The following is a 56,326-nucleotide window of genomic DNA, read 5'->3' on the forward strand; positions in this document are numbered from 1 at the left end:
AGCAGCAGGGCGGTGAAGAGTTCGATCTGGTTGCGGTCGTTGTCGAGGAGGGGGGCGAGGCGGCGGCGGATGCCGATGTTGGCGCGCATGCGCGGGTCCTTGGCGTACTCCGCGTACATGTAGTCGCGTTCCTCGTCGGTGACCATTTCCAGGGTCAGCTCGTCGTGGTTGCGCAGGAAGATGCCCCACTGGCAGTTCTTCGGGATGGCGGGGGTCTTGGCGAGGATCTCGGAGACCGGGTAGCGGGACTCGCGGCGGACGGCCATGAAGATGCGGGGCATGACGGGGAAATGGAACGCCATGTGGCATTCGTCGCCGCCGGAGGCGTAGTCGCCGAAGTAGTCCACGACGTCCTCGGGCCACTGGTTGGCCTCCGCCAGGATCACCGTGTCCGGATACATCACGTCGATCTCTTTCCGGACCCGTTTGAGGAAGGTGTGGGTCGCCGGAAGGTTCTCGCAGTTGGTGCCCTCGGCCGCGTAGAGATACGGCACGGCGTCGAGACGGAAGCCGTCGATTCCCAGGTCCAGCCAGAACCGCAGCGCGGCCAGGATCTCCTCCTGCACGGCCGGGTTCTCGTAGTTGAGGTCGGGCTGGTGGGAGAAGAAGCGGTGGAAGAAGTACTGCCCCCGCACCGGGTCGAAGGTCCAGTTCGAGACCTCGGTGTCGACGAAGATGATCCGGGCGTCCGCGTACTGCTTGTCGTCGTCGGCCCACATGTAGTAGTCGCCGTAGGGCCCGTCGGGGTCCTTCCTCGACTCCTGGAACCACGGGTGCTGGTCGCTGGTGTGGTTCATGACGAAGTCGATGATCACGCGCATGCCGCGCTGGTGGGCGGCGTCGACGAACTCCACGAAGTCGGCGAGGTCGCCGAACTCGGGCAGGACGGCCGTGTAGTCGGAGACGTCGTAGCCGCCGTCCTTCAGCGGTGACTTGAAGAAGGGCGGCAGCCACAGGCAGTCGACGCCCAGCCACTGGAGGTAGTCGAGCTTGGCGGTGAGGCCCTTGAGGTCGCCGACGCCGTCGCCGTCGCTGTCCTGGAAGGAACGGACGAGGACCTCGTAGAAGACGGCTCGCTTGAACCAGTCGGGATCGCGGTCCTTGGCCGGGGTGTCCTCGAAGGTGTCCGGGACGGGGGAGTTGACGGTCATGGCGCTGGGGAGTCTCCGATCTGCGCGGTGGGTCACCGGACGTGGAACACGTGGGCCGGCGACCGGCCGGGCTCCAGGCGCACGTAGTTGTCGCTGCTCCAGGCGTAGGTGCGGCCTGTCAGTTCGTCGTCCACGGTCAGCGCCGCGCCGTGGTGCCGGCCGAGGTGCGGCATGTGCAGGGAGACGGTGGCCTCCTGCACGTGGTGCGGGTCGAGGTTGACCACGACGAGCACCGTGTCCTCACCCGTGCGCTTGCTGTAGGCGATGACGGAGTCGTTGTCCGTGCTGTGGAAGCGGAGGTTCCTGAGCCGGTGCAGCGCGGGGTGGGCCCGCCGGATCTCGTTGAGGCGGGTGATGAGCGGGGCGATGGTGCGGCCCTCACGGTCGGCTGCCTCCCAGTCGCGCGGCCTGAGCTGGTACTTCTCCGAGTCGAGGTACTCCTCGGCACCCTCCTCGGCCGGGGTGTTCTCACACAGTTCGTAGCCGCTGTAGATACCCCAGGAGGGGGACAGGGTCGCGGCGAGGACCGCGCGGGCCTCGAAGGCGGGCCGGCCGCCGTGCTGGAGGTAGGCGTGCAGGATGTCGGGGGTGTTGGGGAAGAAGTTCGGCCGCATGTAGGAGGCCGCCTCGCCCGACAGCTCGGTCAGGTACTCGGTGAGTTCCTCCTTGGTGTTGCGCCAGGTGAAGTACGTGTACGACTGCTGGAAGCCGATCTGCGCGAGGGTGTGCATCATCGCGGGCCGGGTGAACGCCTCCGCCAGGAAGATCACGTCCGGGTCGGTCCGGTTGATCTCCCCGATGACCCGCTCCCAGAACACGACCGGCTTGGTGTGCGGATTGTCCACCCGGAAGATCCGCACCCCGTACGACATCCAGTGCCGCAGCACCCGGACCGTCTCCTTGACGATGCCGTTCATGTCGGCGTCGAAGGCGATCGGGTAGATGTCCTGGTACTTCTTCGGCGGGTTCTCCGCGTACGCGATCGTCCCGTCCGGCCGGTGGTGGAACCACTCGGGGTGCTTGTGCACCCAGGGGTGGTCCGGGGAGCACTGGAGCGCGAAGTCCAGCGCGACCTCCAGCCCCTCCTCCCGGGCCCGCTCCACGAACCAGGCGAAGTCCTCCAGGGTGCCCAGCTCCGGATGCACGGCGTCGTGGCCGCCCTCGGACGAGCCGATCGCCCACGGCACACCGACGTCGTCCCGGTCGGGGGTGAGGCTGTTGTTGCGGCCCTTGCGGAAGGTCGTGCCGATCGGATGGATCGGCGGGAGGTAGACGACGTCGAAGCCCATCGCGGCGATCGCGGGCAGCCGCCGCGCGGCCGTGCGGAACGTGCCGTGCGGCCGCTGCGGCGTCCCCTCCGAACGGGGGAAGAACTCGTACCAGGAGCCGTACAGCGCCCGCTCCCGCTCCACCTGGAGGGGCATGGTGGCACTGGCCGAGACGAACTCCCGGAAGGGGTGGCGGGTCAGGACCTCGTCCACGTCGGGGGCCAGCGCCGCCGCGTACCGCTCGGCCACCGGCAGCGAGTCGTCCAGCAGCCGTCGCGCGGCCTCCCGCACCACGGTCCGCGCCGGACCGCGCGGCACACGGGCCGCCGCCCGCGCGTAGAGGTGCCCGCCCTCCTCCAGGACCAGCCCCGTGTCCATGTCCGCGGGAATCTTGATCTCCGCGTGCCGGCGCCAGGTCGTGACGGGATCGCTCCAGGCCTCCACGGTGTACGACCAGCGGCCCACCTCGTCGAGCGTCACCTCGGCACCCCAGCGGTCGGTGCCGGGTGCGAGTTCCCGCATCGGCGTCCAAGGTCCACGCCGGCCGTCCGGGCTCTTGAGGACCACGTTGGCGCCGATGGCGTCATGGCCCTCGCGAAACACCGTCGCGGTGATCTCGAACGTCTCACCGCGCACGGACTTGGCCGGCCGCCGACCGCACTCCACGCGCGGATGGACGTCCCGCACCGGGATACGGCCGATCGCTCTGGTGGACCTCACGCTGCACCTCCGCAGTACTGAAAAAGGTTTCTGTCGCCTGCTGTCGGTCGTCCCGGACGAAGCGCCCGGAGTGCTACCGCTCCGCCGCCAGACGCAGCGTCGGCCGGGTCGCCGCGAGCCGCGCGACGCCCTTCCCGCGCGTCGCCCCACCGCGCAGCAGACGGGTGTCCGAGCCCGCGCGCAGGTACTGCTCGGCGGCGTCCGCGGCCTCCCGCGCGCAACGCTTGCCCATCAGCACACACAGGGTGTATCCGCAGTCCTCGAAGGTGGCCCGCACCGCGCGGTCGCCCGGACGCGCGAGCATCACGCGTTCCCAGGCGCGGTAACTGCGCAGACGTCTGGCGACTTCGGTCTTCGCTGGTAGCAGCATGGCGCTGTTCACCTTCCGGGAGAGGTACGTCGCCCCGCGGCGAGCGGGTCGGCCATGTAAGCAGAGGTGCGAAACCGTCAAACCTCCCGAGGCCTTCACTTATGGTGCACGGCCCACCACCCAACGTCCTGTTGGATCTTGATTGTGGTGTGCTCGTGTTGCACGAATGGCGTATCAGCCTCACTGTGGTTGTGACTCAGGAGCGATCAACGCTCACGCTTCGTGTTCGGGGCTCGGTCCGTCGGGCCGAGAAGGGGCGGAGCCTCGCCGGTGAGGAGACGAACGAAATGAAGACCGCAGTGCCCTGCTACTACCACCTCGACGTGGACGTGAGCCCGGACCGGGTCGGACAGGTCAGGCGCATACTGGCCGCACACCTGAAGTACTGGGACCTCGAAACGCTCGTCGAGCCCGTCTGCGGCGGAACCGAGATGCTGCTCATGGCCATCGACGAGCACGCCACGAACAAGCGCATCTCCCTCGAGCTGTGGTGGAACGGCCAGCACCTGATCACGGCAGTCGGCGGCGACGACCGGGATCTGCGCCCGGACCAGGAGCTGCGCGGCTGTCTGGAGCGCATCGCCGCCATGAGCGACGGCTGGGGCTGCTGCGCCACCGACACCGGCAGCAAGGTCATCTGGTTCTCGCAGCGCGCCCGCGCCGGCGAGCGCGTCCCGCTCGTGCCGACCCTCCCGGAGCGGGACCTGCGCGAGATGCTCCAGGTGCCGCGCGCACTGCCGGTCGCGGCCCTGGCCGCCGCCGAGGAACAGACGCACGGCGTCCTGGAGGGCGCCCGGTGACCTCCCGGCCGTACCGGAACGCAGGGGTGCCCGCCTGGAGCGGGCGCCCCTACCCGTTGGGCGCCGACTTCGACGGGGACGGCACCAACTTCGCCCTGTTCAGCGAGGTCGCGCACCGCGTCGACCTCGTCCTCTTCGACGACGACGGCGGCAGCCGCGGTGTGCCCCTGACCGAGGTCGACGGCTTCGTCTGGCACGCCTACCTGCCGGGCGTCGGCCCCGGGCAGCGCTACGGCTACCGGGTGCACGGCCCCTGGGACCCGGCCGCCGGCCACCGCTGCAACCCGGCCAAGCTGCTCCTCGATCCCTACGCCCGCGCCGTCGACGGTCAGATCGACAACCACGCCTCGCTGTTCGAGCGGGCCGGGGAGCGCCCCGACCCCGCGGACAGCGCCGGACACACCCTGCTCGGCGTGGTCACCGACTCGGCCTTCGACTGGGGTGGGGACCGGCCGCCGCAGCGCTCCTACGCCGACACGGTGATCTACGAGGCCCACGTGCGGGGCCTGACCCGCACCCACCCCGACGTCCCACCGGAACTGCGCGGCACCTATGCCGGCCTCGCCCATCCGGCGGTGACCGGGCACCTGACCGCGCTGGGCGTGACCGCGATCGAGCTGATGCCCGTACACCAGTTCGTGCAGGACGGCGTCCTCACGGACCGGGGGCTGTCCAACTACTGGGGCTACAACACCATCGGCTTCTTCGCCCCGCACAACGCCTACGCCGCCCACGGCACCCGCGGCCAGCAGGTCAGCGAGTTCAAGGCGATGGTGAAGGAGCTGCACGCGGCCGGCCTCGAGGTCATCCTCGACGTCGTCTACAACCACACCGCCGAGGGCAACGAGAAGGGCCCCACCCTCTCCTTCCGCGGCATCGACAACTCCTCGTACTACCGTCTGGTCGACGGGGACTACGCGCACTACTACGACACCACCGGCACCGGCAACAGCCTGCTGATGCGGCACCCGTACGTCCTCCAGCTGATCATGGACTCGCTGCGGTACTGGGTCACCGAGATGCACGTCGACGGCTTCCGCTTCGACCTCGCCGCCACCCTGGCCCGCCAGTTCCACGAGGTCGACCGGCTGTCGGCGTTCTTCGACCTGATCCAGCAGGACCCGGTGATCAGCCGGGTGAAGCTGATCGCCGAGCCGTGGGACGTCGGCGAGGGCGGCTACCAGGTGGGCAACTTCCCGCCCCTGTGGTCGGAGTGGAACGGGCGCTACCGCGACACCGTGCGGGACTTCTGGCGGACCGAACCCGGCTCGCTCGGCGAGTTCGCCTCCCGCCTGACCGGCTCCTCCGACCTGTACGCCCACAGCCGGCGGCGCCCCCGCGCCAGCGTCAACTTCGTCACCGCGCACGACGGTTTCACCCTGCGCGACCTCGTCTCCTACAACGACAAGCACAACGAGGCCAACGGAGAGGGCAACCGGGACGGCGAGAGCAGCAACCGGTCCTGGAACTGCGGGGCCGAGGGCGACACCGACGACCCGGCCGTGCTGGAACTGCGCGCCCGCCAGCAGCGCAACCTCCTCGCGACCCTGCTGCTGTCACAGGGCATCCCGATGATCTGCCACGGCGACGAACTCGGCCGCACCCAGCGCGGCAACAACAACGCCTACTGCCAGGACAACGAGGTCTCCTGGATCGACTGGCGCCCGACCCGGGAGCGGAGCGACCTCGTCGGCTTCACCCGGCGGCTCATCGCGCTGCGCTCGGCCCACCCGGTGCTGCGGCGGCGCCGCTTCTTCCGCGGCGAGACCGTCACCCACGCCGGCCAGCCGCTTCCCGACCTGGTGTGGCTGCTGCCGGACGCCCGGGAGATGACCGACCGCAACTGGCAGCGCTCCGACGCGCACTGCGTGGGCGTGTTCCTCAACGGCGACGCCATCGCCGAACCCGACCCGCGCGGCCGGCCCGTCGTCGACGACTCGTTCCTGCTGCTGCTCAACAGCTACTGGGAGCCCGTCGTGTTCCGGCTGCCCGGCGCCGAGTACGGGGAGCGCTGGGCGGTCTGCGTCGACACCGTGGAGCCGGACGGCGGACCGGACGAGACGGAGCACAAGGCGGGCGCCGAGGTGACCGTGGAGGCCCGCAGCCTCATCGTGCTCTCGCGCCCGCCCCGACGCTCCGCATAGCGCCGCGGACAGGTCGCTCAGCGGGCGCGGTGCGAGGTCACCGTGAACTGGGCGCCGTCGGGGTCACGCAGCACGGCCTCGTCGGCGCCCTTCACCAGTACGCTGCCGCCGTGCCGCTCGGCGTCCCGGGCGCAGGCCGCCACGTCCGGCACCGCGAAGTGGACCTGCCAGTGCGGCCGGATCGTCGGGTCCGGCGCCGCTTCCAGAGCGCCCGACTCGATCCTGGCCACGGCATCGCCCCGGCTGCGCAGCACGACCTCGCCGCCCTCGTAGTGCACCTCGCAGCAGCCGGGCCGGTCGGTGGCCCAGTCGAGGATCTCGCCGTAGAAGATGGCGGAGTCGAAGGCGTCGCGGGTGTGGAGTCGGACGAAGGCGGGGGCGGCCTGCCGCCAGGCCTCCCAGTTGCCGATCAGCGCGCCCTCCCAGACACCGAAGGTGGCGCCGTCCCGGTCGGCCAGCAGTGCCGCCCGGCCGGGCGGCAGCGAGATCGGCCCGACGGCGACCGTGCCGCCGCGCTCCCTCGCGCGCGAGGCCGCCACGTCGGCGCTGGGCACGGCGAAGTACGGCGTCCAGGCGACGGCCATCTGCCACACCGAGGCGACGGCGGCGATGCCGGCCACGGGGACGTCGTTCACCAGAGCCGTGCGGAAGTGGTCGCCGAGACTGCCCCGACGCCACTCCCAGCCGAGGACGGCGCCGTAGAACCTCTGGGTGGCCTCCAGGTCCCGGCTGGTCAGACTCACCCAGCAGGGCGCCCCGAACACGGAGTGGGTGGAGAGGACCTCCTTCGCACCGGAGGCGGCATAAGAGCGGTGATCGTTCATGGCACTCGCGTTCCTGATCGGCGGCCGGCGGCTCTGGCACCAGTGTCCGGCCGGACCGTCCCACGGCGCCTGCCGAGGAGACCGGTGGCGCGACGGAGGTGCCACGAGTACCGCGCGGATCCCGCGACGAAACGGACCGGACCGCCGAACTCCAGCGGGAGGTCGGCCGGCTCAGGAAGGCCGTGGCCGCGCACGCCGTGGTGGACCGGGCGATCGGGGTGATCGTCGCCCTGGGGCGGATGACGCCGGACCGGGGACGCACGGTGCCGCGAGAGGTCTCCCGGCACACCGACGTCGAACTGCGCAGCCTCGCGGAGCTGATCCTGCGCCGGGGCCGGCCGGATCCCCGGGAAGATCCGCGCCGCGCTGGAGAACGCGGTGGACCGCCACGGCCCCGCACGGATTCCCGGCGCACCGCCGCTCGGGTGACCGCCTCACGGACCGTCTCGTGGGCACGGCCCGACTCTCGGCGCACCGCCGCCGGAGTGGGACCGACTCCCGGCGCACCGCCGCTCGAGTGACCCTTCGCCTCACGGGGCACCGCCGCCGAAGCCACCGCCGCGGTGACGTCCACCCCGAGGGCGTTCCCCGTGGTGGACGTCGCCGCGGCGGTGCCGTGTCAGTGCGTCTCGGTGGCGATCTCCTCGCGCAGCCGCTCGAAGCAGGCGCTCAGCAGCCGGGAGACGTGCATCTGCGAGATGCCGAGCTGTTCGGCGATGCTGCTCTGCGTCATACCGCCGAAGAAGCGCAGGTAAAGGATGGTCCGTTCGCGTTCCGGGAGGGCCCGCAGGCAGGGCGCGACGGCCACCCGGTCGACGACCGTGTCGTATCCGGGGTCGGGGTCGCCCAGGGCGTCCTCCAGCGCGTAGCCGTCGGTGCCGGGCATCTCGGCCTCCAGCGACAGCGCCGAGAAGCACTCCAGTGCTTCCATGCCGGTGCGGACCTCGTCCTCGGTCAGCTGCGCGTACGCGGCGATCTCGGCCAGCGTCGGGGCGCGCCCCGACGTGGTCTGGGAGAGTTCCTTGGTAGCGCGTCGTACCCGGTTGCGCAGGTCCTGGACCCGGCGCGGGACGTGCAGCGTCCACATGTGGTCGCGGAAGTGGCGCTTGATCTCGCCCGTGATCGTCGGTACCGCGTACGCCTCGAAGGCGCGGCCCCGGTCCGGGTCGTAGTGGTCGACGGCCTTCACCAGTCCGAGGGCCGCCACCTGGTACAGGTCTTCGAGGGACTCGCCGCGGCCGCGGAAGCGGACGGCTATGCGTTCGGCCATGGGCAGCCAGAGCCGGACCAGTTCGTCGCGCAGCGCCTGGCGCTCGGGGCTGTCGGACAGCCCGGCGAGCCGGGCGAAGGAGTCGGCCGTGTCCGGGGCGTCGTCGTGGGGGTGCCGCTTCGTTCTGACGGTGGTACGCATCGCGCGCGCCTCCCTCAGGCAGGTGCCGGTGGATGGACGGACACCGTGGGAAGCGCGCTCGGACCTTGACGGGACCACCTGGAGCCGGCCCTCGGCGGGCCCCCACGGAGGTGCCTCCTGTCCGAAGCACTTCCCCACTCATGCCCGCTCTGTGGTGTTCTAAAACAGTAAATCCTATTTGAGCTGCTCGGGTGTATGTGGGGCGAATCAGGGGGCCCCGTCGCCAGGGTTCCGCCTCCGTGGCGGGCGAGGTGGTCGTCCTGGCCGACGGGCTCGACGTCAACGCCGCCCCGCACCGCTCGGCCGGCTCGCCCGCTGACGGCGGTCCGTCCCGTCGGCGACGTGATGTGCGGCACGCCCGCCGTACCGGCCCGGTGGACGGGGACGCGATTCTCCCTGCGCACGGCTTGATCACCGATCAAAAGGGGTGAAGCCCCTGGCCACAGCGCATTCCGCTCATTTGACAGTGCGCTGAGCCCACGGATAGGAAGCAGCCCGTAGAAGTCGAGAGGTGGACTGTGTACGAGCCGAACGTGGTCGGGGACTGGCACGAGTACGACGAGCATGCCGGCCTGCGCGTCCGCGTCCACAGTCTGGAGCAGGCGGAGCCGCCCCGGGGACGCGACGACGCCGCCGAGGGGCTGACGTACTTCACCCTGCGGGTGACCGTCGAGAACCGTGGCGAGCAGAGCCTCGGCGTCCACCTGGAGGACGGGCAGATCGACGTGCGCATCGGGCCCGACGGCGAGAGCGCCTTCATCGACTGGCGCAACTCGCAGTTCATCGAGGGCTTCGACGTCTACCCGCTGCGCCGCGCCACCGCCGTGCTGTACGCCGCCGGTCCCGAGGCCGCGTTGGGACAGGTCGACGTGCAGATCCAGCTGCGCGTCGACGAGGAGTGGGCCGGCCGGCGGATGTGGGTGGGCGGTGTCGGCCTGGAGGAGGGGCCCGCCGGAGCCCCTGCCGCGGTCCGTGACAGCCTGGCCCGCCAGGTGAGCAAGTTCCTGCGCGACCAGGCCGAAGAGGGCACCGCCTGACGTCCTTCGCGACGCCGCGCCGCGCTCAGTGCGGGATGCCGTCGATGATCTCGCGGGCGCCCTGACGCAGCAGCGCCACGGCCACCGAGGTGCCGAGCGTGGCCGGGTCGAGGCGGCCCGCCCACTCGTGGGCGTTCAGCCGGGTCTTGCCGTCCGCGGTGAACACGCAGGCGCGCAGCGAGAGTTCGCCGCCGCGGTCCACCTGGGCGAACCCGGCGATGGGGCTGTTGCAGTGGCCCTGCAGGACGTGCAGGAACATCCGCTCGGCGCCGGCCTCCCGATGGGTGACCGGATCGCCGAGCCCACTGACCGCGTCGATCAGGTCACCGTCGTCCTCGCGGCACTGGAGGGCGAGGATGCCCGCGCCGATCGGCGGCATCATCGTCTCCGGCGAGAGCACCTCGCTGATCACGTCCGGACGGCCGATGCGCTCCAGGCCCGACACCGCGAGGAGCAGCGCGTCCGCCTCGCCCGCCGCGAGCTTCGCCAGCCGCCGGTTGGCGTTGCCGCGGAACGGCACGCACGTCAGATGCGGGTGCGTGGCGGCCAGTTGGGCGACCCGGCGCACCGAGGAGGTGCCGATCCGGGTTCCCTCCGGGAGTTCGTCGAGGGTCAGGCCCCCGGGGTGCACGAGGGCGTCGCGGATGTCGTCCCGCTTCAGGAAGGCCGCGAACACCGTGCCGGCCGGCAGGGGCCGGTCCGCCGGGACGTCCTTGACGCAGTGCACCGCCAGATCGGCCTCGCCGGACAGCAGCGCCGCGTCGACCTCCTTGGTGAACGCGCCCTTCCCCTCGACCTGGGACAGGTCCCCCATCCACTTGTCGCCGGTCGTCTTCACGGGGACGACCTCGGTGCGCACCCCGGGATGCAGGGCGGCCAACTCCGCGCGGACGCGCTCCACCTGGGCCAGGGCCATGGGCGAGTCACGGGAGACGATGCGGATCAGTTCCGGAACGGACATGCGGGACACGATAGACCCTCGGGACGGTCCGTTCGACGGTCGGAGCGAGGTGCGTCCGCCTCCGGTCGGCAGCCCGCCGGGTCCCTGACCGCGCTGTCGGGGGACGAGATGACGGCCACGGGGTCGGCCGCCGGGGCGGGACCCCGACCGGATGGGGTCCTGCGCCCGGGGCCGGCCCCGGTCACCGGCTCACGCGTAGGCGTCGAAGGTGATCCCGGACGGCTTCGCCGAGTTGAGGTGGTTGCCGAAGTTGGCGTCCTTCAGACCGAAGTTGGCGCTGCCGAAGTTGTAGGCGCTCAACTTGTCGCGCAGGCCCGCCGGGTAGCCGTTCCAGCCGACCAGCGGCGGGTACTGCCAGGTGCCCTTGTGGTTCTCCGGCGGCTCGTCGTTGGAGTTCGCCAGCCGGAAGCAGTGCGTGCTGATGCCGTCCTTGTGGTAGACGACCTTGGCGTGGGTGCCGTCGAAGCGGACGCCGGAGGCGGCGGTGACGGTGAACGAGCCGTGGTTGGACGTCGACACGTACTTCACCGCGTTGTCCTGGACCCACACCACGACGTGCTCCCAGTCGTTGCGGTGCCCGCCGATGCTGCTGCCCGCTATCGCCTGGTCCTTCTCGAAGTACAGGCCGTACAGGTAGGCGCACCAGCCGTTGTTGCACTTGTAGCGGGAGTAGCTGTTGGTGTTGTCGAGGTCCGAGGCGTCACGGCAGTTGCCGTTGAGGGCGCCGGTCGGGTTGAGGCCGCCGTTGACCGTGCCGTCGGGGCCGATCGCGGGGGTGGAGTAGCACCCGTCCGTGTCGTAGTCGAACGCGGGGAGGTAGGCGCGCTCGCCGGCTTCGGCGTTGGCCGGGAGGGCCGCGGGCGGGGCGGCGAACGCGACCGTGGGGACGGCCACGACGAGTGCGGCCGCACCGGCGAGCCCGGTGAGCCATCTCCTGCGGTGCTTCTTGAACGTGGGTGACGACACTGCGTCCTCCTCAGGACCGGGCGCAGCCGAACGGCTGTGGGGGAAAGGGGGGTTCAGCTTCCCCGATCTCCAGTTCCGCGCCAAGGGGTCGCAGGCGTCTCTGTGGTGAACCACAACCCAATAAAGGGCATCTGGCACCATGTCAGGGCGTGGGAGGGCCGCCCGGAAGGTCGGCGGCCGACTCCTCGGGCGTCAGATCGCCGCGCAGCCGGAGCCAGGACGGCTGGCGCAGCATCCCCGCCCGCGTCCGGGTGCTGTAGCGGACCTCGCCGACCAGCAGGGGCCGCACCCAGTGGGCGCCCGGCGCCGCCGGTACCGCGTCGAAGGGGCACGCCTCGGCCGCGGCGGCCCGCAGCAACGCGGCCAGCTCGGCGCGCTCGGCCTCGCTCCAGCCGGTGCCCACGCTTCCGACGTACCGCAGTCCCGTGGCGGCCCGCTGGCCGACCAGGACCGCGCCGGGCAGGCCGGTGAGCCGGCCCTTGCCGGGCAGCCAGCCGCCGACCAGGACGTCCGCCGTGCGCATGTTGCGGATCTTGATCCAGGCCCGCGAGCGCACCCCGGGCTCGTACGGCGAGTCCAGCCGCTTGCAGACCAGCCCCTCCAGGCCGTGGGCGCGGGTCGCCTCCAGCGCCTCCCGGCCGTGCCCGACGAGCGCCCCCGGCGTCGACCAGGTGGGCCCCTCCAGGGCCAGCTCCTCCAGGCGGGCCCGGCGCCGCGAGTACGGGAGCCGCAGCAGGGAGTTCTCGCCCAGATGCATCACGTCGAACAGCACCAGGTGGACGGGGGTGGTCGCCGCGAGCCGTGCCGCCTTCGCCGGAGCCTGGGCGAGGCCCATCCGGGACTGGAGCAACTGGAAGTCGGCGCGGCCCTGTCGGTCCAGGGCGAGGATCTCTCCGTCCAGCACGGCGGGCGTGCTGCCGAGCGCGCCGCCCAGCGCGTGCAGTTCGGGGTAGGCCGCGGTGATGCTCTCGCCGGAGCGGGCGCGCAGCACGAGGGTGCCGTCGCCGGGGAGGCAGACCACGGCCCGCTGCCCGTCCTGCTTGGTCTCGTACGCCCAGCGTGCGTCCTGGGCCGGGGGCGGCAGGGTGCCGGGGGTGGCGAGCATGGGGGCGATCAGCGGCAGGGTCACGGGTGACTTGTCGCCGGGCCCGCGCCACGGCACGCCCGCCGTCGGTCCGGTTCCCCTGATCGGCGGCAGCGGGTCCGTCCGCCCACGCGGCCGGGGCCGACCGGGTGGTGCCGCCCGTCGGTCAGAGGTGGTCGCCGGGCGGCAGTGGCGGGGCCTGGACCAGGCCCGTCTGGTAGGCGATGACGACCAGTTGGGCGCGGTCGCGGGCGCCCAGTTTGGTCATGGCGCGGTGCACGTGGGTGCGTACGGTCAGCGGGCTCACGAACAGCTTCTCGGCGATCTCGTCGTTGGAGTGGCCCTCGGCCACCCAGGCCATCACCTCCCGTTCGCGCGCGGTGAGCCGGGTCAGGTCGTCGGGCGCGGCCAGCCGGGCGCCCTCGGCGGGGGAGGTGAGGAAGCGGGTGATGAGGGCGCGGGTGGCGAGCGGGGACAGCAGGGACTCGCCGGAGGCCACGACGCGGATGCCGTCGAGGAGGACGTCGGCGGTGACGTCCTTGCCGAGGAAGCCGCTGGCACCGGAGCGCAGCGCGGCGGCGACGTACTCGTCGATCTCGAAGGTCGTCAGGATCAGCACGCGCGTGTCGGACAGAGCGGGGTCGGCGCAGACGGCGGAGGTGGCGGTGAGGCCGTCGGTGCCGGGCATGCGGATGTCCATGAGGACCACGTCCGGCCGGTACCGGCGGGTCGACTCCACCGCCTCGGCGCCGTCGGCGGCCTCGGCGACGACCTCCATGTCGTCGCAGGAGTCGATGAGGATCCGGAAGGTGGCCCGCAGCAGGGCCTGGTCGTCGGCGAGCAGTACGCGGATGGTCATGGCGTCCGTTCTCGGGGTGTGTGCGGCGGAGGAAGGCAGGCGGTGTCCGGCCCGCGGGGCGCCGCCCAGGCAACGGGCGCGCGCGGGTGCCGAGGGGCCGGACGACGCGCGGCGGCACGGCCGGCACCGTGGGGTACCGCCGCCGGGGACGCGTGTCGGCGTCTCCGGCCGGGCCGGGCCGTGCCGCCGGCCGACCCGGGACGGCCGGCGCGGTTCCATGGTGACGGACGGCGGGACGGCGGCGGGGGAGAACCCTCCCGTGCCGACGCGGGTGGTGACACGCAGGGCCGGGGCGCCGACGGTATACGGCCAGGGAACGGAAGGTGCCTCCCTCGGCGGACGCGGGTACCGCTCCAGGTTCCCGGACGCACGTCCCCGTGTCGTCGTGCCGCTGTCGCACATCGGGCGTACTCGTCTCGCAGTACGGTCCGTCGCATCCGTCCGCCGCGAGGGGGACCCGGCCGGCTCACCACGTGCGGGGCAGGCCCACCTCGACGACCGTCGGACCGCCGACCGGACGGTCATCCGCATGGTGCCCGCCGGACGATCGACGGGTCCGTGACGCCGGCGCCCGCGGCATGCGGCCGGCCCTGGCCGAGTGGTCCCCGGCGGAGCTGCGGCAGCTCGCCACCCCCTTCCACCGCATGGTCGACGACTTCCTGACCACGCCGTCGGCGAGGACGGCGGCGGACAGCAGTCGGCCGCAGCACGGGCGGACGGCGCCTGACGCGGGCAGGGGGTCGCGCCTGATCCGGAAGGGACTGCCGGGCCGTGTCAGGGCAGACGCGGAGCCTGACGCGGGCGCGGGCGGGGTGCCGGCGCGGACCGATCCGGGGCGTCGGCACGGACCGGTCCGGTGTCTGGCACGGACCGGTGCGGTGTCTGGCATGGACCGGTGCGGTGTCTGGCATGGACCGGTGCGGTGTCTGGCATGGACCGGTGCGGTGTCTGGCACGGACCGACGCGGTGTCTGGCACGGACCGATGCGCGGCGTGGCGCGGGCCCGCCGGGCCGCCGGGTGGCCGGGACCCCGCCGACGGGGCGTTTCCTACTCTCCCGTAATATCGCGCGCCAGGCCGTCAGAGGAGAGAGCCGTGTCCCGGTCCCACCGTTCACCCCTGTTGCTCGCGGGCCTGCTGGCCTCCGCGGGCATCGCCCACTTCGCCGCGCCGCGCACCTTCGACGCGATCGTCCCGCGCGCCCTGCCGGGCTCCCCCCGGACCTGGACGTACGCCAGCGGTGCCGTCGAGCTGGCCCTGGCCGCCGGTATCGCCCTCCCGGCGACCCGCAGGAGGACCGCGCTGGCGACGGCCGCGTTCTTCGTCGGAGTCTTCCCCGCCAACGTCAAGATGGCCGTCGACTGGCGTCGGCGCCCGGCCCCGTTCAAGGCCGCCGCCATCGGCCGGCTGCCCCTCCAGGTACCCCTCGTGCTGTGGGCCCGCGATGTCGCGCGGAAGACGGAGGAGGCCTCGTGAGCAAGGCACCGGAGACCGGTGACCTGGTCGAGGACTTCGCGCTGCCGGACGAGACGGGGACGGTCCGCAAGCTCACCGAGCTGCTCGCCGAAGGACCCGTCGTCCTCTTCTTCTACCCCGCCGCCCTCACTGCCGGCTGCACCGCGGAGGCCTGTCACTTCCGCGACCTGGCCGCCGAGTTCGCCGCCGTCGGCTCGCGCCCCGTCGGCATCAGCGGGGACTCCGTCGACCGGCAGCAGGAGTTCGCCGGCCGTCACACCCTCGGGATGCCGCTGCTGTCCGACGCCGACGGCGCCGTGCGGGAACGGTTCGGCGTGAAGCGCGGCTTCTCGCTGGCTCCCACCAAGCGCGTCACCTTCGTCATCGGACAGGACCGTACCGTCCTGGCGGTCGTGCGCAGCGAGCTGCGCATGAACACCCACGCCGACCGTGCCCTGGAGGTGCTGCGCGGCCGCGGAGCCTGAGGAACCGCCCCGGACTCGTCCCGCCGCGGTTGATGCGGCGGGACAAAGGGACCATTCTGGACGACATGGAGCAAGTCGCCGCTGCGGCTGTCGTCGACGCACAGGGCATCGTGACGGGCTGGAGCGAGGGCGCCCGTCTGCTGACCGGCCGCACGGCCCAGGACGCGGTGGGCCGGCCGGCGGCCGAGCTGCTCGCCGAACCCCTGTCGGCGCGCGGGAACGGAGCCTGGACCGGCTCCGTCGTCGTCCGGCACCGCGACGGCCACCCGGTCACCGTGACCGTGGCCGCCTGCCCGGTACTCGGCCCCGGCGGCGAGGCCGCGGGGCTCGCCCTCACCGCCGTACCGCCGTCCCCGGACCCCGACCCGGATCCCGGTCCCGACCCGGATCCCGGCCTCGGACCGACCGTCGCCGAGCGCGCCTTCCAGCAGGCCTCCGTGTCGATGTCGGTGTTCGACCCCGGCCAGCGCTATCTGCGGATCAACGACGCCGCCTGCCATGTGATGGGCGTGTCGGAGGAGGCCCTGCTCGGCCGGCCCTTCCCGGAGACCGTGGAGGACGCCGAGCACAGCCGCGGCTTCAACTGGCACCTGCGTCATGTCTGCGAGACGGGCCGCCCGGTCCGCTACGAGAGCTTCACCGGCGCCCCGGCCCTGAACCGGGAACACGCCTGGAGCATCGAGATGTGGCCGGTCCGCGACGCGGACGGCACCATCCTCGGCACCGCCCTGGCCGCGCTCGACAGCACCGAGCAGTACTGGGCGCGGGAGCGGCTGGCGCTCCTGAACGAGGCAGCGGCGGCCATCGGCACCACCCTGGACGTGGTGCGCACGGCCGAGGAACTGATCGGCGTCGTGGTGCCCCGGTTCGCCGACTTCGCCAGCGTCGACCTCTTCGACTGGGTCCTCGACGCCGACGAACCACCGCCGTCCGTGCCCGGCGGCGACCTGGAGCTGCGGCGCGTCGCCCACGGCTCCGTCACCGCGGGCACCCCCGAAGCGGCGGTGCATCTGGGCGAGGCGGACCTCTACCCCGCGTTCTCCCCGGTCGCGCGGGCCCTGCGGGAGGGCCGGGCGGTCATCAGCCAGGCCGGCGAGCCGCCTTTCATGCGGTGGGTCGAGGAGCGCAACGCCCGGGCACCGAAGGGACGCCCCCATCGTGAGGGCGTCCACTCGATGATGGCGGTGCCGCTGCGGGCCCGCGGCACCACCCTGGGCGTCGCCGTCGGCGTACGCGTGGCGCAGCCCGACGACTACGCGGCCGACGACGCCGTCTTCGCCGAGGAACTCGCCAGCCGTGCCGCCGTGTGCGTCGACAACGCCCGCCGCTTCGCCCGCGAACGCACCACCGCCCTCGCCCTCCAGCACAGCCTGCTACCGCGCGGACTGCCCGGCCAGGTGGCCGTCGAGGTCGCCCACCGCTATCTGCCCAGCGGTTCCACCGCGGGCATCGGGGGCGACTGGTTCGACGTCATCCCGCTCTCCGGCAGCCGCGTCGCCCTCGTCGTCGGCGACGTCGTGGGACACGGCATCCCGTCCGCCGCGACCATGGGCCGCCTCTGCACGGCCGTCCGCACGCTCGCCGACGTCGACCTCCCGCCCGACGAACTCATCACCCACCTCGACGACCTCGTCACCCACCTCGCGGCCTACGACGGCGGCGCCGACGACGTCGCGGAACTGGGCGCCACCTGTCTGTACGCCGTCTACGACCCGGTCACCCGCCGCCTCAGCCTGGCCTCCGCCGGCCACCCCGCCCCCGCCGTCGTGCGGCCCGACGGCACGGCCGCCCTGGTGCCGATGTCCCCCGGTCCGCCGCTCGGCGTCGGCGGGCTGCCCTTCGAGGCGGTCGAGCTGGAGCTGCCCGAGGGCACCGTCCTCGCGCTCTACACCGACGGCCTGATCGAGGACCGCGACCGCGACCTCGACCGCGCCACCGCCGAGCTGTGCAACGCGCTGACCGCCCCCGCCACCTCCCTCGACGCCCTCTGCGACACGGTGCTCAAGGCGGTCCTGCCGGAGGAGCCCAGCGACGACGTCGCCCTGCTGATGGCCCGTACCCGCGCGCTCGGCGCCGCCCAGGTCGCCACCTGGGACGTGGACCCCGACCCCGCCCGGGTGGCCGCCACCCGCCGGGCCGCCACCGAGCAGCTCACCGCGTGGGGGCTGGAGGAGACCGCCTTCGTCACCGAACTCGTGGTGAGCGAACTCGTCACCAACGCCATCCGGTACGGCGAAGCTCCCATCCAGCTCCGGCTGATCCGCGACCGCACCCTCATCTGCGAGGTGTCCGACGGCAGCTCCACCTCCCCGCACCTGCGCCGCGCCCACGCCTTCGACGAGGGCGGACGCGGCCTCCTCCTGGTCGCGCAGCTCACCCAGCGCTGGGGCAGCCGGCAGACGGCCCGCGGCAAGACCATCTGGTGCGAGCAGACGCTGCCCCCGTCGACGTGAGCCGACGGCGGGCGCGTGCCTGTCGGCGGCGGACGCGGGCCCGGCCTCGGGCGTGCGCGAGCCCGTCCTTGGGCGCGCGGGAGCCGCCGACAGTCGTGCGTGGGGCTGCCGGCAGGCGTGCGCAGGGCTGCCTCAAGAAGTCCCGCTCACACGCCGGCGGCCACCTGGGCGAGGGTGCGTCCGGTGCGCACCGACCGGGCGCGGCGAGGATCCGGGGTGCCGTGCCCGTGCCCGTGGCCTCCGCCCGCCTTCACCAGCAGCCAGTCGTCCTCGCCCTTGAACCGGGTGAGGGCGTACGTGCCCCGCAGTTTCGCGCCGTGCAGCCGGAACGACACATGCCCGCGGCGCAGCCCCTCCTCGACGCCGGTGTCCGGGCCGAGCGGCTCGTACGTCCCGCGGTCCCACACGATGACGGTCCCGCCCCCGTCCTCGCCCCGCGCCAGCACTCCCTCGAACTCCTCGTACTCCAGGGGATGGTCCTCCGTCGGCACGGCGAGCCGCTTGTCCTTCGGCCGGGCGGACGGGCCCTTCGGCACCGACCACGACTTCAGGACGTCGCCCACCTGGAGGCGGAAGTCGAAGTGCAGCGTCCTCGCGTCATGGATCTGCACGACGAACCGGGGCTTCCCGTCCGCGACGGCCCTCCGGTCCCCGGACGGCCGGCCGGTGCGGTCGGCGTCTCGCCTCCCTCGGTGGTCACCGAGCCGTTCCCGCTCGCCCATCGGTGCCTCCTTCCCGGACCGGCCGGGTACCCGCGGCCCCGGCACGGAACCCGGCCCGCCTCAGAACTCCTCGTGCGCCTCCGGATCCCCGCCCAGCCGCCGCGGCACCCGGTCCGCGATCGCCGCCATCTGTGCCGCGTCCAGTTCGAAGCCGAACACGTCCAGGTTGGCCCGCTGTCGTTCGGGGTCCGCGGACTTCGGCACGGGTACCGCGCCGAGCTGGAGGTGCCAGCGCAGGACGGCCTGGCCGGGGGTGACGCCGTGGGCCTCGGCGACGGCGGCCACGGCCGGGTCCTCCAGCAGGGCCGAGCCGCGGCCGAGCGGGCTCCAGCTCTGGGTGACGATGCCCTTGGACCGGTGGAAGGCGCGCAGGGCGTCCTGCGGGAACAGCGGGTGCAGCTCGATCTGGTTGACGGCGGGCAGCACGCCTGTCTCACGCTCCAGCCGCTCGATGTGATCGGCGGTGAAGTTGGAGACGCCGATCGAGCGCACCAGCCCGTCCTCCCGCAGCTTGATCATGGCTCGCCAGGAGTCGACGTACTGGTCGACGCGGGGCAGCGGCCAGTGGATCAGGTACAGGTCGACCCGGTCGACGCCGAGCCGTCGGCGGGACTCCTCGAAGGCGGCCAGGGTCTCGTCGTGGCCGTGGTGGCGGCCCGGGAGCTTCGTGGTCACCACGATCTCCTCGCGCGGCACACCCGCGCGGGCGATGCCGCGGCCCACGCCGGCCTCGTTGCGGTAGTTCGTCGCCGTGTCGATCAGGCGGTAGCCGAGGCCGAGCGCCCCGGCGACCGCCTCCTCCGCCTGCGCGTCGTCCATCGGCCAGGTGCCGAGACCGACCGCCGGGAGCGTCGTTCCGTCGTTGAGCGCGTGGGCGGGGATGTGGTTCACCATCGGGCCTTTCCTCGACTGTGTCGTCCCTCCACCCTCACCGACAGGCCGGGGATCGATCAACCGGAGGAGCGGGGGCGAGGCCGGGGGCGCTGTCGGCATGTCGTGGCTTCGCTGTCACGATCTCAGGGGAGCCGTACCGGCGACGACGACGAGCGGAGCGCGCATGACGAACGAGTTCGACAGCGGGGCCGGGGACAGGGCCGGGTTCGACAGCGGGGCCGGGGACCAGGCCGGGTTCGACAGCGGGGCGGGGCACATGGCGGAGGGCACGGCGACGGACGAGGCGTTGGCGGAAAGCGTGCGGGCCGCCGGTCTGACGCTGCGGCCGGCCGCCGGGCACATCGGCGCCGACATCGAGGGCGTCGACCTGGCCGACGGCCTCGACGACACGCAGACCGCCGCGATCAGGGCGGCGGTGCTGCGCTGGAAGGTGGTCTTCTTCCGCGGGCAGCGCCTCGACCACGCCGGTCAGGTGGCGTTCGCCCGCCGGTTCGGGGAACCGGTCGTCCCGCGCAGGCGCGGCAGCGCCTCCCCGGCGGACTTTCCCGAGATCGAGACCACCGCCGACCGGCTGGAACTCGGCGGCAGGTTCGGCATGGACCACGACGAGTGGCTCCGGCGCCGTCGGCACACCCTGCTGCGCGGCTGGCACTGCGATCACGGCGCGCGCGTCGACCCGCCCGCCGCGACGATCCTGCGCGCCGAGACCGTCCCCCCGTACGGCGGCGACACCACCTGGTCGAACCTGGCGGCCGCCTACGCCGGCCTGTCCGCCCCCCTGCGGCGGTTCGTCGACGGACTGCGCGCCGAACACCGCCTCGGCGTCGGCTACCAGCCCCGTCCCGGTGACGACGCCTACGTCCGTCACCTCCTCGACCACCAGGTGGCGTCCGTCCACCCGCTGGTGCGGGTGCACCCCGAGACGGGCGAGCGGGTCCTGTACGTCAACGGTTACTACGTCGAGCAGATCACCGACCTCTCCCGCGCGGAGAGCACGGCGCTCCTGGAGCTGCTGCTGGCGGAGGCGACCCGCCCCGAGTACACGGTCCGCTTCCGCTGGGAACCCGGCAGCGTGGCCTTCTGGGACAACCGCGCCACCATTCACCTCGCCCCCGGTGACAACGCCCACCTCGGCTTCCCCCGCACCATGCACCGCGTCATGCTCGCGGGAGACGTCCCGGTCGGCGTGGACGGCAGGCCGTCGGAGCCGGTCACCGGAACCGAGCCCGGCCGCTGGTGATGCCGCCCCGCGGCTGACGCCCGGCCCGTGACCCGGTCACCCGCCGCTGTCCCGGACGTCCCATGCCTGGCAGACGTCCCAGGCATGGCAGGCATGGGGCTCCCGTGGCAGCCATGGCCGTCCTGCCGGCACGCCGGCCCCGCTCAGGCTCCCGGCTGCCACCCCAGCGCCGGTCCCAGCCGCGTCGCCATGTCGGTGAGGATCTGTACGTAGTCCTCGGGGGCGAAGGTGAACGGGAGGGCGAAGGCGACCTCGTCGATCTCGCGGAACGCCGCGTGGGCGTGGAGGCGTTCGGCGAGTTCGGCGGAGGTGCCCACCAGGTCCGGGGCGAACAGCAGGCGGGCCGGGCCCTGCGGGGACGTCGTACGGGGCAGGCGCCGGGCGGCGAACTCCTCGTACTTCGCGCGCTGTTCGGGTGTGGCGGAGTCGGTGGGGATGACGACGAGACCTTGCGAGACGCGAGCCGCGTCGCCGTCGGGGTGCGCGGCGCGGAAGGCGCGCACCAGGGCGAGCTGGCGGTCGGCGAAGTCCCGTGCGTCGTCAGGTCCCTCGGCCTTCACGACGCTGCTGGTGAGGAAGTTCACGCCGTTCTCCCCGGCCCATCGCGCCGATCCCAGGCTGCCGCCGCCGTACCACAGACGGCTGCCCAGACCGGGGGAGTGCGGCTGCACACGGTCGGAGAACACCTCGAAGCCCTCGACGCCGCTGAAGCCGGTGGCCGGCTCGCCGCGCACCAGGTCCAGCAGCCGCCGCGCCCTCCCGTACCCGAAGTCCTCCGCGTCGGCGGTGTCCGGGTACAGGGCGTGCCGGACCCGGTCGTAGTGCATCGGCGGGCCGACGCTGACGCCGGGATTGAGCCGGCCTCCCGACAGGACGTCGACGGTCGCCAGGTCCTCCGCCAGCCGCAGCGGGTTCTCCCAGCCCAGCGGGATCACCGCGGTCCCCAGCTCGATACGGCTCGTGCGCTGCGAGGCGGCCGCCAGGACGGCGACGGGGGAGGAGATGCCGTACTGGAGGTGCCGGTGGCGCAGCCAGGCGCTGTCCAGGCCCAGCCGCTCGCCCAGCTCGATGATCTCCAGCGTGGTCTCGTGCCCGCGGCGCGGGTCGGCCTCGTCGAACAGGCCGATGGTGAGGAAGCCCAGCTTGCGCAGCGGGCGTGGGGTGGACGGCATGGGTTTCTCCCTCGTCGACGGCGGACACCGCCGTACACCGGTACTTCCGTGATGGTCGCAGGGGGACGGTCAGGTCAGCGGGATGACGACCTCGTCCTCGACCGGCGGGTCCAGCTCCTGCGCGCGGTTGCCGGTGGCCGCGTGACAGCGCAGCCGCACGCCGTCCGGGCTCACGTCCAGACGCAGGAAGCACTTGAAGAACGGCGGACTGTACGTCGCCGAACTCGGCGAGAACAGCGACGTGTAGATCTTCCGCACGGGCAGCCGGAACCGCGCCCCGCGGCCGGGCCGGCGGGCGGCGCCGAGCAGGGTGGCGACCAGCCGCACGCGCCGGGTGATCCGCACCGGACCGCCCGGGCCGCGGGTCGGCCCGATGCCCAGCCGCTCGGCGATCACCGCCGCCGCCTCGGCCTCGGTGAGCGTGAAGAACCGCCGCAGCCGCAGCCGCCGGCCGTACAGGCGGCTGTAGAAGGCGAGGGAGTCGCCGCGCAGCGGATAGCAGCGGAAGTCGGCCTCCGTCACCCCGCCCACGGAGACGCGCGGGATGGTGTGCGTGGCGTGCATGAACGCGCCGCCGCCGCCCGCGACGACGTACTGGAGGATGCGGCCGTCCGCCAGGGTCACCGGATACCGCTGGTAGTTGTGGATGTCGCCGCCGATCGCCGCGACGAAACGGTGCCCGGGATCGCGCACGATCTCGTCCACCGTGCCGCCGCCCTCGATCGGGCAGGGGTGGTGCTCGCCGTCCACGTACAGCGGCGAGCCGGTGATCAGTATCTTCGGACGCGGCCCACGCGCCACCTCGCGCAGCCACGCGCCCTGTTCGGCGTCCAGGGTGCCGAGCAGGCCGGTGTCTATGCCGATGATCCGCACCGGACCGGAGTCGATCGCCCAGTACGGGCCCGGCTGCACGGCCCGTTGGGACGGGTGGGCCCGCGCCGCCCGTGCCCGGTCGAGTCGTTCGCCGTCGCCGGGGCGCGGCCGGTGCCACAGCCGGGAGCGCAGCCAGTCCCGGCCGAACGGCCGGGGTGCGGGCTCGGCGGGCAGCGGCGGGGCGTCGTCGCAGAAGACCCGCATGAAGGCGCCGAGGTCCTCGTACCAGTCGTGGTTGCCCGGTATCGCGTAGATGGGCGCCCGGTAGTCGCGGTACGGACGGAAGAACTTGCCGTCGTAGCCGTCCGCACCGCCCACCGGATAGATGACGTCGCTCGCCAGGACGGCGAAGCTGGTGTCCTGACCGACCTTCAGGAAGCCCGGCACGACGGCGTACTGGGGGTCGTCGCCCTCACCCGTGTCGCCGATCACCATGAAGGAGAAGCGGTCGGGGTCGGAGCGCCGGATCACCTTGTCCGCCGGCGCCCCGGCCGCCTCCCGCTGGGCCACCCACCGGCCGCGCGTACGGCCGGTGGGGTCCCCGAACCAGGACGCCAGCACGCCGTTGCGCGCGGCCCACAGCATCCGGGGGTCCAGCCACGAGATCTTCTCGACCTCGGCGGGCATCAACCGCCCGTAGGTGCCGGGGTCGTCGGCGCCCCAGCCGGCGCCTTCGGCGGTATCGCGTGAGGAGTCGGGCACCGGTGCACCGTAACAACGGTGCGGGACGGGAGGGTCGGGCGGGGTGACTTGGTCCCGGGTCAGTGCCGCCCGCCCCGTTCCAGCGGGATCCGCTCGCCCGCCTCGATCGCCACCGGCAGCCGGTTCTCCGCCGGGGGGAGCGGGCAGGTCGCCAGATCGGTGTAGGCGCAGGGCAGGTTGCCGGCCCGGTTGAAGTCCAGCGTCACCCGGCCCTCGCCGTCCGGCGCGCCGAGCTGGAGGGAGCGGTTGGCGGCGTACGTCGTCACCCCCGAGGTCGCGTCCGTGAACAGCACGGTCAGGCTGCCCGGCGCACCGCCGTTGAACGCGGTGAGACGGTAGGCGGTGCCGTCCAGCTCGAACTCGACCTGCCCGGGGGAGTCGTAGACGTGCTCCAGGCCCTCGACGGCGGCGCCGACGGTCACCGGCCGGGGCCGCGGATGGGGCAGGAAGCGGCCCTCGCGCACCCAGTGGGGGTCCGGAGCGTAGGCGGGCGTGTGGGAGAAGGCGGCGCGCAGGGCGTTGTCGGGGTGACGCGGGCGCAGGATGTCGTGGCCGCCGCGCTTGGCGACCTCGATCAGCGCGTCCCCGGTGGCGGCGTACAGGCTGTCTCGCTCGGCGATCACGCCGAACGCGTGCCTGCCCCGCACCACCGCGCCGTCGACGGTCAGTTCCTCCCCCTCGGCGAGGTCGACGACGACCCCCTCGGCCGTACTCGACCAGGCGCCCGGAGCGTCGTCGAAGCGGGCCGGCTCGGGGCTCAGCCAGTGCAGCCCGGTGATCGCGAGGAAGCCGTGCGGGCCGGCGAGGACCTCCTCCTTCCGCCGGTGCCACTGCTCCCACTCCCGGACGAAGCCGGTGCGGTCGATGTCCTGGACGGTCATGCGCGCTCCCTCGGACGGACGGTGTCCCTGACGGACTGACGAACGCCAGGTGCAACCACCGAGGCCCCGCGTCCCATCCGGATCCGGGGCACGGGACCCCGGATTTCACGAGCCCGCAATGTGCGGGGGAAGGTGCGCGGAAACGGCTGCCGCCGCACGGGCCGCACCGGGACGGCCGACGCCTTCGCCGAGCGGTGACGTCCGCACGCGGAGGACCCCCGCGTGCGGACGTCACCGCGCTCAGCTCAGCGGGTCGAGCGTCAGGTACGCCTGGAGCGGCGACCCGTCGTGCACGAGCGACTCGTGGTGGCCGACGTCGTCGAAGGCGAACGCGTAGGCCTTCCCGTCGACCGTCTGCGCGTGGATCTTGCGGGCGTAGTGGTTGGTCACCGTGTCCTGGTAGAAGCCGGCCGAGGTGGTGTCCGGCTGGTTGGGGTTGACCAGGAGGGTGGAGCGGTTGAACCCGGCGCACAGCGTGCGGGAGATCGGCCCGCGTACGGCGTCGTTGGGGGCGTCCAGCAGCCGGTGGCAGCCGAACACGCTGTCCGCGTCCGGTTTCTGGAAGCTGGTGACCACGGTGCCCGAACCGTTGGTGAAGTTCATGACACCGCCGGAGACCCGCCCGTAGTACCTCGTGCCCGGCTGGTCCGCGAAGGGTGTCACGGTCAGCGTCGAGGTGGCGTACTTCTGCCAGACGCGGTTGATGTAGTCGTCCAGCACGGTACGGGGCAACGCCCCGGTCTCCACGCCGTACAGCGGGGACAGCGCCCTCAGGACGGTGCCGTCGGAACGGGTCTGGATCAGGTTCGCCCAGCCGCCGGGCTGCCCGCGCAGGGCGTTGAAGAAGCCGCTGTAGCCGCCCGCCCTGAGCCGGCCGGTGCTCACCGTGGTGCCGTCGGAGCGCTGCACACCGACCGCGTACGGCGCGGAGAACATGTCGACCTGGGTGCTGTTGAGCCACAGGCCCGAGTCGTTGAGCGTGTACTCGGACCAGTTGAACAGGATGTTGCGGTTGGGGTCGCTGGGATTCTGCACGGCAGGCTGCACGAGCCCGCCCGTGGTCAGCCTGAACACCAGCTTCTGGCCGTACGAGAAGTAGACGCGGCCGGAGAACTTCGGGATCCGGATGGTCGCCGACTGGCCGGCCGCCGGGCCCGTGATCGCGGCGTCCGGCGCCGGCGTGGGCGGGTTGCCGCCGGCGGGCCACGGGTGGAAGGTGCCGCCGGCGTCGGCCCAGCCCTGCTGACCCGTCGCCAGATTGGTGCCGAGGTTGTAGAGGTAGACGGGTTCGCCCCGCCCCGAGTTGTTGGTGATCTTGAGGGGGATGGTGGCGGGGACGGCGGCCTGGGCCGGTGGCCCCAGGGTGAGCAATGTGCCGACGAGTGCGGCGGCTCCCGCCGCTGCCGTCAGCCGGGACCTGAGTGTGCGCAACACTCTCCACCTCCGTGCGGGTAGGCCTGTGGGGTTGGTCCATACCTGTTTGAGAGCGCTCTCAACGTCGCACCAGAGTGTGGGCATGTCAATGTGCGTGCACGAAGAGGCGCCCGCGGTCCGTTCCCCGCGGGCGCCGTGAGCCGTCGGGTGCGCGCCAGTGGCCGGGCCGTCGTCCGGGCGGACGCGCGCCGGTGTGCGCGCCGGAACCGGAGGTGGGCGCCGGAACCGGAGGGTGCGCCCGAATCGGAGAACGTGCCGGAACCGGAAGGTGCGCCCGAATCCGAGGACGTGCCGGATCAGAAGGTGCGCTCAAGCAGGTCCAGGAGGGTTGCCCAGTGCCGCTCGGAGGCCGCCTCGTGGTAGGCGGCGGTGTCGGCCTGGGTGAAGCCGTGGCCGGCGCCCTCGTAGACCTCGCAGCGGTGCCGCACGCCGGCCTCCGTCAGGGCCTTCTCCAGCCGTTCCCGCTGCTCGGGCGGGAGTGAGGGATCGTCGTCGGCGTGGCCGAAGTACAGCTCGGCGGTGACCCGGCCGGCCACCAGGTGAGGGCTGTCCGGCGTCTCGGTCGCCAGCCGCCCGCCGTGGAAGCCGGCCGCCGCCGCGACCCGCTCGGGATGCGCGCCCGCGGTCAGCAGGGAGAGGCGGGCGCCCATGCAGTATCCGGTCACCGCCACCGGACCGTCCGCGACCAGCGGGCTCTCCGCCATCCAGCGCAGGTACGCGCCCGCGTCCCGGATCGCCAGGTCGTTGGTCAGGGACCGCATCACCGGACCGAGCTTCTCGAAGATGTCCGGGCGGGCCGCCGGGTCGATGAACTCGGGCATCTCCACGACGGGGCTGCGTCCGTGACGGTAGAAGACGTTCGGCACCAGCACGGTGTGGCCGGCTCCGGCGAGCCGGTCGGCCATCGCGCGCAGATGCGGACGGAGCCCGAACGCGTCCTGGTAGAGCAGCACGCCCGGACGGGGTGCGCCGTCGGAGGGTCGGGAGAGATAGGCGTCGGCGACGCCGTCCTCGGTGGGGATGTCAACGGCTGTTCCCTGTACGGAGGTCATGCGGGGGTACCTCTCTGCTCGTTCACGGGACGGGCGGTGGACCGGCCCGGCGGTGGACCGGCCCGGCGGTGGGGGCCGTGCCGGACCGCGCCGGACGGAGACCGTGCCGGACCGCCAATATCGTTGCATGAGCCATCGAACTGGCCTCGACGGGTTCCGCCGAGCCCGTCGCCCCCCGGCCCGGCCTACTCGAAGCGTGAGGCGTCGCCCGCTCCGTACCGGATGACCTCCGCCTCGCCGCCCGAGAAGTCGATGACCGTCGTCGGCTCGGTGCCGCAGTCCCCGGAGTCCAGCACCCCGTCCACGGCGTGGTCGAGCCGGTCCTTGATCTCCCAGCCCTGGGTCATCGGCTCCTCCTCGCCCGGCAGCAGCAGCGTGCTGGACAGCAGGGGCTCACCGAGTTCGGTGAGCAGCGCCTGGGTGACGACGTGGTCGGGGATGCGCACGCCCACCGTCTTCTTCTTCGGGTGCTGGAGCATGCGCGGCACCTCCTTCGTCGCCGGGAGGATGAAGGTGTAGCTGCCGGGGGTGGAGGCCTTGATCGCGCGGAACACGTCGTTGTCGACGTGTACGAACTGCCCGAGCTGCGCGAAGTCCTGGCAGACGAGCGTGAAGTGGTGCTTGTCGTCCAGCTCGCGGACGGCCCGGATCCGGTCGACGCCGTCCCGGCTGCCGATCCGGCAGCCCAGCGCGTAGCAGGAGTCCGTCGGGTACGCGATCAGCGCGTCCGCCCGGATGGCCGCCGCGACCTGGGCGATGGTGCGCGGCTGCGGGTTGTCGGGGTGAACGTCGTAGTACTTCGCCATTGGAGGAGCTTATGCCGTGCGACCGGCGACCGGCTTTCCGGCATGGGTGTGACCGGATACCCGTCGTCGTCCTCTCGCGCGGCGCGGGAAGCGGCTCGTGGTCGGCGGCGGACCGACCCACGCCCGCGGGCAGCGGCGACGAGCGCGGCCGGGCCGGAGAGGCCGATGACGCGGTGCCCATGGCGTCACGCCCGTCTTCGCCGGCATGCCCGAGCAGTTGCGGGCGGTTGCGGTTTCGGTTGCCGTGCGGCTGCGGGCGGGGGAGTGGTCAGGTCCTCGTGAAGGGGCCTGCTCAGGGCTGGCGTGGTCCTGGGTCTGCCGGGCCCGGTGGGACGCGGCGCGGGCGGCCGTCGGCCTCGGCGGCGTGCCCCGGCACACCGAGCCGACGGCCGACGGTTCCGCCCCCACCCCACCCGCGGCACGTCGCCGCCCCGTGCGTCGGCTCGCCGGTCCCACGCCGACGGAGCCGCCGCGGGCAGGCCGGCACCGCCCGGGCGCCGTCCGCGCATCCCGCCGGGCGGAGCCGGACGTGGAGCCGGACGCCGGGCGGGTAGGTGAACGTGGAGCCGGACGCCGGACGTGCTACCGGAAGCCGGTAGCCGGAGACCAACTGCGTTCGCTGGATGCGCCACCGGAAGCGGGACAGGAGCCGGAAGCCGGACGCGCCTCCGGAAGCCGGGCATCAGCCGGACGCGAAGCGCACGCCGATCGGCCCCCCGTCGTGGCCGGTGAGGTAACGTCCCTGACCGATATGACTGGTTCGGCCCGTGGAGGGCCCGAGGGACGAGGAGTGGGCGCCGACATGACCCGCCGGGACGACGACTACCGTCACACGGGCGTGGCGGCGACCGGGCACGCCGATGCGACGTGGGCGCGGGAACTGCTCGGCCATCTGCGGCCCGCCGGGCGCGACATCGCCAGGATCGTCGACTGGCTCGGTGCCACCGTCGACGCGGCCGTCTCACTGCGTGACGAGGACGGCACCCTCCTCGCGGGAGCGCCCACACCCCTCGACGACGGCCTGGTGACGGACATCGTCACCGGCCGTCTCGCCTCCGCCTCCTGGGAGGGCGACGGCCGTCACCTGCGGCTGATCCGCGTCGAGCTGCCGCCGCCCGCCGCGGCCGGAGTGCTCGCCGTCGCCCGGACCGCCCCCTTCGACCGGCGCGCCGCCGGGATCGTGACCCACACGGCCGCGGCGCTCGAACTCCTGCTGCGCGCCCAGCACACCGCCGCCACCGGACACCGGCTCGCTCGCGCCACCTCCGACCTGCGCCTGGCCATCCTCCAACTGCTCATGGTGGAGGACATCAGCGCGGCCCGCCGGGTCGCGGCCGGCCTGTGGCCCGGCCTCCTCGACACCGACACCGCCTGCGTCTACGTCGTCGAGAGCACCCCCGAGGACCGCGACCGGCTCGCCGAGGCCTGCATCGAGGCCACCCGTGAGCAGAGCCTGGTCGTGCGCTGTCCGGCCGTGGACGCCCACGTCATCGTGGTGACCCCGCGCGACACGGCGGGCACCCGTCTGCGGGCCCTGTGCGAGCGGCAGCCCGACACCTTCCTCGGCGGCAGCGCCCGGCAGAGCCTCGCCCACACCGCCGCCGCCTACGGACAGGCCGTCAGCGCCCTCGCCGTCGCCCGCTTCCGTCCCGACAAGACGGCCGTCCACGCCGAACGCACCCACCCCGAGCGGCTGATGGACCCCGTCGTCCTGGGCGCCTGGACGACCCGCCTGCTGCGCCCCCTCGACACCCTCGCCCACCACACCCGCGCCGAACTCCTCGCCACCACCCGGCTCGGCCTGGAGTTCACCGCCGTCAGCGCGGCCAAGGTCCTCGGCGTCAGCCGCAACACCGTCCGCGCCCGCATGGAACGCGTCGAGCACCTCCTCGGAGCGGACTTCTCCGACCTCGCCGCCCGCGCCGCCGTTCATCTCGCGCTCAACACGGAGGCCGCCCTCGCCGAGGACCGCCCGCTCCCCGCCGCCGCGCCCGTCCGCCTCGGCGACCTGCTCACCGGGCCGGCGCTGCGCGCCTGGGCGCACGACCTGCTCGACCGCCTGGACACCGACGGCCGTGACCTGCGCGGCACCCTGCGGGCGTGGATCGCCGCCGGCGGCAACGCCGAACGGGCCGCCCAGCTTCTCGGCATGCACGCCCAGACCGTCCGCGAGCACGTCCGCGGCGCCGAGCCCGTCCTCGAACGCCGGCTTCTCGCCGCCGGGAGCGACCTCTACGAGGTCGTCCTGGCCCACCTCGCGACCGGTGCCCTCGACCCGCCCGACCTGCGCCCCGACCCGCACCCCGACGTCCACCAGGCGTAATAGGGCCATCCGGACGCACCTGTGCACAGGTGAGCCCTCCGGGGCCGGGAGCGGGCACCGGCACGATTCACAGCCGGCGGACTCTGCACGTAGGTTCGACTGGCCGCGGGGGTTCGACCGGAACGGGGGACCGGTCGCACCCCCGCGCCCTGGCCTTTTCCCCGCTTCCGGCCTCCGCGTTCCCGGCCTTCGGGCTTCCGGCCTTCGGGTTCCCGGCCTTCGGGCTTCCGGCCTTCGGGTTCCCGGCCTTCGGGCTTCCGGCCTCCGCGTTCCCGGCCTTCGGGTTCCCGGCCTTCGGGCTTCCGGCCTCCGCGTTCCCGGCCTCCGGGCTCCCCGCCTCCGCGCTCCCGGCCTCCGCGCTTCCGGCCTCCGCGCTCCCGGCCCGGGTCGTGTCCGCCCTCGCGACCGCGGTCAGCCGCGCAGCCGGACCGGAATCTCCTGCCAGCCGCTCGCGATGAACGACGGCACCTGCTCCAGCGCCCCGGCATCGACGTCCAGCCGCAGCTCCGGGAAGCGGTCGAACAGCGCGGGCAGGGCGGTGAGCGCCTCCATGCGGGCCAGCGGGGCGCCGATGCACCGGTGCACGCCGATCCCGAAGGACAGATGGTCGTCCGCCCGGCGCGCCGCGTCGAAGACCTCCGCGTCCGCGCCGTAGTGCGCCGGGTCCACGCCCGCCGCCGCGTACGTCGTGACGATGGCGTCCCCGGCCGGGATCGTCACGTCGCCCACCTTCAGGTCGCTGACGGCGAACCGCAGCGGCAGCGTGGCGATCGACGGGTGCAGCCGCAGCGTCTCGTCGACCACCGCCTCCCAGCCGATGTCCCCGCGCCGCACGGCCGCCAGCTGCCCGGGCGCGCCCAGCAGCGCCACCACGGCGTTGCCGATGAGGTTCACCGTGGTCTCGAACCCGGCGCCGATCACCAGCAGCAGTGTGTACAGCAGTTCCTCGCCGCTGAGCCGGTCGCCCTCCTCGTCGCGCACCCGGATCAGTTCGGTGGTCATGTCGTCGCCGGGGTGCTCGCTCTTGTACGCGATGAGCCCGCCGAGGACCGAGCCGATCCGCTCCTGGACGCGCGCCGCGTGCTCCGGGCTCGGGTCGGTGGTGTCCATGATGGAGGCGACCAGCGAGACGTGGTCCTCCCGCATGTCCTCGGGGACCCCGAACAGTTCGCAGATGATCCGCATCGGCAGGGGATGGGCGAACGTCGCCTTCAGGTCGACCGAGTCCCCGCCCCCGTCGAGGGAGTCCAGCAGCTCCGCCGTGATCGCCTCCACCCGCCGCCGCAGCGACTCGGTGCGACGGTGCGTGAAGCTCGGCGCGACCAGGCGCCGCAGCCGGGCATGGTCGGCGCCGTACGTGGAGAGCATGTTGACCACACCGACCCAGCCGAGGATCCAGCCCCAGGAGGGGTGGTCGCCCAGTTCCGGCCACAGCCGCCAGTGCTTGCGCGGGTCCTTGCTGACCTGCGGGTCGAGGATCAGCTCCTTGAGGGTGTCGTACCCGGTGGGCGCCCAGGCGGGGATGCCGCCGGGCAGCTCGATGGGCACGACGGGGCCCAGCGCGCGCAGCCGGGTGCTCTCGGCGTGCAGGTCGGAACCGAACGGGTCGAGGGCGATGCGGTCGGTCACGGTCACGAGGGGACTCCTGGGTGGTCGGCGGCACGGGGGCTGAAACGGACGGGCAGCGCGGTCAGGGAGCGGTGGAAGGGCCCCGGCCGCCAGGTGAGCCGTTCGCGGGGCAGCACCGGGTCGAGGTCGGGCAGCCACTGGGTGAGCCGTTCGATCGCCTCGGTGACGATCAGCAGCGTGTGCTGTTTCACCGGGCAGGCGTGCGCTCCGGCACCCCACGACAGGTGCGAGGCGTCGTTCGGATGCCGGCCCGCCGTCGCCTCCCGCTCGGCGAAGAGGCCGAGCGCCCCGTACGACACCACCACGGGCACCGCGTCCCGCAGCCACACCCCGTGGAAGGAGACGGGCCGGCGGGCGTAGTAGATGCCGTAGTTGGACAGCGGCGTCTCGTGGTGCAGCACCTCGACCACCGCGTCCATGACCGGGCGGGCGCCGCTGGTCAGGGTGGAGTAGTAGAGCGGGTTGCCGAGGATCCGCGACAGGGTGTTGGACAGCAGGTTGGCGGTCGGCTCGTAGCCGGCGCCGAGGGTGAGGAAGACCTGCCAGGTGACCTCCTCGCCGGTCAGCCCGGCGGGATGGCCGAGGAGCCGGCTGGGCAGGTCGTCGCCGGGCCGCTCGGCCTTGGCCGCGATCAGTTCGAGGACGTACCGGGCGTAGTCGGCCTCGCCCTCGGCGGCCTGCGCACCGCCCTCCATCATCTTGCCCAGGCCGGCGTCGAGCCGGTCGCCGGCGCTGTCCGGCAGCCCGAACAGGTCGTTGAACACCAGCGCCATCAGCGGCCGCGAGAAGTCGGCGACGAGATCGGCCTCGCCGTGCCGCCCGATCCGGTCCACCAGCAGCCGTACCGCGCGGTGCACCCGCGCCCGCAGGTCGTGCGGCTCCACCAGGTCGAACACGTCGATGAGGGTGGTGCGGTAGCGGACGTGGGCGGCGCCGTCGGCGAACAGGGCGTTGGGCCGCCACCGCATCATGCCGAGCACCGGGGAGTCGGCCGGGACGGTCTCCTCCCAGGCGCGCGGGTCGTGGGAGAACGTGTCCTCGTCGTGCAGCACGTCCAGCGCCGCCCGCCGGTCCGTGACCAGGTACGCCGGCACGCCGGGCGCCAACTCGGCCCAGCCGATGGGGCCCTGGGCGCTCAGGGCGGCGTAGTAGCGCTGTGGGTCGGAAGCGAAGCCGTCCTCCCACAGCCGGACGGGAGCCGAGCGCGAGAAGTCGTGCCGGTCCGGGGGATAGGTGGTCACCGGGCCTCCGCCGGGTCGCGGGTGATCAGATGGTCGACCAGCGCCAGCAACGCGTCGATGGACGAGTTCGCGTCACGCGCGTCGCAGGTCACCAACGGTGTGGACGGCTCCAGGTCCAGGGCGCGCCGCAGCCGATCCTCACCGTGGTGCCGGGGCGCGTCCGGGAAGGCGTTGAAGGCGACCGCGTACGGCAGTCCGCTCTCCTCCACCAACCCCAGCACGTCGAACGAGGCGTCGAGCCGGCGGCTGTCGACCAGGACGAGCGCGCCGAGCGCCCCGTAGGCGATGTCGTCCCACAGCGACCGGAACCGCTCCTGTCCCGGAGTGCCGAACAGGTACAGCACCACCCCGCCGGACAGGCTGATCCGGCCGAAGTCGATGGCGACGGTCGTCGTCGTCTTGTCCCGTACCCCGGCCAGGTCGTCCACCTGCGCGGACGCCTCGCTGAGGTGCTCCTCGGTGTGCAGCGGCCGGATCTCGGACACCGAGTCGATCAAGGTCGTCTTGCCCACCCCGAACGGTCCCGCGACCAGGATCTTCACCAGGTCGCGGGCGGTGTCGGGCTGGTGGATCGCACCGGGTGCGCCGGCGCTAGGCGTGTTTGAGGGCGCGGAGGCCATCGGCCACTCTCTTCAGCAGGTCGGGATCGAAGCGGCCGGCGGGCGGGATCGGCGCGCGGGTGTGGAGCAGTTCCCGGTCGGCGAGCCCGGCCGCCAGCACACACACCGCGGAGACCGGCAGTCCGAGCAGCGCCGCCGCCTCCACCACCGCCAGCGAGCCGCCCTCCAGGGCGTCCAGCAGGGCGAGTTCCGCGGCGGGCAGTCCGGGAGGCACACCGGCCTCGGTGCGGGCGAGTACCGAGAGGCGCTCCAGGTGCGGACGGCTCGGCCGGGCCACCCCGCCGGTCGACAGGTACGCGGGAACCAGGGGACGGCCGGCCGGGCGAGCGGTCATGCCGGAGCGTTGTCGTCGGCTCCTCGGGGCGCGGCCGCCATGGCCTTCTCGCCCAGTCGCGCCACCTGGGAGTGCACCCGGTGCGCCAGCAGATCCAGGCGCACCTCGCCGTCGCCGTACGCGGCGACGCAGGTGCCGTGGTCCGTCGGCACGATCAGCACATAGCCGTGGTCGGACTCGATGACGACCTGGCGCACCTCGGCCCCGTCCTGGTCCGCGAAGGCCGCGGCGGCCGTCCGGCATGCGCCCTGCACGGTGCTGGTGATCGCGGCCACCCGCTCCGCCGACGGCTGCGACAGCGCGTCGGTGTACCCCGTCACGAGTCCGTCGCGGGTCAGCATGACGGCGGCCACCACGTGCGGCACCTGGAGAATCGGCTCCAGCACCCATGCCGTGTCGCCCGTGTTGCGGCTGGTCATCGGGCCGCTCCCCCTTCGTCGTCACTCTGGTCGCTCTGGTCGCTCTGGTCGCTGCGGTCGCTGTGTTCGGTGTCGTGGGTCGCCGACGGGCCGGCGCCCGCGGGCGCGGCCTCGGCGCCGGTGCGGGCCGCCGCGGTGCCGGACTGCAGTGCGCCGAGCGCCGCCGCGGCCTCCTCGGGACGCCGGGCCGGGCGCGCCGGTCCGGACGCGGCCCGCGCTTCGGGTACGGGGGCGGGGCGGCCACGGCGGCGACGCTGCGGCAGCCCGTCCTCGTCCGCGGGCGCGTGGTGCCCGGGGGCGTCCGGTACGGCGTTCTCCGTGCCGTAGGCGTGGGACGGGGCCGGCGCGGCGGGATCGGACCTGCGGGTGGTGCGCGGCGCGCTCGGGGCCGGCGGCCGGTCGGCCGGGTCGAGGCGGCTCAGCAGGTGGCTGTCCACCCGCAGCACCGCGCGCACCCCGCCGTAGGGCGAGGCCGAGGAGACGTCGACGCCCAGGTCGAACTGGCGGGTCAGGCGTCCGATCGCGGCCAGTCCCATGCGCGGCGGATCGCCCAGGTCGGTCAGGAGGATGGGCGCGTCGCCGGCCACCAGCCGCTGGGCGCGGTCGCGTTCGTCGCGGGTCATGCCGAGGCCCGCGTCGTCGACGGTGACGCACACCCCGTGGTGGACGTGCTCCAGGCTCACCACGACCTCGGTGTCGGGCGCGGAGTGCCGCAGCGCGTTGTCGAGGAGTTCGGCGACGATGATGGCGACGGGCTCCACGGCGTGCGAGACCAGGGCCGTGCCCGGTTCCAGGTGGTTGTGGACCTTGACCCGCTGATAGCCGGCGAGCCGCGCCTGGCCGCCGGTGACCGCGTCCACCAGGTGCGACTCCTCGCGCGCGAGCCCCACCCAGGCGCCGCACACCACCGCGGCGACCTGGGCGCGCCGCAGGGACTGCTCGTTCTCGTGGTCGAGCTGGAACAGGATCTGCGCCAACTCAGGCTCGTCATAACGTTGTTGGAGCTGTCGCAGGGCGTCCTGGAGCCGGTACAGGGCCGCCTGGATCTCCCGGGTGGCGCCGCGCATGCCGGCCTGCGCGGCCGCGTCCACCCGGGTGCGCTGGGCGGCCACCTCGGACTGGAGCGCCAGGAGGACGCTCTCCAGGGCGATGCCGAGCGGGGTGCCGGCCGTCAGCGGCTGGAGGGGGCCGGGCACCGCCAGGTGCGGATGGGCCACCTGCTGGGCGGCCGCGGGCACCCGTCGCGCCGCGAGATGCTCGACCTCGGCCGTGAACGCCCTCGAAGAACCGTCCAGTTGGGTACGCAGCGCGGATATCTCCGCGCGCTGCCTGGTCTGTTGCCGTCGTAACCGCAGCAGCCCGCCGCCGAGGGCGAGCGCGGACAGTGTGCCGGCGGCGAGGCCACCGGCCACCAGGTCCGGTAGTTCGATCATCGATTCGGTTCCAGGGGAGGTCGGCGTTCGGGGAAGGCGGCGCAGGGGTGAGCCCGAGAGGTGCGGACCGGGCGCTCGCAGCACAGTACACACCGTCATCGACCGGTCTCGCACGGTCGAGCGAGACTTCGCTCCGAAAGTGCCCGCTATCTGTTCGCTTCTGCGTCGACTGTCGGAATTGCCGTGTCCCGCAAGCGAGTTGACGCCGCCACCGAGTGGCCGAATGCGGCCTTCCGCCCGTTCGGCGCGTGGGTAGGATCACGGCGCGCCCGTCGATCCCCCCGGCATGCGGCGCCTCGTCGGGGGAGAGCGCCCGGTGTGCGCCGACACCGTTTCCGTGCCGGCGGCGCGAGCGCCTCCGACGGCCCGCTCCGGCTGCCCGGTGGCGGACACGCCGTCGAGACGACGGCCGAGGGTCTCCCCACCGCCGGGGTCGCACCGGACGTCCCTCGCGGGAGTCCGTGCAGGCGGCCCCGCGGTTCGGCGCGACGCCTTCGGCGGCCTGGACCTTGCCCTGGACGACGTCGTCATCGCCACCGCGGCGGCTGCTCGTCGGAGTCTCCGCACGCGCCGGGCCCGAGGGCGGCGCGATGCGGACCGGATGTATTCGGGCGTTCCGACGACGTGGCAGGTGCCGCGGCTGTCGCGGCGCACCCGCCGGGGATCGCGGGACGGCCCTCAGGCGCCGCGCGGAGGCGTGAGAACGGCCAGCGTGCCGTTGGCCTGGCGCAGCGCCAGTTCCAGCGTGGCCGGGGAGTGCAGCCCGCCCGAACCGTCCGGCGGGATCAGCCATTCCAGGAAACGGGCCGGGCGGTAGGGCGGGGGCACCGCCACCCAGGAACCCCGGCTCGCGTGCCGCAGCCCGTCACCGATCCAGCGGCTCGCCGGATCGGGCGGCAGGAGGAAGCCCACCCGGTGGGCCGCCGTGTCCACGAGGGTGGGACCGGGCACGGGCAGCGTCGGCTGCCAGAGGAGGTCCAGGGCGAGCAGGCCCAGGCGGTCGGGCACGCTCAGCACGTCCCAGTAGCGGCCCGCCTCCAGCAGCGTGACGCCGTGGCCGTGGTCCCACTCCCGCTTGCAGGTCCGCGGGTTCGTCGAGGCGGCGGCGAGCCACTCCACGGCGCCCGCCCACATCACATGGCTCATCGTCCGGCTCCGTCGTCAGGTCCGTCCGGAACGGGCGGGCGCACGAGGGCGCCGCCGGTCCCGGAGTCCGGTCCGTCGGCCACGGGCCGACTCGGCATATGCATGCTGGTAGATATTTCTAAGTGGCGGAAGGGGTGGCGGACGGTGGCGTTTGGGTCTGGTTCGTTCGAGTCCCGTGCCGCTGTTCGACCCCGGTCTCCTGTCCCTGGCCCGCCTGTTCGACCACCGTGGGCCGTCCCTGGCCCAGCCGTTCGGCGCCCGTCCGCCGTCCCTGGCGCAGCCCGTTCGGCCCCCCGCGTGACTTCCTCGGCCGCGAGGACGGGGGGGTAGCGGTCGTTCCGCGGACCGGCAGCGGTGGGTCCTGGACGGCGTACCGCTTCCGCCCGCGGCTCCGGTGTGTGCCGGGATGCCATGGGTACCCGGCAGCGGAACCCCATCATGTCGACAGCACGCTGGGAGGAGGCCCACATGGCCACTGGCTCGGAGACCGGCGAGGTGACCGGTACGCGGGACAAGGACTACAACCTCATCTGGTACGTCGAGGCCTGCCTGGACAACGCGTTGCGGCTGGAGACCTTTATCCAGGACGCCGAACGCGCGAAGGACACCGAGGTCGCGGACCTGTTCCGCAAGGCCCAGGCGGACAGCCGCAAGGGTGCGGAGATCGGCAAGGACCTCCTGCGGGCCCGCCTGAGCGGCGGCTGACCGCGCAGTGCCCGGGGCCCGGACGCCGTAGGACGAAGGTCGCGGCGGCCGGGCCCTCGGGGTGTGCCTTCCGGCCGAGCCTCCGGCGGGTGCTTTCGCCCGGGCCTCCGGCGGGTGCTTCCGGCCGGGCCTCCGGCGTGTGTCTTCGGCCGGGCCCTCGGCGGGTGCTTTTCGGCCGGCTGACCGAGCGGGTGCGGGCCGCCCCGCGGCGGGCAGGGCAGCGGGGCCGCCGACGGCATCCGAGGCAGTCGCGGTTCGGCCGACGCCCCGGTCCGCCCGGCGATCGACCGCGGCTGGGGCGCCGACCACGTCGGCGACACCAGGACAAGGGAGCTGCCCGGACCCCTCCGGGTCGGCGCAGTCGGCGACGAGCGCGTCAGGACGCGCCGCAGGCGCGATCATCTGGTTCCCGCCGGTGTACGGGCCGGTCGACGCCTCGTGCACGGTCGAGTCACCGGCCGGGCGGGCGGCCGGCGGCTGAGCGGCTCGGCGCCGGACGACCGCGACGGCGGCCCGCCGCCGGCGACGCTTGCGGCGGGCCGCCCGAGCGGGCAGGGTTCGATGCCGTGGCCACCTTGCTGATCGTTCATCACACACCCTCCCCGAACTGCCAGGCGATGCTCGAAGCGGTCGTCCAGGGCGCGACGGCGCCGGAGATCGAAGGCGTCCGCGTCGTCCGTCGGGCCGCCCTCGCCGCCACCGCCTCCGACGTCCTGGCCGCCGACGGCTACCTGCTGGGCACCCCCGCGAACCTCGGCTACATGTCCGGCGCCCTCAAGCACTTCTTCGACCAGGTGTACTACCCGTGCCTCGACAGCACCCGCGGCCGACCCTTCGCCTACTACGTGCACGGCGGCAACGACGTCACCGGTGCCGTACGCGGCATCGAGGCCATCACGACCGGTCTCGGCTGGCGGCGCGCGGCCGAACCCGTGACCGTCACCGGGGAACCCGGCAAGGCGGACGTGGAGGCCTGCTGGGAACTCGGCGCGACGACCGCCGCGGGCCTCACGGAGTGACGACGGCCCCGACCGCCGTAGGCCTCATGGAGTGACGACGGCCCCGACCGCCCCGCGCGTCCCGCCCCCCCCGTGCGCGCCGGCCGCCCCGCCCTCGAAGCGACGACCGGGTCATGAGCGGACGCCACCGCGCCGGGCGGTACCCGGACATCCGCCCGGCGTCGTGCGGCCTTCCGCCGGAAGGCCGTCACCCCGCCCGGTACCCGTTCAGTCCCACAGCGGGTAGGTCATCACCTTCGCGAACCGCTCGGGCCGCTGGGCCGGGTATGCGAGGCTGATCCGGTCGTAGCGCTGCGTCTGGGGGGCCTTCTTCCAGGGCCGCGCCTTGTCGAGCCGTACGACCACCCGGTACGAGTGGAAGGTGCCCACCGCGCAGTACGGCTTGCAGTCGTTGACGACGTTGACGCCCGTGGCCCTCGCGGACCTGGCGTCCCAGTGGTCCCACTTCAGCGAGACCAGGCGGCTGTTGCCGTCGCCGCAGGCCAGAAGGAAGTCGTGGGGCCGCACCTTCGGGTGCCAGAGGCAGTCGACCAGGACGGGCGGCGCGCTCGCACGCGCGACGGCCCGGTCCGCGGGTGGTGCCGCGGCGGGTGCGGCCGAGGCCGTCCCGACCGCCGCGGTGAGTCCCAGCGCCGCACAGAGCAGCGCCGCCGTCCTCGTCGTCCTGTGTCCGCGCATGACCGCTCCCGCCCGTCTCGGGACCCGGGCCGTTCCGCGCGCCCCGTGAAGGTTCCGTACCGACGGTACGACGACGGGCCGACCGCGACCACTCGAACGGCCCACAGCGACGTCGCTCCGATGCCGACCCGGCCGGCAACGTCGAACGTGACGTCGTCCAGCGCCCGCCAGCCACCTCGCCGGCTCCCGCCAGCGCCGCGAGATCCCGGGCGATCGCCGACCGGCCGGCCACGGGGACGCCCTGTGGCGACGTCATCGCCCGGCTCCCGGAACCGCCCGGCCGCCGACCTGAGGCGAGCCGGTGTCCCAGCGGGCGCGGCCGACGTTCACCCGGCGTCCGGGCCAGGGGCTCGCGGCGGGCGCTCGCTCCGTGGCAGACCGTCGACGACCAGGTCGTAGGAGTGCGCGACCGCTTCGTCGATCAGCCGTTTCGTGATGCCCCGTCCGGGCCCCAGCGTGATCCAGTGCCGCTTGTCGAGATAACGGCCCGGGACGATCGAGGCGTGGCCGCGCTCCAGCGCCCGCGCGTGCTCGGGCTCGCACTTGACCGTGATGATCTGCTCGTCCGGGTCGTCGGTGACGATCAGGAACACCTTGCCCCTGACCTTGTACACGTCGAGTTCCGGGGTGAAGGGGCGGCCGTGGCCGACGTCGGGGAGAGCGAGGGCCGCCTTGCGGGCGGTGTCCTGGAGGCGGTCACCGGCCGCGCTCATCGACCCGCCCGCGTGCCGGTGCCGTAGGTGTGCGGGTCGACGGGCTGCTCGGCCTTGGGCAGATGGGAGACGACGAGCAGGTAGGAGTCGGTGACGAGTTCCCTGGCGAGCTGCTTGTCGACGCCTGTCCCGCCCTCCAGCGTGATCCAGTGCTTCTTGTTCATGTGGTAGCCGGGGGTGATGTGGCTGTTGCTCTCCCGGAGAGCGCGGGCCTCGGCGGGGTCCGCCTTGAGGATCACGACGGGGCGCCCGGGGACCTCGGTCATCAGCATGAACACCTTGCCTCGCACCTTGAAGACCTCCCAGTCCGGGCCGAAGGGATGCTCCAGCCGCGCTCCGGGAAGTTCCTCCGCGCACTCGGCGGCGAACTTCTGCAGGGTCGATCCGTTCATGCGTGTTTCCTTTCTCAGCTGGCGGCGGGCCGGGCGTCGGCCACGGACGGCACGCACCATCCTTTTCCCTGAAACGGGCGAAACGGCGGTAAGGTGCGGACACGTGATGGTCGACAAGCGACACCTCGGGCGTTCTGCCGGACCCCGCGGGCAGGCCGCGGTTCCGCTGTACGGTTTTCAGCCCCCGGTCGGCACTCCGTACGGCCTCGAGGTGAGCACCGTCGAGGACTTCTTCGCCGAGCACGACGACTGGCCGTGGAATCCGCCCCGTCCGGGCCGCGCCACCTTCCACTACCTGATCCTCGTCACCGAGGGTGAGCTGCTCCACGATGTCGACCACGTCACGCGAACCGTGGCCTGCGGCCAGTGGCTGTGGGTGCGTCCCGGGCACGCGCAGTGCTGGCATCCACCGGGTGCCGCGCGCGGCTTGTTCATCCTGTTCGAGCCGGACGTGCTGACGTCCGACGCCGCCCGCCTGCTGGCCCCGCTCACCGCGCACGAGGCCCCCGCCGTTCTCAGCCCGGACCCCGACGACGCGGACTGGCTGAGGCAGACGGCGCTCCAGCTCCTGGACGAACACCGTGCGCTGGGGCGCCGCCCGCTCGATGTCCACCACGCCCTGCGGCGCAGCCTGCTCGAATCGCTGCTGCTGCGCCTCGCCAACTCCCCGGACGTCACCTCCACCGGCGCGTCGCCGGGCGGCACGGGCCGTCAGGGCACGTACGCACGGTTCGTGGACGCCCTGGAGCTGCACTTCCGGGAACTGCACCGGGCCGCGGACTACGCGGGGCTGCTCGGCTGTTCGGTCCGTACCCTCAGCCGCGCGGCCCGGGACGCCACCGGCAGGGGGGTGCGTGAGGTCATCGACGAGCGGCGGCTGCTCGAAGCCCGGCGCCTGCTGGGAGGCGGCGGTTGGGACGCCCGGGCGGTGGCCGTCCATCTCGGGTTCACCGATCCCGCGAACTTCGGCCGCTTCTTCCGTGGCCACACCGGTCTGACCCCGGCCGCCTTCGCGGCCGGCGAAGCCGGGACCGGCAGGTGAGGCGGGCGCGGCACGAGCCCGCATCGCCACGGCCTTGAGCACGAGTGGGGCCGGCCGGGGGCGGCCGCCTCCCCGGACCAGCTTGCTCACCGGCCGTGTGCGTCACCGTGAAGCCCCGGATCTCCGGATTCCCGGATCTCCGGATTCCCGGATCTCCGGATCCCCGGATCTCCGGATCCCCGGTCAGGACGCGATCGCGCCTGTCGCGGTCTGGGCGAAGGCCCAGTTGGAGTGCACGATGCGCCATTCGTCGTCGATCAGCCGGTACGCCTCGGTGGCGTTCCAGGCGCGCAACTGCCGTTCGTCGCCGTTGTCGTCGAGCACGTAGGTGTTCAGGTTGTAGGCCAGGACGGCGAAGTCACCGCCGTCGCTGACGTGCACGACGGGGTTGAGGTACTCGTTGCGCACGATGTGCGGATCGGAGTAGATCGCCTCGATGTGGGCGACGGTCGCGTCACGGCCGACGACCAGGTCCTTCCCGACCGGGTCGAAGTAGCTGATCTCCTGGGCGTAGTTGTCGAGGTAGCCGCGGTTGTCGCCGACGCTCCACCGCTCGTTGAAGGACTTCTCCCGTTCCAGGATGGTCTTGCTGATCTTTTCCCTGTCGACGCCCATGACGGTCTCCTCTTCGTGGATGCCGCCGCCGGTCGGCTCCGACCGGCGGCGGACGGGTGTGTCTCTCGGTCGTCGAGCCGCACCACGTGCTTGCCCGGCGCCGTGCCGGCCCCGACGCCGGCCTGGGCATCGCGAACCTGCTCCAGGCCGTGGCGGGCCTTCGCGACCGGGGCCCTGAGCCGCCGTTGGTCGCCGCGGCACCTCTCGATCCTCTGTCGACATCCGGCGAAGCGCCCAGTCGGTCGCGGACATCTGGTGGTCGATGGAGGACACCGGCCGAAGCCCCCCCGATCACAGGAGTCCACTGGGCCCGTCATCCCGGCTGGGGAAGCGCTGAGCACGCGCCTCAGGAAGCGCTGATCACCCGCTCCGTCACCTGTTCGGTCCGGCCGGAACCGTTATGGAGGGGTTCGGCCGAAAGGGATGGGGCCGGGGCATCCGGGTCGGTCGGACCGCCGGGCGGCGGGCATGGGGCGAGGGGTCCGAGCTATCCGGGTCAGAGCGCCGGACGGCGGGCATGGGGCGAGGGGTCCGAGGCATCCGGGTCAGAGCGCCGGACGGCGGGCATGGGGCGAGGGGTCTGTCACCGGTTCTGCGCGGTGCGCAGCTCGTCGGTGTATCGGGCGAGGGCTTCCTCGGCCGTGGGGGCGGGGCCGAACAGCTGCTCCTGGCGGCGGGGGTCGGCGACGTAGCGTCCGGTCTCGAACCAGCGGAACATCGCGGCCATGTCCGCGATCAAGGGCATGAAGCGGCCGGCGACGGCTCCCGCGGCGCGGGTGACGGCGGACGGGACGGCCCACACCTTGATCTTCTTGCCGGCCCGGCCGCCCATCACGTCGGCCACCTCCCGCATGCTGACCGGACGGTCCCAACCGATGTCGATCCGCTCACCTGCCTCGACCTCGGCGTCGACAGCTGCTGCCAGGTACGCCGCGAGATCGGAGGTGTGGACGAAGGTCAGCGGGACGGTGGCCTTGCCGATCCACACCATGCGGCCCTTGTCGACCGGGTCGCCCGCCATGCTCGCGACCTGGTCGAGGAACGCCCCCGGACGCAGGGCGACGAACGGGACGCCGAGCTGTTCGAGCTTGTCCTCGGCGAGCTTCTTGTGCCAGAAGTGCGGGACTTGGGGCGTCTGGTCACTGGTGAGGATGCTGGTCAGGACGAACCGCCGGATGCCGGTGCGGTGGGCGGCCTCCGCGAGGTTGGCGTTGCCGATGGTGTCGATGTCGTTGGCGTTCCTGCCGCCGCGGGTGTAGCCGGCGGCGGTGGTGATGACGGCGTCGGCGCCGTTCATGGCGGCAACGAGCGAGTCGACGTCGAGCATGTCGCCGCGGACGATCCGAACGCCCCGGCTTTCGAGCCGGCCGGCGTCGCTGGTGGGCCTCACCAGGGCGCGGACGTTCTTGCCGCGCGCCAGGAGTTCGTCGACGACCTTGCTCCCGAGGGAGCCGGTCGCCCCGACGACGAGGACGGGGAGGGTGGTTGAGTCGGTGGCGGCTATGAGGGTCTCACTTTCCGTCAGGTCATCGGCGAGGAGGGGTTAGGTGGGCGGGGCGGGTTGCGGTTGCCGACGTGGGAGCCTGCGTGCCGGGGGAGGGCTGATGGAGGCGGCCCGTGGGGGCGGATCCGCTGTGCGCGTCACCGCCGGCACGTGCCGGGTCCGACGGCACCCGCGACGGGATGGGCGACAGGGCCGACCGACGGTGGTCGCGCCGGATGCGGGACGGTGTGCACCCCGGGCCGCGTGCCGCTTTTCACCTGTGGTGTCGTGGGCGGGCGTGGGGTGCACACCGGGGAGTCACGCGGACTCCTCTTCCGGCAGCGCGCGGCTGCTGATCGCCTCGGTGATGGCGTACGCGGTCGCGACGAAGGATTCCGCCTGCTGCTCCGTCAGATTCCGGGCGGAGGTCTCCTCCAGGGCCTGCCACAGGGCTGCCAGGGGTTCGCGCATCGCCCGGCCCTTGTCGGTGAGGTGGACCACCATGACGCGCCGGTCATGTGCGGCCGGTTCACGGACGATCAGGCCGGCGTCCTGCATGCGGCGCAGCGCCTTGGAGAGGGTGGAGTGGTCCACGCCGACGCTGTCGAGCAACTCGGACTGGGACTGGCCGTCCCGGTCGAGGAGGTGCATCAGCACCAACTCCTGTCCGGGATGCAGGTCCATCTCGCGGAGCATGGCGGCGGCATAGGCCCGGTGGGCGCGGGCGAGCTGGAAGATCGCGTAGCTCATGGGTCCTGCGCCGGCCGTCGTGGGGACACGGGCTTCGGGGGTGGGCATGGTCGCCTCCCTCAGATGGTGTGGGTGGGGTAGTCGGTGTAGCCGGCCACTCCACCGCCGTAGAAGGTCGCCGGGTCGGGGGTGTTCAGCGGCGCGCCGGCGCGGAGCCGCTCGACCAGGTCCGGGTTGGCGAGCGCGAGGGCGCCGACGGAGACGAGGTCGGCCGTGCCGTTGTCGACGTCCTTGGCACGGGCGGGCAGGTCGGCGCCGCCCCGGTTGAGGATCAGCGTGGTCGGCCACAGCGCCCGCAGGGTGCCCAGCAGCTCCTCGTCGCCCGCGTGCATCACGTGGAGGTAGGCCAGGCCCAGGGGGCGCAGGGCGTCCAGGAGCGCCGGATACAGCTCGGCGGTGTCGGACTCGGCGATGTCGTTGTAGGGGTTGCCGGGGGAGACGCGGATGCCGGTGCGCTCGGCGCCGATCTCGTCGGCCACCGCGGCGGCGACCTCGACGGCGAAGCGGATGCGGCCCTCGATCGAACCGCCGTAGCCATCGGTGCGCTGATTGGTGTTGTCGGACAGGAACTGGTGCACCAGGTAGCCGTTGGCGCCGTGGATCTCGACGCCGTCGGCGCCGGCCGCGACGGCGGCCGCCGCGGCGCGGCGGAAGTCGTCGACGGTCGCCGCGACCTCCTGCGTCGACAGGGCACGCGGGGTCGGCATCTCCTGGGGCCCGGACGCGGTGAACATCGTGCCCTGCGGCCGGACTGCTGAAGGGGCGACCGGCCGGCGCCCGTGCGGGGTGTTGTCGGGGTGGGCGATGCGTCCGGTGTGCATCAGCTGGATGACGATCCGGCCGTCGGCCTCGTGCACGGCGTCGGTGACCTTGCGCCACCCGGCGATCTGCTCGTCGTTGTGGATGCCGGGGGTCAGGAGGTAACCCTGGCCGTCGGCGGAGGGCTGGGTGCCCTCGGTGATGATGAGCGCGTGCGAGGCCCGCTGGGCGTAGTACTCGGCGTTCAGCTCGGTCGGTACGCCTTCGGGCGTGGAGCGGTCGCGGGTCATGGGGGCCATGACCAGGCGGTGCGGCAGGGATATGCCGCCGAGAGTGGTCGGCGTCCACAGGGAAGTCAGCATGAGGGTCCTTCGGTAGGGCGGTGACCGGTGGGTCACCGTAAAGGTGGTGTGGTCGTGGGGAGGCGGTGGGTGGGGGTGCTCAGTCGACGGTCAGGACGAGCTTGCCCCGCACGTGCCCGGCGTCGCTGACCTGCTGGGCCGTGGCGGCCTGGTCGAGCGGGTAGGCGGTGACGGTGGTGACGAGCTTGCCGGCCGCGGCGTCCTGGGCCAGGGCGGCCAGCCGGGCGGTCGAGCGTTGCGGGGACCCTTGGGAGAAGGTGACGCCCAGCTGCCGTGCGCCGAAGTCGGCGATGGTGACGATGCGGTCGGTGCCGCCGCGCAGGGTGATGGAGTCCTCCAGGGCGCCCTTCCCTGCCAGGTCGAACACCGCGTCCACGCCGTCGGGTGCCAAGGCCCGCACGCGCTCCACCAGGCCCTCGCCGTACACGGTCGCGGTGGCGCCGAGCGAGGTGAGGTAGTCCTGGTTGGAGGCGCCCGCGGTGGCGATCACGCGGGCGCCGCGGGCCGTGGCGAGCTGGACCGCCACGGTGCCGACCGCCCCGGACGCGCCGTGCATCAGCACGGTCTCCCCGGCGGCGACCCCGAGCAGGTCCAGAACCCGCTCGGCCGTCTCACCGGCGACCGGCAGCGCGGCCGCACGCTGCCAGTCGAGGTCCGCGGGCTTGGGGGCCACGGTGGTGGCCAGCGCGTACTGGGCGTACGAGCCGGTGTCCGACCAGCCCAGCACCTCGTCGCCGACCCGCACGTCGCTCACGCCCTCACCCAGGGCGTCGACCACGCCGGCGAGTTCGCCGCCGGGGACGGCGGGGAGGGCCGTCGGGCGGACGGCCTCCAGCATCCCGGAGCGGATCTTGCCGTCCAGCGCGTTCAGCCCGGCGGCCTTCACACGGACCCGGACCTGGCCGGGGCCGGGCTGCGGCACCTCGATGTCCGCCTCGTGCAGCACGTCCGGGCCGCCGAACCGGTCGAAAACGATTGCCCGCATGATGACTCCATTCCCGTCGGCCACCAAAAGGGTGGCTGGCCACATATTCAAGGTAACAGCAATCGTGTGGCTAGCCAAGTATTCGCGAAGGCGATCACCTCGGCTCACTTCGAGGTGCGCCGACCACGTGCAGGGGTGGTCGCATGGGCGACTGCGAAGACCGTCAGGGTGTGAGCGGGGGCAGGCGAGGGACTCTCTCCTGTCCCGTGCCCCGCCGGGCGGCCGTCCGCGCCCCGCCGGGCGGCGCCTCCGCCGGCGGCGGCCGCCCGATCGTCGTCCTCGACCACGTCGACCTCGTGCGGAGTCCCCGCGACCCGGCGGCGGCCGCCCCGCTCGGCGCGCGCCCGCGCACGGTCCGGACGGACGGACGCACGACCGGCTCAGGTTCGGCGGCGTGGCACGGGAGAGCCGATGCCGGCGATCCCGGTCGGCGGTGCCCCGCCCGCCCGCAGCGACGGGAGTGGATGCGTACCGGGGTGTGACGATATGCCCGCACTGGGCACCCTTCGGTCGCCGTGCTGACCGAAGGGTGCCCCCCGTCCGGCGGCCGCCCGACGGGCCGTTGTCAGTGGCGGGTGCGAAGCTGCTGGTCATGGACGAGGCTGACTTCATGCGGGGCCGGGTCTACGGCGCCGACCACGAGGACGCGGCGCCCCGCCCGGACCGCGAGTACGCGGAACTGGTGGGCGGCCCGCTGGACGGGCTGCTGCTGGACGTCACGGAGCGCCCCGGAGGCGACCTGCGCGAGGTGGCGCTGACGACCGAGATAGGCCGCTACGGCGCCGGCGGCTGGGCCCTGTACATGGAGCGGCCCGGCGACGCCCGCCGCTTCGACTGGCGGGGGGACGCGCCCGGCGCTCCCTGACGCCCGGCGGTCGGAAGGGGAGCCGACGGTCCGGGAGTTTGTTCGATCGTACGAACCTGGGTTCGTGAGGGTTACCTCTTGCGTCGAGACTTGATAGGAAACCTTCCTGTCAGTTGCAGCGCAGATCCACCTCCACCCACCCCCCACTCCCCGACTGGAGTCACTGTGGTGCACAACTCCCCCGGCGCACACGAGCGGACCACCGCGTCCCGCCGCACCGTTCTCGCCCTCCTCACCGCGATGACGGCGGCTCCGCTCCTCGCCGCTCCGCAGGCGTCCGCGGCCCCCGGGCCCCGCGCGGCGGCCGGGCTCGACGACCCGGCGAAGAAGGAGATAGCCATGAAACTGGTGTCGAGCGCGGAGAACTCCTCGCTCGACTGGAAGGCCCAGTACAAGTACATCGAGGACATCGGCGACGGCCGCGGCTACACCGCCGGCATCATCGGCTTCTGCTCCGGCACCAGCGACATGCTGGACCTCGTCGAGCTGTACGCCGACCGCAAACCCGGCAACGTCCTCGCCAAGTACCTGCCCGCCCTGCGCGCCGTCGACGGCACCGACTCCCACGACGGCCTCGACCCGAACTACCCGCGGGACTGGCGCACGGCGGCCCAGGACGCGGTGTTCCAGCAGGCGCAGAACGACGAACGCGACCGGGTCTACTTCGGCCCGGCCGTCCGCCGCGCCAAGGCCGACGGCCTGCGCGTCCTGGGCCAGTTCGCGTACTACGACGCCATCGTCATGCACGGCGACGGGGGCGACGCCACCAGCTTCGGCAGCATCCGCCGACGCGCCCTGGCCAAGGCCAAGCCCCCGGCCCAGGGCGGCGACGAGACGGCGTACCTCCACGCCTTCCTCGACGCGCGCGTATGGGCCATGAAGCAGGAGGAGGCGCACAGCGACACCAGCCGCGTCGACACCGCCCAGCGCGTCTTCCTCCGCAAGGGCAACCTCGACCTGCAACCGCCCCTGGACTGGAAGGTGTACGGCGACAGCTACCACATCGGCTGACGCGTCGCGGCGTGGCTGTGACGCGGATCGGGGCCGGCCCACGTCACAGCCACGGGGTGCGCGCGGTGGCAAGGTTCGGCGGATCCGCGTCGCCGCCCCGACGCCGGCGACGGAAGGCGACGTCCCGCCGCGCCGGCCCCGCTCCGAGTCGCCGCCCTGTACGCCGGCCCCGTCCCGTCCGTCGCTCGCGTTCCTCGATCCGGCTGGTCGCCGTCGCCATCGCCCTGTCCGGACGCGGCCCGAACCCGGGCGTGCGCCTGCCGCGCCGGTCCGCCGCGAGGTCGGCCGGCGCCGTCCGCCTCCACTCGATGCCGCCGGAACCGTGCGGCCCTCCGTGCGCGAGGCCGCGCGAGGCCGATCCGGCCCGGACCGAAGGCCGGTGCCCGCCCCGCCGGGGCGACCGTCCTGCCTGAGGCCTGAGGCCTGAGGCCAGCAGTCGGGCCGACAGCACGGCGCCTGGGGCGGCAGCATGGCAGCCCGGCGGCCGTGGCGAGGTGGGTGCGGTGGGCGCGGTGAGGCGTCGGGGGCGGCCGCCGCGAGCGGGTGTCCGCCCCGGCGCCTTCGGGGAGTGGTGCGGCTGGGGCGTAGGAGTCGGATTCGGGGGTATGCGCGCGGTCATGAACGGGGTAATGAAGGCGGTCCGCATGGAACCTGTCCCTCCCGACGAGGGCTTCCCGGGTCCCGAGCGGGTCCGGATCGAGACAACGGTGGCCCTCGACGGAGAGACCGGCTGCATCGCCGGGGCGCGGGAGTTGACGGGTGAATTCCTCGCGAGTGTGCAGCGCGATCACGGCGTGCCGGTGTCGGCCCGCACCATGGACCTGTCGCAGCTCGTGGTGAGTGAACTCGTCACCAACGCCCTGCGCCACGCGCCCGGCCCGGTGCTGCTGCATCTGCGGATCGTCGGTGCCGCCGTCGAGATCGCGGTCTGGGACAGCGCCCCGGCGCTGCCGACGCCGCGCGCGGCGGATCCGACGAGGGTGGGCCAGCACGGCCTGGAGATCGTCATGGCCGTGGCCCAGGAGGTCGACGTCGTACGGGAGCCGGTCGGCAAGCGGATCGTCGCCCGGCTCGGGCTGCTCGACGGCATCTGAGCCCTGTCGTCACCTCCGGTCCCGCGCCCGGTCCGGCCCCGGTCCGTACCGGTGAGCGGGACCGGCCGGGGACCGCACCGCGGTCCGGCGCCCGGCACGCACTCCTGCCGCACCGGGCGACGGCCCGCGTACGTCCTCCATCCAGGACGAGCACTCCCGACCGGCACGCCGGGAGTGCGCACCGGGCGCCGCCCGGCCCGCTCTCGGGTGGACGGACGACGGGAAGGCGACCACGGGATCAGGGGGCGGTCACCGTGCGCGGGCGACACAGGCAACTGCACGATCTCCACCTCGGCCCCGCCGTCCACCCTGGCCAGCGTCCCGCGCGGGACGGACGGCGGCCGTCGTCGCCCCGGTGTCAGGGCTTGTACGGGAGCGCCGCGCAGTTCGAGCCGGCGGGCCTGCCGTCGAGCCGGTCGGTCAGCCAGGAGATGGCGTCGCCCTGGTCGGCGAGCAGCGGGGCGAAGTGGTTGAGCAGGGCGTTGCCCAGCGGCAGCAGGACGACCGGCTTGTAGGTGACGTTCGCTCCCTTCGCGCACCAGTCGACCGCGAGGTCGCGTGCCTGTCCGTGCGGCACGAGGTTGTCGGCGGTGCCGGTCGCCACCCGTACCGGGGACGCGGGCCTGAGCCTGCCGATGCGCTGGTCGGCCAGGAACGCCTTGAGCGCCGGCTCGTCCTCGATGATGGCGCCGAGCGAGCGCCCGTCGGTGGTCCAGGCGGTGCTGCGCGCCGAGTTGTAGGCGAGGAGGGCGTCCCCCACGCACATGGTGGACAGATCCTTCAGGGCCGCCTTGCCGGCCGCGTTGAGGTGCGCGTCCGCCACCGGCTTCAGCTCGGGGTCGGACTCCAGGAAGCCGTTGACCGACCAGCCGAGCGCCCCGGCGAGGTCGCTGCCGTCGATGGCCGCGGTGACGGCGACCAGGTCGGCGGGCGGCGCTCCGCTGTAGGTGCCGGCGAGCGGTACGTCGGGGGCGTACGTGGGCTGGAGTTCGGCGGCGGCCGCGGTGGCCCCGCCGCCCTGGCTGTAGCCGAACAGCGCCACCCGTGAGCCGTCCGTGAGCGACGTCCCGTCGAGGGAGCGGACCGCGCGGACGGCGTCCAGCACGGCGTGCGCCTCGTCGACCCGGTTGACGTAGGTGTGCAGCCGGTCCGTGCTGCCCAGGCCGGTGTAGTCGGTGACCGCGACGGCGACACCGCGGGCGAGCAGGCGGTAGATGCCCAAATCCTCGTAACCGACCGACACCGTCTGCCCGTTGAGCACGAGCGGGCGTTCCAGGCCGAGGGACGCGGCGCACTGGTCGCCCTGTCCCATGGTCCCGGGCGCCACCACGACCAGCGGCCGTGGCCCGGTGCCCCTCCAGGCGGCCGTCGGTTCGATGTAGGCGCCCGTGACGGCCATCGGCCGGCCCGCCGAGTCCGTGGACCTGTACATCAGGCGGGTCGCCCGGCCGGGCAGCGGACCGTCGATGCCGGGCAGGCTCAGGGCGAGGGGCAGCCTCTCGGTGCGGATCAGCGCGCCGTCGGCGGCCGGCAGCGAGGCGGGCGGGTTGTAGAAGGCGGGGATGGTGACCCCGCGCGAGACCACGGGTTCCGTGGGTGCGGCGGCGGTGGCCGGAACGGCCGTCGTGCCGAGGCAGGCGGCGGCCGTGACGGCCGCGGCGAGCAGGCGGGTGGGTGCGGGCATGGCAGACCTCCGGGGGGAGAGAAGGCAGGCCGAGCTTCTTCTGCGGCTCGGGTGACGCGCGATCCGGTGAGGACGGACCGCCCGGCACGCGGCGGCGGCCGTCCCACCACCGCCGCATGCCGTACGGGAAACGCTCTTAGACGAACTGTCAGGACGGTAGCGGTGGTGGGGTTACCCGGGGTAGCGGTCGGTAGGTTACGGTTCAGTAATATGGCGGTCGTGGCCCGAACCGGTCCCGTGCGCCGGTCACGGACCCGTCCCCGCGCCCAACTCGCCGCGGTCACCGGTGTGATTGACTGCTTGTGTGGTGCACGAGTCGATCTTCCGGACCAGGGACGTCCCGGCGGCCGACCGGTTCGACGCCTGGGTCGAGCGCATGGGCCGCACCCACGCGCCGATGCGGCTCAGCAGCGACCGCGCGGCGGACTACGACGGCTGCCAGCGGGCGATCGTCCTCGGCGACGTGACCGTGTGGCCCGCCACCTTCGACCCCCTGGTCTTCCGCCGGACCCCCGAACTCATCCGCGCCTCCGACCCCGAGGTCCACCACCTCTCCCTGCTCCTCAAGGGGGAGGGGGCGGCCAGTTGGGGCAGCAGCCGGCAGGCGGTCTACACGATGAACGACTTCCACATCAGCAGCTCCTCGCGCCCCTTCGAGATCCACACCGGAGCCGACCCGGTCACCATCGTCGGGGTGGAGATCCCGCGGGCCCAGGTGCCGTTGCCCGGCCGGCACGCCGACCAGGTCGTCGGAGGCCGCATCTCGGCCACGGACGGCATCGGCGCCCTGCTGGCGCAGTTCCTCCGCCAGCTCGCCGCCGACACCTCCGTCTACCGGCCCGCCGACGGACCCCGCCTCGCCACCGTCGTCGCCGACCTGGTCTCGGCGGCCTTCGCGCACGCCCTCGACGCCGACGCGTGCCTGTCGCCGGAAAGCCGCGACCGGACCCTCATCCTGCGCGTCAAGGCGTTCGTCCGCCACCACCTCGCCGACCCCGAACTGACCCCCGCGGCCATCGCCGCCGCCCACCACATCTCCCGCAGCCACCTGTACCGCCTCTTCCAGGCCGAAGGCCTCACCGTGGCCTCGTACATCCGCGACCAGCGGCTGGAACACGCTCGCCGCGACCTTCTCGACCCCGCCCGGAGCACGACCCCGATCCACGCCGTCGGCGCCCGCTGGGGCTTCCCGCGGGCCGCCGAGTTCACCCGCGCCTTCCGCACCGCCTACGGCCACCCGCCCAGCGAACTGCGCGCCCGTGACCACCCGGAGCCCGGCGTGCCCGGAGACGCTCCGCCAACCGACCGTGGACGCCACGCCAACGACAAGGCCCCCCGTTCCGGCGCATCCTGGTGACCACACGGCGGCGGACCGTCGCCGGAGTCCGGGCGGCGTGCCAGGACCACGGGGGAGTCCTGGTACGCCGATGCCCGGTGGGCGGTCGTGACGGCCGGGCGGACGGCGGTGCGGCGGGTGGTCCGGGCGACAGACGCCGGGAACCGGGCGGCGACGGACCCGCCGACGGGCGCCGGGAACGGCAGCGCTGCCGTTCCCGCCGACCGCCCGCGATGATCGAGTGGTGACGGTGCGGGTCGCGGCGTACGGTCGAACGGGAAACACGACAGTGGACGCAATCGTTTACTGAACTCCGAGGGGACCGCCTCTCGCGCGGGTGACACGCTATGAGCACATCTCCGCAGCCCACTTCCGCGTCGCAGACCTCCGTCCGGCCCCCGGGCGGCGGCGGACACGCGATGGCGTTGTTCGTCATCGCCTCGTGCCAGCTGATGGTGGTCCTCGACATCACCATCGTGAACATCGCGCTCCCCGAGATCCAGCGCTCCCTGGACTTCTCCACCGAGAACCTGTCCTGGGTGGTCAACGCCTACACGCTCACCTTCGGCGGTCTGCTGCTGCTCGGCGGCCGGGCCGGGGACATCCTCGGGCGGCGGCGCGTGTTCGTCTTCGGCGTGCTGCTGTTCGTCCTGGCCTCGCTGCTCGGCGGACTCGCCCAGGGCCCCGGCCAACTCCTGGCCGCACGCGCCCTCCAGGGCGTCGGAGGGGCCATCGCCTCCCCGACCTCCCTCGCCCTGATCAGCACCACCTTCCGCGAAGGACCCGAGCGCAACCGGGCGTTCGGCGTGTTCGCCGCGGTCTCGGCGGGCGGCGGCGCCATCGGACTCCTCGCCGGAGGCATCCTCGTCGAGTGGCTGAACTGGCGCTGGGTCCTCTTCGTGAACGTCCCCATCGGCCTGCTGATCGCCCTCGCGGCGCCCCGCTGGATCAAGGAGTCCGAACGCCACCCCGGCCGCTTCGACATCGCCGGCGCGGCGACCTCCACCGCGGGCATGGTCCTGTTGGTCTACGGCTTCATCCGGGCCGCCCAGGACGGCTGGCGCGACGCGCTCACCCTGGCCTCCTTCGCCGGGGCCGTCGTCCTCCTCGTGGTGTTCATCCTGGTGGAGCGGCGCTCCCGGCAGCCGATCACACCCCTGCACATGTTCGCCGACCGCAACCGCGCGGGCACCTACGGCATCATGCTCTGCCTGGCCGCCGGCATGTTCGGCATGTTCTTCTTCCTCACCCTGTTCGTGCAGAACGTGCTGGACTTCAGTCCCCTCCAGGCCGGACTGGCGTTCCTCCCGGTGAGCGCCGTCATCGCCCTCGGCGCGGGCCTGGCCTCCCGGTTCCTGCCGACGTACGGCCCGAAACCCTTCATGGTGGTCGGCGCCGTTCTGGCCGCCGCGGGACTGGGCTGGCTGACCCTGACGGACGTCCACTCCACCTACGCCGGCAGCGTGCTCGGCCCGATGCTCGTCTTCAGCCTGGGGATGGGCATGGAGTTCGTCTCCCTCACCCTGATGGCACTGTCCAACGTGCCCACCCGGGAGACCGGCGCGGCCTCCGGGCTGCTCAACGCCACTCAGCAGGTGGGTGGTTCACTCGGCCTGTCCATCCTGGTCACCATGTTCGGCACGGCGAGCAACAACGAGGCGGACGAACAGGTCCCGGCGTTCCTGTCCCGGGCGACCCCGTCGGAACGCCTGCGTTTCCAGCGCACCGGCGAACTCCCGTCGCCCTGGAGCGACGAGATCCTCACGGCGGGCGTGTCCGCGGCCTTCGTGGCGGCTGCGGTCTTCACGCTGGTCGCCGCGCTGATCGCCCTCCTGGTGATCCAGGTCCGCCCCTCCGACCTCGAACGCCTCAAGGGCGACGGAGCGGCGCCACCGGGCGGCTGAGACCGCCCCACCGGCGCCGTCGGGGGCATGCATGCCCCTGCCGGGGCGGCCGGGGCGTGGTGACGGGGAGCGGTGGCGGTGCGTCGCGTGGTGAGGACCGGCGGTGCATCGCGCGGGACGGCACCGGCGGCGCCGCAGTCGCTCCCCGCGTGTCGCGTGGCTGCCGGCGGGGATCACATGGCCGGCCACGGCACGACGCCCCGCCGGGTCGGTAGGGTCCGCTCATGGTTCATCGAGACGTGGATCGAAGCGTGGGCGTCCTGCACCCCGGCTCCATGGGCGCGAGCGTGGCGGCGCAGGCCGTGGCGGGAGGTGCCGAGGTCCGGTGGCTGCCCCGCGGGCGGTCGGCGGCGACGCGGCGGCGGGCGGACGGCATCGGTCTGCGAGCCGCCGCCGACCTGGGGGAGCTGGTGGAGAGCTGCCAGGTGATCCTGAGCGTGTGCCCGCCGGCCGCCGCCCTCGACGTCGCCCGGGAGGTGGCACGGGCCGGCTTCCGCGGCGTCTACGTCGACGCCAACGCGGTCAGCCCCGAACGGATGGCGGACATCGCCGAGGTGCTCACGGCCGGCGGTGCCTCGGTCGTGGACGGCGGGATCACCGGTCCGCCGCCCCGCGAGGCCGGTACGAGCCGGCTGTACCTCTCCGGAGACGCCCCCGCCGTCGCCCGGGTCGCCGGCCTCTTCCAGGCCACCGCCCTCGCACCCTTCCCACTGGAGGGCCCGATCGGCCGGGCGTCCGCGCTGAAACTCTCCTTCGCCTCCTACAACAAGATCGCCTACGCCCTCGCAGCCCAGGCCTGTGCGCTGGCCGACGGACACGGCGTCCTGGACGAGCTGATCGACCTCGCGGCCGGGGCACTGCCCGGCACGCCGCTGGCCGGCCTCGAGCGACTGGCCGGCGCGGGCCGCAAGGCCTGGCGCTGGGAGCCGGAGATGGGGGAGATCGCCCGAGCCTGCGCCCAGGTCGGCCTGCCGACCGGCTTCGCCGAGGCCGCCGCGGAGACGTTCGGACGCTGGGAGGCGCACAAGGACGACGGGACGGTGACCGGCGCCCGGCTGATCGCCGATCTGCGCCGGACCGAGCGGCCCGGGGAACCCGGCACGGCGTGAGCCGCCCTGGGCGCGGCGGGACCGGAGCACCGCCGCACCCGCGGCCGCCTCAGTCGTCGAGCGCCGACAGGACCTCGCGGAGGTCGACGAACTTGAAGTTCGTCGCCGTACGGTCCCCGGCCTCTCCGGCGTCGTCGTGCCCGTCCTGCACGACGAGCAGACCACCCGGGAACCTGCGGCCCAGAGGCGCGTTGAGGGCCGCGGCGCCGTCGCACTCCTCCGACCCGTCGGGGCCCGTCGCGGTGGCGGCGACCCGGAAGCCGCCCTCGTACTCGTTGTTGTCGCTCCGCTCGCGGTCGTAGGCGGCGAAGGTGTCGTCGCCCTGGCTGGAGGCCAGCAGATGGCCGTCGCCGTCCGCCTCCGTGACCAGCGTCAGCCCCTCGACGTCCGCGGTGACCCGGGTGCCGCCGTAACCGGGGTCGGTACCGCTCACGCACTCCTCGGTGGCCTCGTCGTAGGTGCCGGGCACGCCGTACTCCCGGACGGTGTCGACAAGTTGGGGCGTCCCCTTCAGAGTGGCGGGCACGCGCCAGATGCCGACGTCCTCCTGACCGGCGTACAGGGTGCCGTTCGCCGGGTCGACGACCATGCCCTCGACCTGGGGCTGTTCACCGGGCTCCGCGCACGGCGACCACGAAGTGCCGTTCGGCAGGCGGAAGGAGGACGGCAGGGTCAGGGTACGGACCGTGCGGTAGCCGACCTTGCCGTCGGCCGTCGGCGTCAGTTCGAGCAGGGCGACGGTGGTGCGCTCGCGCCGGCTGACCAACGCGTAGGTGCGGCCGCTCGCCCTGTCGGTCCAGGTGGCGAGACCGTACGCGGTGCGCTGCTCGTTGATCTCCGCCTGGTCGGCGGAGAAGACCGGCGCCACCGCCGGGTCCGTGACGTCCGAGAGGGGGCGGCCGGGCGACGCGG

At 73.1% G+C, this 56,326-nt stretch carries 52 protein-coding genes (1 of these 52 cut by a window edge); 18 read left to right on the plus strand and 34 right to left on the minus strand.

All coding sequences use genetic code 11. From position 1 onward, the window contains the following. The 3 genes from treS to ACFYO5_RS20710 all read right to left on the minus strand — a co-directional run. Nucleotides 1-1,151: maltose alpha-D-glucosyltransferase (treS, locus tag ACFYO5_RS20700; protein WP_388710465.1), on the minus strand; the 1,151-nt coding region annotated here is incomplete at its 3' end. A gap of 32 nt (nt 1,152-1,183) precedes the next feature. After that, the gene (locus tag ACFYO5_RS20705) at nt 1,184-3,139 is read right to left on the minus strand and encodes an alpha-1,4-glucan--maltose-1-phosphate maltosyltransferase (RefSeq protein ID WP_388710467.1); all 1,956 of its coding nucleotides are present in this window, start codon (nt 3,137-3,139) and stop codon (nt 1,184-1,186) included. A 73-nt stretch (nt 3,140-3,212) separates the two neighbouring features. Further along, complete coding sequence (locus ACFYO5_RS20710; RefSeq protein WP_356569290.1) at nt 3,213-3,509, minus strand: DUF5133 domain-containing protein; 297 nt, start codon at nt 3,507-3,509, stop codon at nt 3,213-3,215. 287 nt (nt 3,510-3,796) lie between these two features. On the opposite strand from ACFYO5_RS20710, the gene ACFYO5_RS20715 reads away from it, so the two are divergent. Both ACFYO5_RS20715 and glgX read left to right on the plus strand, forming a co-directional pair. Further along, the gene (locus ACFYO5_RS20715; protein ID WP_388710469.1) at nt 3,797-4,309 is read left to right on the plus strand and encodes a pep a2; all 513 of its coding nucleotides are present in this window, start codon (nt 3,797-3,799) and stop codon (nt 4,307-4,309) included. Nucleotides 4,310-4,335: 26 nt separating this feature from the next. Beyond that, nucleotides 4,336-6,453: a glycogen debranching protein GlgX gene (gene glgX, locus ACFYO5_RS20720; RefSeq protein WP_388712248.1), complete on the plus strand. Its 2,118-nt coding sequence runs from the start codon at nt 4,336-4,338 to the stop codon at nt 6,451-6,453. Nucleotides 6,454-6,470: 17 nt separating this feature from the next. Here glgX and ACFYO5_RS20725 read toward each other — a convergent pair whose 3' ends face one another. Next, nucleotides 6,471-7,277: a VOC family protein gene (locus ACFYO5_RS20725; protein ID WP_388710471.1), complete on the minus strand. Its 807-nt coding sequence runs from the start codon at nt 7,275-7,277 to the stop codon at nt 6,471-6,473. A 218-nt stretch (nt 7,278-7,495) separates the two neighbouring features. On the opposite strand from ACFYO5_RS20725, the gene ACFYO5_RS20730 reads away from it, so the two are divergent. Continuing rightward, complete coding sequence (locus ACFYO5_RS20730) at nt 7,496-7,798, plus strand: hypothetical protein (protein WP_388712251.1); 303 nt, start codon at nt 7,496-7,498, stop codon at nt 7,796-7,798. Between the two features lie 98 nt (nt 7,799-7,896). On the opposite strand, the gene ACFYO5_RS20735 is transcribed toward ACFYO5_RS20730, so the two are convergent. Next, nucleotides 7,897-8,688 carry an RNA polymerase sigma factor SigF gene (locus ACFYO5_RS20735; protein WP_388710473.1) on the minus strand — a complete coding sequence of 264 codons (792 nt, stop codon included), beginning with the start codon at nt 8,686-8,688 and terminating at the stop codon, nt 7,897-7,899. A 518-nt stretch (nt 8,689-9,206) separates the two neighbouring features. Here ACFYO5_RS20735 and ACFYO5_RS20740 point away from each other — a divergent pair. After that, a complete protein-coding gene (locus tag ACFYO5_RS20740; RefSeq protein WP_388710475.1) occupies nt 9,207-9,725 on the plus strand; it encodes a hypothetical protein in 519 nt (172 codons plus the stop codon). 25 nt (nt 9,726-9,750) lie between these two features. Here the strand turns inward: ACFYO5_RS20740 and hemC are convergent, their stop codons facing one another. The 4 genes from hemC to ACFYO5_RS20760 all read right to left on the minus strand — a co-directional run bounded on the left by hemC (nt 9,751) and on the right by ACFYO5_RS20760 (nt 13,595). Further along, nucleotides 9,751-10,686, minus strand: a complete 936-nt coding sequence (hemC, locus tag ACFYO5_RS20745; RefSeq protein ID WP_388710477.1) for a hydroxymethylbilane synthase — start codon at nt 10,684-10,686, stop codon at nt 9,751-9,753. 189 nt (nt 10,687-10,875) lie between these two features. After that, nucleotides 10,876-11,652, minus strand: a complete 777-nt coding sequence (locus tag ACFYO5_RS20750; protein WP_388710479.1) for an NPP1 family protein — start codon at nt 11,650-11,652, stop codon at nt 10,876-10,878. 142 nt (nt 11,653-11,794) lie between these two features. After that, on the minus strand, nt 11,795-12,781 hold the full coding sequence (ligD, locus tag ACFYO5_RS20755; RefSeq protein WP_388710481.1) for a non-homologous end-joining DNA ligase: 987 nt from the start codon (nt 12,779-12,781) through the stop codon (nt 11,795-11,797). A 121-nt stretch (nt 12,782-12,902) separates the two neighbouring features. Further along, on the minus strand, nt 12,903-13,595 hold the full coding sequence (locus ACFYO5_RS20760) for a response regulator (RefSeq protein ID WP_388710483.1): 693 nt from the start codon (nt 13,593-13,595) through the stop codon (nt 12,903-12,905). Nucleotides 13,596-14,689: 1,094 nt separating this feature from the next. Here ACFYO5_RS20760 and ACFYO5_RS20765 point away from each other — a divergent pair. From ACFYO5_RS20765 to ACFYO5_RS20775, 3 genes are all read left to right on the plus strand, one after another. After that, nucleotides 14,690-15,070: a DoxX family protein gene (locus tag ACFYO5_RS20765; protein WP_356569310.1), complete on the plus strand. Its 381-nt coding sequence runs from the start codon at nt 14,690-14,692 to the stop codon at nt 15,068-15,070. After that, nucleotides 15,067-15,534, plus strand: a complete 468-nt coding sequence (locus tag ACFYO5_RS20770; RefSeq protein WP_388710485.1) for a peroxiredoxin — start codon at nt 15,067-15,069, stop codon at nt 15,532-15,534. The genes ACFYO5_RS20765 and ACFYO5_RS20770 overlap by 4 nt, the downstream gene beginning before the upstream one ends. 65 nt (nt 15,535-15,599) lie before the next feature. Next, nucleotides 15,600-17,987, plus strand: coding sequence for a SpoIIE family protein phosphatase (locus ACFYO5_RS20775; protein WP_388710487.1), 2,388 nt, complete (start codon nt 15,600-15,602; stop codon nt 17,985-17,987). A gap of 146 nt (nt 17,988-18,133) precedes the next feature. Here the strand turns inward: ACFYO5_RS20775 and ACFYO5_RS20780 are convergent, their stop codons facing one another. Continuing rightward, nucleotides 18,134-18,709 carry a DNA polymerase ligase N-terminal domain-containing protein gene (locus ACFYO5_RS20780; RefSeq protein ID WP_388710489.1) on the minus strand — a complete coding sequence of 192 codons (576 nt, stop codon included), beginning with the start codon at nt 18,707-18,709 and terminating at the stop codon, nt 18,134-18,136. 60 nt (nt 18,710-18,769) lie between these two features. Continuing rightward, nucleotides 18,770-19,600 carry an aldo/keto reductase gene (locus tag ACFYO5_RS20785; protein ID WP_388712253.1) on the minus strand — a complete coding sequence of 277 codons (831 nt, stop codon included), beginning with the start codon at nt 19,598-19,600 and terminating at the stop codon, nt 18,770-18,772. Nucleotides 19,601-19,859: 259 nt separating this feature from the next. On the opposite strand from ACFYO5_RS20785, the gene ACFYO5_RS20790 reads away from it, so the two are divergent. Continuing rightward, nucleotides 19,860-20,843: a TauD/TfdA dioxygenase family protein gene (locus ACFYO5_RS20790; protein ID WP_388712256.1), complete on the plus strand. Its 984-nt coding sequence runs from the start codon at nt 19,860-19,862 to the stop codon at nt 20,841-20,843. A gap of 143 nt (nt 20,844-20,986) precedes the next feature. On the opposite strand, the gene ACFYO5_RS20795 is transcribed toward ACFYO5_RS20790, so the two are convergent. From ACFYO5_RS20795 to ACFYO5_RS20820, 6 genes are all read right to left on the minus strand, one after another. Next, complete coding sequence (locus tag ACFYO5_RS20795) at nt 20,987-22,015, minus strand: LLM class flavin-dependent oxidoreductase (RefSeq protein ID WP_388710491.1); 1,029 nt, start codon at nt 22,013-22,015, stop codon at nt 20,987-20,989. 69 nt (nt 22,016-22,084) lie between these two features. Then, nucleotides 22,085-23,590: a metallophosphoesterase family protein gene (locus ACFYO5_RS20800; protein ID WP_388710493.1), complete on the minus strand. Its 1,506-nt coding sequence runs from the start codon at nt 23,588-23,590 to the stop codon at nt 22,085-22,087. Between the two features lie 59 nt (nt 23,591-23,649). Further along, complete coding sequence (locus tag ACFYO5_RS20805; RefSeq protein ID WP_388710495.1) at nt 23,650-24,471, minus strand: DUF1684 domain-containing protein; 822 nt, start codon at nt 24,469-24,471, stop codon at nt 23,650-23,652. Between the two features lie 240 nt (nt 24,472-24,711). Next, nucleotides 24,712-25,905: a glycoside hydrolase family 64 protein gene (locus ACFYO5_RS20810; RefSeq protein ID WP_388710497.1), complete on the minus strand. Its 1,194-nt coding sequence runs from the start codon at nt 25,903-25,905 to the stop codon at nt 24,712-24,714. A gap of 296 nt (nt 25,906-26,201) precedes the next feature. Then, nucleotides 26,202-26,957 (minus strand): dienelactone hydrolase family protein, encoded by a 756-nt coding sequence (locus ACFYO5_RS20815; RefSeq protein WP_388710499.1) that lies wholly within the window; start codon nt 26,955-26,957, stop codon nt 26,202-26,204. A 185-nt stretch (nt 26,958-27,142) separates the two neighbouring features. Next, nucleotides 27,143-27,763, minus strand: a complete 621-nt coding sequence (locus ACFYO5_RS20820; RefSeq protein ID WP_388710501.1) for an L-threonylcarbamoyladenylate synthase — start codon at nt 27,761-27,763, stop codon at nt 27,143-27,145. Between the two features lie 802 nt (nt 27,764-28,565). Here ACFYO5_RS20820 and ACFYO5_RS20825 point away from each other — a divergent pair. Continuing rightward, nucleotides 28,566-30,086: a helix-turn-helix domain-containing protein gene (locus ACFYO5_RS20825; protein WP_388710503.1), complete on the plus strand. Its 1,521-nt coding sequence runs from the start codon at nt 28,566-28,568 to the stop codon at nt 30,084-30,086. Between the two features lie 411 nt (nt 30,087-30,497). On the opposite strand, the gene ACFYO5_RS20830 is transcribed toward ACFYO5_RS20825, so the two are convergent. The 7 genes from ACFYO5_RS20830 to ACFYO5_RS20860 form a co-directional block, all read right to left on the minus strand. Then, nucleotides 30,498-31,721 carry a cytochrome P450 gene (locus tag ACFYO5_RS20830; protein WP_388710505.1) on the minus strand — a complete coding sequence of 408 codons (1,224 nt, stop codon included), beginning with the start codon at nt 31,719-31,721 and terminating at the stop codon, nt 30,498-30,500. Beyond that, a complete protein-coding gene (locus tag ACFYO5_RS20835) occupies nt 31,718-32,956 on the minus strand; it encodes a cytochrome P450 (RefSeq protein WP_356569333.1) in 1,239 nt (412 codons plus the stop codon). The genes ACFYO5_RS20830 and ACFYO5_RS20835 overlap by 4 nt, the downstream gene beginning before the upstream one ends. Next, on the minus strand, nt 32,953-33,576 hold the full coding sequence (locus ACFYO5_RS20840) for an ATP/GTP-binding protein (RefSeq protein WP_356569335.1): 624 nt from the start codon (nt 33,574-33,576) through the stop codon (nt 32,953-32,955). Before ACFYO5_RS20840 ends, ACFYO5_RS20835 begins: the two co-directional genes overlap by 4 nt. Beyond that, nucleotides 33,548-33,910, minus strand: coding sequence for a DUF742 domain-containing protein (locus ACFYO5_RS20845; protein WP_356569337.1), 363 nt, complete (start codon nt 33,908-33,910; stop codon nt 33,548-33,550). Before ACFYO5_RS20845 ends, ACFYO5_RS20840 begins: the two co-directional genes overlap by 29 nt. After that, nucleotides 33,907-34,329, minus strand: a complete 423-nt coding sequence (locus ACFYO5_RS20850; RefSeq protein WP_356569338.1) for a roadblock/LC7 domain-containing protein — start codon at nt 34,327-34,329, stop codon at nt 33,907-33,909. The genes ACFYO5_RS20845 and ACFYO5_RS20850 overlap by 4 nt, the downstream gene beginning before the upstream one ends. Continuing rightward, nucleotides 34,326-35,762: an ATP-binding protein gene (locus ACFYO5_RS20855; RefSeq protein WP_388710508.1), complete on the minus strand. Its 1,437-nt coding sequence runs from the start codon at nt 35,760-35,762 to the stop codon at nt 34,326-34,328. The genes ACFYO5_RS20850 and ACFYO5_RS20855 overlap by 4 nt, the downstream gene beginning before the upstream one ends. A gap of 678 nt (nt 35,763-36,440) precedes the next feature. Then, nucleotides 36,441-36,908 (minus strand): hypothetical protein, encoded by a 468-nt coding sequence (locus ACFYO5_RS20860; RefSeq protein ID WP_356569341.1) that lies wholly within the window; start codon nt 36,906-36,908, stop codon nt 36,441-36,443. 468 nt (nt 36,909-37,376) lie between these two features. Between ACFYO5_RS20860 and ACFYO5_RS20865 the strand changes: the two genes are divergently transcribed. Together ACFYO5_RS20865 and ACFYO5_RS20870 are read left to right on the plus strand one after the other, a co-directional pair. After that, entirely contained in the window at nt 37,377-37,613 is a 237-nt protein-coding gene (locus ACFYO5_RS20865; protein ID WP_388710511.1) for a hypothetical protein, read from the plus strand. Between the two features lie 566 nt (nt 37,614-38,179). Then, nucleotides 38,180-38,632 (plus strand): flavodoxin family protein, encoded by a 453-nt coding sequence (locus ACFYO5_RS20870; protein ID WP_388710514.1) that lies wholly within the window; start codon nt 38,180-38,182, stop codon nt 38,630-38,632. 207 nt (nt 38,633-38,839) lie between these two features. Here ACFYO5_RS20870 and ACFYO5_RS20875 read toward each other — a convergent pair whose 3' ends face one another. The 3 genes from ACFYO5_RS20875 to ACFYO5_RS20885 all read right to left on the minus strand — a co-directional run bounded on the left by ACFYO5_RS20875 (nt 38,840) and on the right by ACFYO5_RS20885 (nt 40,415). Next, the gene (locus tag ACFYO5_RS20875) at nt 38,840-39,310 is read right to left on the minus strand and encodes a hypothetical protein (protein WP_388710517.1); all 471 of its coding nucleotides are present in this window, start codon (nt 39,308-39,310) and stop codon (nt 38,840-38,842) included. A gap of 326 nt (nt 39,311-39,636) precedes the next feature. Beyond that, on the minus strand, nt 39,637-40,023 hold the full coding sequence (locus ACFYO5_RS20880) for an MmcQ/YjbR family DNA-binding protein (protein WP_388710520.1): 387 nt from the start codon (nt 40,021-40,023) through the stop codon (nt 39,637-39,639). Then, nucleotides 40,020-40,415 carry an MmcQ/YjbR family DNA-binding protein gene (locus tag ACFYO5_RS20885; RefSeq protein WP_388710523.1) on the minus strand — a complete coding sequence of 132 codons (396 nt, stop codon included), beginning with the start codon at nt 40,413-40,415 and terminating at the stop codon, nt 40,020-40,022. Before ACFYO5_RS20885 ends, ACFYO5_RS20880 begins: the two co-directional genes overlap by 4 nt. A 211-nt stretch (nt 40,416-40,626) precedes the next feature. Between ACFYO5_RS20885 and ACFYO5_RS20890 the strand changes: the two genes are divergently transcribed. Beyond that, complete coding sequence (locus tag ACFYO5_RS20890) at nt 40,627-41,457, plus strand: helix-turn-helix domain-containing protein (protein ID WP_388710526.1); 831 nt, start codon at nt 40,627-40,629, stop codon at nt 41,455-41,457. A 183-nt stretch (nt 41,458-41,640) separates the two neighbouring features. On the opposite strand, the gene ACFYO5_RS20895 is transcribed toward ACFYO5_RS20890, so the two are convergent. The 5 genes from ACFYO5_RS20895 to ACFYO5_RS20915 all read right to left on the minus strand — a co-directional run bounded on the left by ACFYO5_RS20895 (nt 41,641) and on the right by ACFYO5_RS20915 (nt 46,411). Continuing rightward, nucleotides 41,641-42,072, minus strand: coding sequence for a YybH family protein (locus ACFYO5_RS20895; RefSeq protein WP_388710529.1), 432 nt, complete (start codon nt 42,070-42,072; stop codon nt 41,641-41,643). Nucleotides 42,073-42,655: 583 nt separating this feature from the next. Continuing rightward, complete coding sequence (locus tag ACFYO5_RS20900) at nt 42,656-43,597, minus strand: SDR family oxidoreductase (RefSeq protein WP_388712259.1); 942 nt, start codon at nt 43,595-43,597, stop codon at nt 42,656-42,658. 276 nt (nt 43,598-43,873) lie between these two features. Further along, entirely contained in the window at nt 43,874-44,353 is a 480-nt protein-coding gene (locus ACFYO5_RS20905) for a MarR family winged helix-turn-helix transcriptional regulator (RefSeq protein ID WP_388710532.1), read from the minus strand. 11 nt (nt 44,354-44,364) lie between these two features. After that, the gene (locus ACFYO5_RS20910) at nt 44,365-45,426 is read right to left on the minus strand and encodes an alkene reductase (RefSeq protein ID WP_388710535.1); all 1,062 of its coding nucleotides are present in this window, start codon (nt 45,424-45,426) and stop codon (nt 44,365-44,367) included. Nucleotides 45,427-45,505: 79 nt separating this feature from the next. Then, nucleotides 45,506-46,411, minus strand: a complete 906-nt coding sequence (locus ACFYO5_RS20915) for an NADP-dependent oxidoreductase (protein WP_388710538.1) — start codon at nt 46,409-46,411, stop codon at nt 45,506-45,508. A gap of 592 nt (nt 46,412-47,003) precedes the next feature. On the opposite strand from ACFYO5_RS20915, the gene ACFYO5_RS20920 reads away from it, so the two are divergent. From ACFYO5_RS20920 to ACFYO5_RS20930, 3 genes are all read left to right on the plus strand, one after another. After that, nucleotides 47,004-47,276, plus strand: coding sequence for a hypothetical protein (locus ACFYO5_RS20920; RefSeq protein ID WP_356569365.1), 273 nt, complete (start codon nt 47,004-47,006; stop codon nt 47,274-47,276). A gap of 240 nt (nt 47,277-47,516) precedes the next feature. Beyond that, on the plus strand, nt 47,517-48,287 hold the full coding sequence (locus ACFYO5_RS20925) for a chitosanase (protein ID WP_388712262.1): 771 nt from the start codon (nt 47,517-47,519) through the stop codon (nt 48,285-48,287). A gap of 644 nt (nt 48,288-48,931) precedes the next feature. Beyond that, nucleotides 48,932-49,381, plus strand: a complete 450-nt coding sequence (locus ACFYO5_RS20930) for an ATP-binding protein (protein ID WP_356569367.1) — start codon at nt 48,932-48,934, stop codon at nt 49,379-49,381. Nucleotides 49,382-49,739: 358 nt separating this feature from the next. Here the strand turns inward: ACFYO5_RS20930 and ACFYO5_RS20935 are convergent, their stop codons facing one another. Further along, complete coding sequence (locus ACFYO5_RS20935; protein WP_388710542.1) at nt 49,740-51,065, minus strand: lipase family protein; 1,326 nt, start codon at nt 51,063-51,065, stop codon at nt 49,740-49,742. 304 nt (nt 51,066-51,369) lie between these two features. On the opposite strand from ACFYO5_RS20935, the gene ACFYO5_RS20940 reads away from it, so the two are divergent. The 3 genes from ACFYO5_RS20940 (at nt 51,370) to ACFYO5_RS20950 (ending at nt 55,414) form a co-directional block, all read left to right on the plus strand. Further along, the gene (locus ACFYO5_RS20940) at nt 51,370-52,422 is read left to right on the plus strand and encodes a helix-turn-helix domain-containing protein (protein WP_356569371.1); all 1,053 of its coding nucleotides are present in this window, start codon (nt 51,370-51,372) and stop codon (nt 52,420-52,422) included. Between the two features lie 326 nt (nt 52,423-52,748). Then, a complete protein-coding gene (locus ACFYO5_RS20945) occupies nt 52,749-54,305 on the plus strand; it encodes an MFS transporter (RefSeq protein WP_388710546.1) in 1,557 nt (518 codons plus the stop codon). 224 nt (nt 54,306-54,529) lie between these two features. Beyond that, nucleotides 54,530-55,414 (plus strand): DUF1932 domain-containing protein, encoded by an 885-nt coding sequence (locus ACFYO5_RS20950; protein ID WP_388710549.1) that lies wholly within the window; start codon nt 54,530-54,532, stop codon nt 55,412-55,414. Between the two features lie 49 nt (nt 55,415-55,463). Here the strand turns inward: ACFYO5_RS20950 and ACFYO5_RS20955 are convergent, their stop codons facing one another. Beyond that, nucleotides 55,464-56,326: the 3' portion of a phytase gene (locus ACFYO5_RS20955; protein WP_388710551.1), read on the minus strand. The gene runs 409 nt beyond the window's last position; the window shows 863 of its 1,272 coding nt (coding positions 410-1,272); its start codon lies off the right edge, out of view; it ends in the stop codon at nt 55,464-55,466.

Source organism: Streptomyces sp. NPDC006259 (assembly GCF_042870975.1).
Classification (GTDB): domain Bacteria; phylum Actinomycetota; class Actinomycetes; order Streptomycetales; family Streptomycetaceae; genus Streptomyces.

Coding starts and splice junctions, on each gene's coding strand:
- ACFYO5_RS20710 (WP_356569290.1), bottom strand. CDS start 3,509: ATGCTGCTACCAGCGAAGACCGAAGTCGCCAGACGTCTGCGCAGTTAC.
- ACFYO5_RS20715 (WP_388710469.1), top strand. CDS start 3,797: ATGAAGACCGCAGTGCCCTGCTACTACCACCTCGACGTGGACGTGAGC.
- ACFYO5_RS20725 (WP_388710471.1), bottom strand. CDS start 7,277: ATGAACGATCACCGCTCTTATGCCGCCTCCGGTGCGAAGGAGGTCCTC.
- ACFYO5_RS20735 (WP_388710473.1), bottom strand. CDS start 8,688: ATGCGTACCACCGTCAGAACGAAGCGGCACCCCCACGACGACGCCCCG.
- hemC (WP_388710477.1), bottom strand. CDS start 10,686: ATGTCCGTTCCGGAACTGATCCGCATCGTCTCCCGTGACTCGCCCATG.
- ACFYO5_RS20760 (WP_388710483.1), bottom strand. CDS start 13,595: ATGACCATCCGCGTACTGCTCGCCGACGACCAGGCCCTGCTGCGGGCC.
- ACFYO5_RS20775 (WP_388710487.1), top strand. CDS start 15,600: ATGGAGCAAGTCGCCGCTGCGGCTGTCGTCGACGCACAGGGCATCGTG.
- ACFYO5_RS20780 (WP_388710489.1), bottom strand. CDS start 18,709: ATGGGCGAGCGGGAACGGCTCGGTGACCACCGAGGGAGGCGAGACGCC.
- ACFYO5_RS20790 (WP_388712256.1), top strand. CDS start 19,860: ATGGCGGAGGGCACGGCGACGGACGAGGCGTTGGCGGAAAGCGTGCGG.
- ACFYO5_RS20795 (WP_388710491.1), bottom strand. CDS start 22,015: ATGCCGTCCACCCCACGCCCGCTGCGCAAGCTGGGCTTCCTCACCATC.
- ACFYO5_RS20805 (WP_388710495.1), bottom strand. CDS start 24,471: ATGACCGTCCAGGACATCGACCGCACCGGCTTCGTCCGGGAGTGGGAG.
- ACFYO5_RS20815 (WP_388710499.1), bottom strand. CDS start 26,957: ATGACCTCCGTACAGGGAACAGCCGTTGACATCCCCACCGAGGACGGC.
- ACFYO5_RS20820 (WP_388710501.1), bottom strand. CDS start 27,763: ATGGCGAAGTACTACGACGTTCACCCCGACAACCCGCAGCCGCGCACC.
- ACFYO5_RS20825 (WP_388710503.1), top strand. CDS start 28,566: ATGACCCGCCGGGACGACGACTACCGTCACACGGGCGTGGCGGCGACC.
- ACFYO5_RS20840 (WP_356569335.1), bottom strand. CDS start 33,576: ATGGCCTCCGCGCCCTCAAACACGCCTAGCGCCGGCGCACCCGGTGCG.
- ACFYO5_RS20845 (WP_356569337.1), bottom strand. CDS start 33,910: ATGACCGCTCGCCCGGCCGGCCGTCCCCTGGTTCCCGCGTACCTGTCG.
- ACFYO5_RS20850 (WP_356569338.1), bottom strand. CDS start 34,329: ATGACCAGCCGCAACACGGGCGACACGGCATGGGTGCTGGAGCCGATT.
- ACFYO5_RS20855 (WP_388710508.1), bottom strand. CDS start 35,762: ATGATCGAACTACCGGACCTGGTGGCCGGTGGCCTCGCCGCCGGCACA.
- ACFYO5_RS20860 (WP_356569341.1), bottom strand. CDS start 36,908: ATGAGCCATGTGATGTGGGCGGGCGCCGTGGAGTGGCTCGCCGCCGCC.
- ACFYO5_RS20865 (WP_388710511.1), top strand. CDS start 37,377: ATGGCCACTGGCTCGGAGACCGGCGAGGTGACCGGTACGCGGGACAAG.
- ACFYO5_RS20875 (WP_388710517.1), bottom strand. CDS start 39,310: ATGCGCGGACACAGGACGACGAGGACGGCGGCGCTGCTCTGTGCGGCG.
- ACFYO5_RS20880 (WP_388710520.1), bottom strand. CDS start 40,023: ATGAGCGCGGCCGGTGACCGCCTCCAGGACACCGCCCGCAAGGCGGCC.
- ACFYO5_RS20885 (WP_388710523.1), bottom strand. CDS start 40,415: ATGAACGGATCGACCCTGCAGAAGTTCGCCGCCGAGTGCGCGGAGGAA.
- ACFYO5_RS20895 (WP_388710529.1), bottom strand. CDS start 42,072: ATGGGCGTCGACAGGGAAAAGATCAGCAAGACCATCCTGGAACGGGAG.
- ACFYO5_RS20905 (WP_388710532.1), bottom strand. CDS start 44,353: ATGCCCACCCCCGAAGCCCGTGTCCCCACGACGGCCGGCGCAGGACCC.
- ACFYO5_RS20910 (WP_388710535.1), bottom strand. CDS start 45,426: ATGCTGACTTCCCTGTGGACGCCGACCACTCTCGGCGGCATATCCCTG.
- ACFYO5_RS20915 (WP_388710538.1), bottom strand. CDS start 46,411: ATGCGGGCAATCGTTTTCGACCGGTTCGGCGGCCCGGACGTGCTGCAC.
- ACFYO5_RS20920 (WP_356569365.1), top strand. CDS start 47,004: ATGGACGAGGCTGACTTCATGCGGGGCCGGGTCTACGGCGCCGACCAC.
- ACFYO5_RS20925 (WP_388712262.1), top strand. CDS start 47,517: ATGACGGCGGCTCCGCTCCTCGCCGCTCCGCAGGCGTCCGCGGCCCCC.
- ACFYO5_RS20930 (WP_356569367.1), top strand. CDS start 48,932: ATGGAACCTGTCCCTCCCGACGAGGGCTTCCCGGGTCCCGAGCGGGTC.
- ACFYO5_RS20935 (WP_388710542.1), bottom strand. CDS start 51,065: ATGCCCGCACCCACCCGCCTGCTCGCCGCGGCCGTCACGGCCGCCGCC.
- ACFYO5_RS20945 (WP_388710546.1), top strand. CDS start 52,749: ATGAGCACATCTCCGCAGCCCACTTCCGCGTCGCAGACCTCCGTCCGG.
- ACFYO5_RS20950 (WP_388710549.1), top strand. CDS start 54,530: ATGGTTCATCGAGACGTGGATCGAAGCGTGGGCGTCCTGCACCCCGGC.